General features: G+C 62.0%; 58 protein-coding genes and 1 pseudogene (2 of these 59 running past the window's edge). 25 read left to right on the top strand and 34 right to left on the bottom strand.

What is annotated here, in order from left to right; all coding sequences use genetic code 11:
- Window positions 1–110, top strand: the 3' end of a protein-coding gene (gene leuA / locus FHX14_RS20705; protein ID WP_003593014.1) for a 2-isopropylmalate synthase. It extends 1624 nt beyond the left edge of the window; the window shows 110 of its 1734 coding nt (coding positions 1625–1734); its start codon lies off the left edge, out of view; the stop codon is at window positions 108–110.
- Window positions 111–445: 335 nt separating this feature from the next.
- Here the strand turns inward: leuA and FHX14_RS20700 are convergent, their stop codons facing one another.
- The 4 genes from FHX14_RS20700 to FHX14_RS20685 form a co-directional block, all read right to left on the bottom strand.
- The gene (locus FHX14_RS20700; RefSeq protein WP_097626650.1) at window positions 446–1288 is read right to left on the bottom strand and encodes an anti-sigma factor; all 843 of its coding nucleotides are present in this window, start codon (window positions 1286–1288) and stop codon (window positions 446–448) included.
- A gap of 1 nt (window position 1289) precedes the next feature.
- Entirely contained in the window at window positions 1290–1799 is a 510-nt protein-coding gene (locus FHX14_RS20695; protein WP_179611722.1) for an RNA polymerase sigma factor, read from the bottom strand.
- Between the two features lie 181 nt (window positions 1800–1980).
- Window positions 1981–2541 (bottom strand): hypothetical protein, encoded by a 561-nt coding sequence (locus tag FHX14_RS20690; RefSeq protein WP_012558524.1) that lies wholly within the window; start codon window positions 2539–2541, stop codon window positions 1981–1983.
- 158 nt (window positions 2542–2699) lie between these two features.
- Window positions 2700–3608 carry a metallophosphoesterase gene (locus tag FHX14_RS20685; RefSeq protein WP_183698177.1) on the bottom strand — a complete coding sequence of 303 codons (909 nt, stop codon included), beginning with the start codon at window positions 3606–3608 and terminating at the stop codon, window positions 2700–2702.
- A 70-nt stretch (window positions 3609–3678) separates the two neighbouring features.
- On the opposite strand from FHX14_RS20685, the gene FHX14_RS20680 reads away from it, so the two are divergent.
- Window positions 3679–4158, top strand: a complete 480-nt coding sequence (locus tag FHX14_RS20680) for an NUDIX domain-containing protein (RefSeq protein WP_184378423.1) — start codon at window positions 3679–3681, stop codon at window positions 4156–4158.
- A 118-nt stretch (window positions 4159–4276) separates the two neighbouring features.
- Here the strand turns inward: FHX14_RS20680 and FHX14_RS20675 are convergent, their stop codons facing one another.
- A complete protein-coding gene (locus tag FHX14_RS20675) occupies window positions 4277–5263 on the bottom strand; it encodes a glutathione S-transferase family protein (RefSeq protein WP_184378421.1) in 987 nt (328 codons plus the stop codon).
- A gap of 227 nt (window positions 5264–5490) precedes the next feature.
- Between FHX14_RS20675 and FHX14_RS20670 the strand changes: the two genes are divergently transcribed.
- Window positions 5491–6054: an N-acetyltransferase gene (locus tag FHX14_RS20670; protein WP_184378419.1), complete on the top strand. Its 564-nt coding sequence runs from the start codon at window positions 5491–5493 to the stop codon at window positions 6052–6054.
- A gap of 1 nt (window position 6055) precedes the next feature.
- Here FHX14_RS20670 and FHX14_RS20665 read toward each other — a convergent pair whose 3' ends face one another.
- The 5 genes from FHX14_RS20665 to FHX14_RS20645 are packed head-to-tail and all read right to left on the bottom strand — an operon-like array spanning window position 6056 to window position 13302.
- Window positions 6056–6472, bottom strand: a complete 417-nt coding sequence (locus FHX14_RS20665) for a GNAT family N-acetyltransferase (RefSeq protein ID WP_184378417.1) — start codon at window positions 6470–6472, stop codon at window positions 6056–6058.
- A 4-nt stretch (window positions 6473–6476) separates the two neighbouring features.
- On the bottom strand, window positions 6477–8546 hold the full coding sequence (locus tag FHX14_RS20660) for a hypothetical protein (RefSeq protein WP_184378415.1): 2070 nt from the start codon (window positions 8544–8546) through the stop codon (window positions 6477–6479).
- 1 nt (window position 8547) lies between these two features.
- Window positions 8548–11361, bottom strand: coding sequence for a DUF4159 domain-containing protein (locus tag FHX14_RS20655; RefSeq protein ID WP_184378412.1), 2814 nt, complete (start codon window positions 11359–11361; stop codon window positions 8548–8550).
- Window positions 11358–12278 (bottom strand): DUF58 domain-containing protein, encoded by a 921-nt coding sequence (locus tag FHX14_RS20650; RefSeq protein WP_012558517.1) that lies wholly within the window; start codon window positions 12276–12278, stop codon window positions 11358–11360. Before FHX14_RS20650 ends, FHX14_RS20655 begins: the two co-directional genes overlap by 4 nt.
- A 13-nt stretch (window positions 12279–12291) precedes the next feature.
- A complete protein-coding gene (locus FHX14_RS20645; protein WP_003593035.1) occupies window positions 12292–13302 on the bottom strand; it encodes a MoxR family ATPase in 1011 nt (336 codons plus the stop codon).
- Between the two features lie 158 nt (window positions 13303–13460).
- On the opposite strand from FHX14_RS20645, the gene FHX14_RS20640 reads away from it, so the two are divergent.
- The 3 genes from FHX14_RS20640 to FHX14_RS20630 are packed head-to-tail and all read left to right on the top strand — an operon-like array spanning window position 13461 to window position 15996.
- Window positions 13461–14084 carry a DUF1285 domain-containing protein gene (locus tag FHX14_RS20640; RefSeq protein ID WP_184378410.1) on the top strand — a complete coding sequence of 208 codons (624 nt, stop codon included), beginning with the start codon at window positions 13461–13463 and terminating at the stop codon, window positions 14082–14084.
- Complete coding sequence (locus FHX14_RS20635; RefSeq protein ID WP_184378408.1) at window positions 14081–14731, top strand: CoA pyrophosphatase; 651 nt, start codon at window positions 14081–14083, stop codon at window positions 14729–14731. The genes FHX14_RS20640 and FHX14_RS20635 overlap by 4 nt, the downstream gene beginning before the upstream one ends.
- A complete protein-coding gene (locus FHX14_RS20630; protein WP_184378406.1) occupies window positions 14728–15996 on the top strand; it encodes a CCA tRNA nucleotidyltransferase in 1269 nt (422 codons plus the stop codon). Before FHX14_RS20635 ends, FHX14_RS20630 begins: the two co-directional genes overlap by 4 nt.
- Here the strand turns inward: FHX14_RS20630 and FHX14_RS20625 are convergent, their stop codons facing one another.
- From FHX14_RS20625 to hemF, 3 genes are all read right to left on the bottom strand, one after another.
- On the bottom strand, window positions 15997–16182 hold the full coding sequence (locus FHX14_RS20625; protein ID WP_003593041.1) for a DUF1059 domain-containing protein: 186 nt from the start codon (window positions 16180–16182) through the stop codon (window positions 15997–15999).
- Window positions 16183–16296: 114 nt separating this feature from the next.
- Window positions 16297–16566 (bottom strand): hypothetical protein, encoded by a 270-nt coding sequence (locus FHX14_RS20620; protein ID WP_012558513.1) that lies wholly within the window; start codon window positions 16564–16566, stop codon window positions 16297–16299.
- 103 nt (window positions 16567–16669) lie between these two features.
- Entirely contained in the window at window positions 16670–17581 is a 912-nt protein-coding gene (gene hemF, locus FHX14_RS20615; RefSeq protein ID WP_012558512.1) for an oxygen-dependent coproporphyrinogen oxidase, read from the bottom strand.
- A gap of 177 nt (window positions 17582–17758) precedes the next feature.
- On the opposite strand from hemF, the gene FHX14_RS20610 reads away from it, so the two are divergent.
- Window positions 17759–18019: a hypothetical protein gene (locus FHX14_RS20610; RefSeq protein ID WP_003593048.1), complete on the top strand. Its 261-nt coding sequence runs from the start codon at window positions 17759–17761 to the stop codon at window positions 18017–18019.
- A gap of 3 nt (window positions 18020–18022) precedes the next feature.
- Here the strand turns inward: FHX14_RS20610 and FHX14_RS20605 are convergent, their stop codons facing one another.
- On the bottom strand, window positions 18023–19669 hold the full coding sequence (locus FHX14_RS20605) for a Na/Pi cotransporter family protein (protein ID WP_184378404.1): 1647 nt from the start codon (window positions 19667–19669) through the stop codon (window positions 18023–18025).
- A gap of 193 nt (window positions 19670–19862) precedes the next feature.
- Window positions 19863–20324, bottom strand: a complete 462-nt coding sequence (locus FHX14_RS20600) for a tRNA (cytidine(34)-2'-O)-methyltransferase (protein ID WP_054182565.1) — start codon at window positions 20322–20324, stop codon at window positions 19863–19865.
- Window positions 20325–20707: 383 nt separating this feature from the next.
- Between FHX14_RS20600 and FHX14_RS20595 the strand changes: the two genes are divergently transcribed.
- Window positions 20708–22564: an ABC transporter ATP-binding protein gene (locus FHX14_RS20595; RefSeq protein ID WP_184378402.1), complete on the top strand. Its 1857-nt coding sequence runs from the start codon at window positions 20708–20710 to the stop codon at window positions 22562–22564.
- A 105-nt stretch (window positions 22565–22669) separates the two neighbouring features.
- Here FHX14_RS20595 and FHX14_RS20590 read toward each other — a convergent pair whose 3' ends face one another.
- Window positions 22670–22900 (bottom strand): hypothetical protein, encoded by a 231-nt coding sequence (locus FHX14_RS20590; protein WP_003593055.1) that lies wholly within the window; start codon window positions 22898–22900, stop codon window positions 22670–22672.
- Window positions 22901–23062: 162 nt separating this feature from the next.
- Here FHX14_RS20590 and FHX14_RS20585 point away from each other — a divergent pair, with 162 nt between their 5' ends.
- Window positions 23063–24976: an ABC transporter ATP-binding protein gene (locus FHX14_RS20585; protein ID WP_184378400.1), complete on the top strand. Its 1914-nt coding sequence runs from the start codon at window positions 23063–23065 to the stop codon at window positions 24974–24976.
- Here FHX14_RS20585 and FHX14_RS20580 read toward each other — a convergent pair.
- On the bottom strand, window positions 24932–25864 hold the full coding sequence (locus FHX14_RS20580) for an endonuclease/exonuclease/phosphatase family protein (protein ID WP_184378398.1): 933 nt from the start codon (window positions 25862–25864) through the stop codon (window positions 24932–24934). The genes FHX14_RS20585 and FHX14_RS20580 overlap by 45 nt on opposite strands.
- Window positions 25865–26149: 285 nt before the next feature.
- On the opposite strand from FHX14_RS20580, the gene petA reads away from it, so the two are divergent.
- From petA to FHX14_RS20560, 4 genes are all read left to right on the top strand, one after another.
- Complete coding sequence (petA, locus tag FHX14_RS20575) at window positions 26150–26728, top strand: ubiquinol-cytochrome c reductase iron-sulfur subunit (RefSeq protein ID WP_003593062.1); 579 nt, start codon at window positions 26150–26152, stop codon at window positions 26726–26728.
- 14 nt (window positions 26729–26742) lie between these two features.
- Window positions 26743–28023 (top strand): cytochrome b N-terminal domain-containing protein, encoded by a 1281-nt coding sequence (locus FHX14_RS20570; RefSeq protein WP_003593064.1) that lies wholly within the window; start codon window positions 26743–26745, stop codon window positions 28021–28023.
- Window positions 28024–28048: 25 nt separating this feature from the next.
- The gene (locus FHX14_RS20565) at window positions 28049–28933 is read left to right on the top strand and encodes a cytochrome c1 (RefSeq protein ID WP_003593065.1); all 885 of its coding nucleotides are present in this window, start codon (window positions 28049–28051) and stop codon (window positions 28931–28933) included.
- A 187-nt stretch (window positions 28934–29120) separates the two neighbouring features.
- Window positions 29121–29666, top strand: coding sequence for an adenine phosphoribosyltransferase (locus tag FHX14_RS20560; RefSeq protein ID WP_003581166.1), 546 nt, complete (start codon window positions 29121–29123; stop codon window positions 29664–29666).
- Window positions 29667–29689: 23 nt separating this feature from the next.
- Here the strand turns inward: FHX14_RS20560 and FHX14_RS20555 are convergent, their stop codons facing one another.
- The gene (locus tag FHX14_RS20555; protein ID WP_003593068.1) at window positions 29690–30157 is read right to left on the bottom strand and encodes a MaoC family dehydratase; all 468 of its coding nucleotides are present in this window, start codon (window positions 30155–30157) and stop codon (window positions 29690–29692) included.
- Window positions 30154–30618, bottom strand: coding sequence for a MaoC family dehydratase (locus FHX14_RS20550; protein ID WP_003593070.1), 465 nt, complete (start codon window positions 30616–30618; stop codon window positions 30154–30156). The genes FHX14_RS20555 and FHX14_RS20550 overlap by 4 nt, the downstream gene beginning before the upstream one ends.
- A gap of 79 nt (window positions 30619–30697) precedes the next feature.
- Here FHX14_RS20550 and FHX14_RS20545 point away from each other — a divergent pair, with 79 nt between their 5' ends.
- Window positions 30698–31771, top strand: a complete 1074-nt coding sequence (locus tag FHX14_RS20545; RefSeq protein ID WP_003593072.1) for a hypothetical protein — start codon at window positions 30698–30700, stop codon at window positions 31769–31771.
- A gap of 18 nt (window positions 31772–31789) precedes the next feature.
- On the opposite strand, the gene ychF is transcribed toward FHX14_RS20545, so the two are convergent.
- A complete protein-coding gene (gene ychF, locus FHX14_RS20540; RefSeq protein WP_003593074.1) occupies window positions 31790–32893 on the bottom strand; it encodes a redox-regulated ATPase YchF in 1104 nt (367 codons plus the stop codon).
- 324 nt (window positions 32894–33217) lie between these two features.
- Here ychF and clpS point away from each other — a divergent pair, with 324 nt between their 5' ends.
- Complete coding sequence (gene clpS / locus FHX14_RS20535) at window positions 33218–33529, top strand: ATP-dependent Clp protease adapter ClpS (RefSeq protein WP_003593075.1); 312 nt, start codon at window positions 33218–33220, stop codon at window positions 33527–33529.
- Window positions 33530–33587: 58 nt separating this feature from the next.
- Here clpS and FHX14_RS20530 read toward each other — a convergent pair whose 3' ends face one another.
- The 5 genes from FHX14_RS20530 to FHX14_RS20510 all read right to left on the bottom strand — a co-directional run bounded on the left by FHX14_RS20530 (window position 33588) and on the right by FHX14_RS20510 (window position 38744).
- On the bottom strand, window positions 33588–34049 hold the full coding sequence (locus FHX14_RS20530; RefSeq protein WP_184378396.1) for a GNAT family N-acetyltransferase: 462 nt from the start codon (window positions 34047–34049) through the stop codon (window positions 33588–33590).
- A complete protein-coding gene (gene pth / locus FHX14_RS20525; protein ID WP_003593077.1) occupies window positions 34046–34777 on the bottom strand; it encodes an aminoacyl-tRNA hydrolase in 732 nt (243 codons plus the stop codon). The genes FHX14_RS20530 and pth overlap by 4 nt, the downstream gene beginning before the upstream one ends.
- A gap of 89 nt (window positions 34778–34866) precedes the next feature.
- Window positions 34867–35580 carry a transporter substrate-binding domain-containing protein gene (locus FHX14_RS20520; RefSeq protein WP_184378460.1) on the bottom strand — a complete coding sequence of 238 codons (714 nt, stop codon included), beginning with the start codon at window positions 35578–35580 and terminating at the stop codon, window positions 34867–34869.
- A 16-nt stretch (window positions 35581–35596) separates the two neighbouring features.
- The gene (locus tag FHX14_RS20515) at window positions 35597–37945 is read right to left on the bottom strand and encodes an EAL domain-containing protein (RefSeq protein WP_184378394.1); all 2349 of its coding nucleotides are present in this window, start codon (window positions 37943–37945) and stop codon (window positions 35597–35599) included.
- A 190-nt stretch (window positions 37946–38135) separates the two neighbouring features.
- Window positions 38136–38744, bottom strand: coding sequence for a 50S ribosomal protein L25/general stress protein Ctc (locus tag FHX14_RS20510; RefSeq protein ID WP_003593080.1), 609 nt, complete (start codon window positions 38742–38744; stop codon window positions 38136–38138).
- 343 nt (window positions 38745–39087) lie between these two features.
- Here FHX14_RS20510 and FHX14_RS20505 point away from each other — a divergent pair, with 343 nt between their 5' ends.
- On the top strand, window positions 39088–40632 hold the full coding sequence (locus tag FHX14_RS20505) for a hypothetical protein (protein ID WP_184378392.1): 1545 nt from the start codon (window positions 39088–39090) through the stop codon (window positions 40630–40632).
- Window positions 40633–41009: 377 nt separating this feature from the next.
- Here the strand turns inward: FHX14_RS20505 and FHX14_RS20500 are convergent, their stop codons facing one another.
- The 6 genes from FHX14_RS20500 to lgt all read right to left on the bottom strand — a co-directional run bounded on the left by FHX14_RS20500 (window position 41010) and on the right by lgt (window position 46992).
- Window positions 41010–41942, bottom strand: a complete 933-nt coding sequence (locus FHX14_RS20500; RefSeq protein ID WP_003593082.1) for a ribose-phosphate pyrophosphokinase — start codon at window positions 41940–41942, stop codon at window positions 41010–41012.
- Between the two features lie 105 nt (window positions 41943–42047).
- Window positions 42048–42869: a hypothetical protein gene (locus tag FHX14_RS20495; protein ID WP_184378390.1), complete on the bottom strand. Its 822-nt coding sequence runs from the start codon at window positions 42867–42869 to the stop codon at window positions 42048–42050.
- A 90-nt stretch (window positions 42870–42959) separates the two neighbouring features.
- On the bottom strand, window positions 42960–44111 hold the full coding sequence (locus FHX14_RS20490) for a Xaa-Pro peptidase family protein (protein ID WP_012558495.1): 1152 nt from the start codon (window positions 44109–44111) through the stop codon (window positions 42960–42962).
- Window positions 44112–44116: 5 nt separating this feature from the next.
- Window positions 44117–44911 (bottom strand): peptidoglycan editing factor PgeF, encoded by a 795-nt coding sequence (pgeF, locus tag FHX14_RS20485; RefSeq protein ID WP_184378388.1) that lies wholly within the window; start codon window positions 44909–44911, stop codon window positions 44117–44119.
- A 112-nt stretch (window positions 44912–45023) separates the two neighbouring features.
- A complete protein-coding gene (locus FHX14_RS20480) occupies window positions 45024–46124 on the bottom strand; it encodes a class I SAM-dependent methyltransferase (RefSeq protein ID WP_003593087.1) in 1101 nt (366 codons plus the stop codon).
- Window positions 46125–46143: 19 nt separating this feature from the next.
- Complete coding sequence (gene lgt, locus FHX14_RS20475) at window positions 46144–46992, bottom strand: prolipoprotein diacylglyceryl transferase (RefSeq protein WP_012558493.1); 849 nt, start codon at window positions 46990–46992, stop codon at window positions 46144–46146.
- Window positions 46993–47195: 203 nt separating this feature from the next.
- Here lgt and FHX14_RS20470 point away from each other — a divergent pair, with 203 nt between their 5' ends.
- A complete protein-coding gene (locus FHX14_RS20470; RefSeq protein ID WP_003581142.1) occupies window positions 47196–47456 on the top strand; it encodes an accessory factor UbiK family protein in 261 nt (86 codons plus the stop codon).
- A 16-nt stretch (window positions 47457–47472) separates the two neighbouring features.
- On the opposite strand, the gene FHX14_RS20465 is transcribed toward FHX14_RS20470, so the two are convergent.
- On the bottom strand, window positions 47473–47718 hold the full coding sequence (locus tag FHX14_RS20465) for a hypothetical protein (RefSeq protein ID WP_184378386.1): 246 nt from the start codon (window positions 47716–47718) through the stop codon (window positions 47473–47475).
- A 229-nt stretch (window positions 47719–47947) separates the two neighbouring features.
- On the opposite strand from FHX14_RS20465, the gene FHX14_RS20460 reads away from it, so the two are divergent.
- The 3 genes from FHX14_RS20460 (at window position 47948) to FHX14_RS20450 (ending at window position 49733) form a co-directional block, all read left to right on the top strand.
- Window positions 47948–48448 (top strand): YbjN domain-containing protein, encoded by a 501-nt coding sequence (locus FHX14_RS20460; protein ID WP_003541709.1) that lies wholly within the window; start codon window positions 47948–47950, stop codon window positions 48446–48448.
- Between the two features lies 1 nt (window position 48449).
- The gene (gene proC, locus FHX14_RS20455) at window positions 48450–49277 is read left to right on the top strand and encodes a pyrroline-5-carboxylate reductase (RefSeq protein WP_184378384.1); all 828 of its coding nucleotides are present in this window, start codon (window positions 48450–48452) and stop codon (window positions 49275–49277) included.
- A 114-nt stretch (window positions 49278–49391) separates the two neighbouring features.
- Window positions 49392–49733 carry a tRNA-binding protein gene (locus FHX14_RS20450; RefSeq protein ID WP_003593090.1) on the top strand — a complete coding sequence of 114 codons (342 nt, stop codon included), beginning with the start codon at window positions 49392–49394 and terminating at the stop codon, window positions 49731–49733.
- A 15-nt stretch (window positions 49734–49748) separates the two neighbouring features.
- Here the strand turns inward: FHX14_RS20450 and FHX14_RS20445 are convergent, their stop codons facing one another.
- The gene (locus FHX14_RS20445; RefSeq protein ID WP_184378382.1) at window positions 49749–50402 is read right to left on the bottom strand and encodes an MBL fold metallo-hydrolase; all 654 of its coding nucleotides are present in this window, start codon (window positions 50400–50402) and stop codon (window positions 49749–49751) included.
- 287 nt (window positions 50403–50689) lie between these two features.
- Between FHX14_RS20445 and FHX14_RS20440 the strand changes: the two genes are divergently transcribed.
- Both FHX14_RS20440 and FHX14_RS20435 read left to right on the top strand, forming a co-directional pair.
- Entirely contained in the window at window positions 50690–51307 is a 618-nt protein-coding gene (locus FHX14_RS20440; protein WP_184378380.1) for a DUF1236 domain-containing protein, read from the top strand.
- Between the two features lie 189 nt (window positions 51308–51496).
- The gene (locus FHX14_RS20435) at window positions 51497–51766 is read left to right on the top strand and encodes a hypothetical protein (protein ID WP_012558488.1); all 270 of its coding nucleotides are present in this window, start codon (window positions 51497–51499) and stop codon (window positions 51764–51766) included.
- Window positions 51767–51926: 160 nt separating this feature from the next.
- Here the strand turns inward: FHX14_RS20435 and FHX14_RS20430 are convergent.
- A pseudogene (locus FHX14_RS20430) lies at window positions 51927–52070 on the bottom strand (branched-chain amino acid aminotransferase); the annotation flags it as partial.
- A gap of 210 nt (window positions 52071–52280) precedes the next feature.
- On the opposite strand from FHX14_RS20430, the gene FHX14_RS20425 reads away from it, so the two are divergent.
- The 3 genes from FHX14_RS20425 to FHX14_RS20415 all read left to right on the top strand — a co-directional run.
- Window positions 52281–52772, top strand: coding sequence for a MarR family transcriptional regulator (locus FHX14_RS20425; RefSeq protein ID WP_184378378.1), 492 nt, complete (start codon window positions 52281–52283; stop codon window positions 52770–52772).
- Complete coding sequence (locus tag FHX14_RS20420; protein ID WP_184378376.1) at window positions 52773–53474, top strand: response regulator transcription factor; 702 nt, start codon at window positions 52773–52775, stop codon at window positions 53472–53474.
- Between the two features lie 127 nt (window positions 53475–53601).
- Window positions 53602–54917 carry the 5' portion of an ATP-binding protein gene (locus FHX14_RS20415; protein ID WP_184378374.1) on the top strand. It continues 61 nt past the right edge of the window, so 1316 of the gene's 1377 nt are visible here — the first part of the coding sequence; the start codon lies at window positions 53602–53604; its stop codon lies beyond the right edge, outside the window.

Below are 54917 nucleotides of genomic sequence, written 5' to 3'. Positions count from 1 at the left end.
GCGGCAAGCTCTTCGGCGCCGGCATCAATACCAACATCGTCGCGGCATCGCTGGAAGCGATCGTCTCGGCGGCCAACCGCGTGCTCGATGTGAAGGCCGGCAAGGCCTGATTCCAAAACGTTTCAGGCCGCGATCGTCTTGGTACGACGCGGTCTGGCGATTAGGTTGACTTCGTTGCGTCTGCGCTGAGCGCACGCGAAAGCAATGAAAGACGTGCCGAGCGGCCCCCTCATCCGCCTGCCGGCACCTTCTCCCCGCTGGGGAGAAGAGATATGCCGCAACGTCTCGCTTCCTCTCATCCGCAAGGGGGTGCCGAACGGCGGTAGGCCACCACTTGCTCCCTCTTCTCCCCAGCGGGGAGAAGGTGGCCCGCAGGGTCGGATGAGGGGGCGGCCGGCGCTGATAGTCGATTTTGCCATGGTGCCGCCTCAGCCGCTGGCGGCCATCAAATCGCTGTGGCGATTTTCATGGCGAGCTGGCCGAGCGCCGCTTCGGCGGAAGGGCCGGCAAGCACGTAGGACGTGCCGGCATTGTGCCATGTCACGAGACCGATCTCGTCCTTGATGGTTTCCTTGAAGTCGTCGGTCTCCGGTGGCTGCGCGTCCTTGCGGAAGCAGATGGAGATGACGTCGCCGTCGGCGTTGGAATAGACGAGCTGGCCGACAGGGCGGCTGTCGCCGAGGATGACGCGCGCGCCCTGGAAGGTCCAGGCTTCGGCGCTGAGATCAGGCACGCGGAAGGGCACGCCGATCGCGGTCGTCAGCCAGCTGGAGATTTCCTCGGCCTGAGAGGCAGGCACTTCGACGAGATGACGGGGCTGGCGGATCAGCAGGCGCTGATAGGCGGTGACGTCGCCCAGCCAGTCGCTGGTATTGGCCGGCGCCGTCGCGGAGGTCGTTGTGGCGATTTCGTCGGCATCCGGGCTGGTGCCGACGAAATAGCCGATACCGCAACCGACGGCGAAGAGAATAAGCGCGGCGGCCAGCGCCTGCGGGCCGCTGGGCGCCAGTTTCACCGGCGGGCGCGTGGCGCGCTGGGCGATCGGCGTCTTCGGCGGCTGCGTGCTCTTGATCGAGCGGACGAGGGCGAGCGGCACCGGCTCCTTCAGGATGTCGTCGAGACGGCGGCGGCCGAAATCGGCGCCATGGCGCAGCTTCTCGTGCAGCCGTCGCGCATTCTCGTCGGTTGCCAGGCGCTGTTCCAGTTCGTGGCGCTGTTCGGGCGAGACCTCGCCATCGAGAAGGGCGGTAAGTTGGGCTTCGAGCGGCAATTTCCTAAGATCGAGCAATTCAGTACCTGTGGATCGGGTGGGTGCCGGCAAGCCCGGCAAAATGCAGCCTTGCGGTCGCGAGCTGCGAGACGACATTTGCCACCGGCGTGCCCATGATGTCGGCCGCCTGCTGGTAGCTGTGGCCTTCGACGTCGACGAGCAGGAACATGCTGCAAAGGCCGTCCGGCATATCGGCGATCATGCGATGAATGGCGTCGGGATCGACTGCGGCCGAGCGTTCGCGCGCGGCGTCGCGAATATCCGTGACGTTGCCGCGGACGGACGCCTTCGGCTTGCGCTTGCGGCTGTCGTCGCTCCATTGCTGGCGGGCGAGCGTGTAGATCCAGCTTTCCAGGCGGCCTTCGCCGCTCCATTGATGGCCCTTGGCGATGGCGCGCTGGCAGACCGCCTGGACGAGTTCGTCGGCCACGGCAGCCTCACCCGCGAGCGTGATCGCGAAGCGGCGAAGGCGGGGCAGAAGGCCGACGAGATCACGCCGGAGATCGATGGTCGTTGCGGGTTGACGCATTGTCTATCCAAGAAGCATTCACAATGGTTTCGCGGACGAAGGGTTCGCCGTCGGGCGCGAAGCCGGCCTTATCGACGCCGCATGTGCTTTATGAAGCAAGTCTCCTGCACTTCGCAAGCATCCGGCTGTCTTCATCCCCTTTTCTCAAGGGATTTTCGTATTGTGGCCCACAAAACTTGCGTCAATATGTCTTGTAGCCGTTCAAGCTTTGCAGCAGAGCGCGATAGGCCCATGTGCCTTCGCCGCCGCGATCGCGGATTTCGACGAGCTGGACGCGGGCGCCCTCGATGTCTCCCTGTTCCACCAGCGCCATGCCCATGTAGGAGCGGGCAAGGATGTAGTTCTCATCCGCCTGCAGCGCCTTGCGGTAGTAGGACATGCCGAGTTCCATGCGGCCGGCCTTGCGGTTGGCGTAGCCGAGATAGTTCAGGATGCGCGGGTCGTTCTGGTTGCGGGCGAGATTGAGCACGGTGATGGCATTGTCATACTGGCCGGCATAGGCGAACTCGCGGGCGAACTTGTAGAGATCGTCGTCGTTGAAGCTGCTCTTCTTCGGGTTGACGCATTCCTTCTTGGCCTTGTCCCAGACCTTGCCGCCGGTGCAGGTCTTGGTCGTCTGGGTCTTCGGCGGCGGATTGGTGTCATCGTTGTTGTCGCCGACCGCGAAGGCAGCTGTGGCGATGCCGAAGGCAAAGCCGGCGGCGAGCGAAAGTCTGGACAGGTGACGGAAAGAAGAAGTCATTGGCGGGCTCCGTTTTGAGGCGATGCGTTGGCCGGATTGTACGCTTACCGCTAAAAATACCAAGAGGGTAAGCGGCCGCCATGGCAATTGTTGCGGCAATGGCCGGGCCTCCTCTCATATCGGTTCAAGTGCTGGAGGAAAGGAGTCCGGAGCTGGCGCTAACGCGCGAAAATATCAGCGCTTTCCGACATCACGGCATCGCCGGACCGGTTGACGCTGAAGCGTTCGCCGCTGAGTTCCCAGGCGCCGGGAGAGCCGTCGATGGAGAAGAGGTTGTAGGCCGCCGGCGGCTTGATGCTGCCCGGTCCTTGCGAGGCGGAGGCGATGCCGACGACGGGCACCGGCTGCACCTGGCCGCGCAGCCAGTGGAGCGTGTTCAGGTGCGTATGCCCGTGCAGCACGAGTTCGGCACCGCCGGTCGAAATCACCGCAGCGAAACGACGGATGCCGATCATGCGCTTGTAGAAGGTGGTGGCGCCGCGGATCGGCGGATGATGGATCATCACGACCCGGAAGAGACCGGCTTCGCCCGCCGCGCGCAGCATGTTGACGGTATCGCGGGCCTGGCGGGCGCCGAAAAAGCCGGAGGCGGCAAAGGGAGGGGTGGCGACCGCCGTCGAGCAGCCGACGATCGCAACCTTGTCGCGGATGCGCAGATAGGGAAAAATATGACGGTCTTCCTGCCATTGCGGCGGGGAGAGATCGCCGCGGACATACTCGTACCAGGCGCGCATCGACTTCTCATAGGCGCCGGGCACATAGGCATCGTGATTGCCGGGAACGACCGAGGTGTCGGCGGGATCGCCGAGCGCGCGCAGCCAGGCGGCCGCGGCGCGGATCTCGATACCACTCGCCAGATTGACGAGGTCGCCGGTGACGGCCAGATGATCCGCCTGATGAGCGCGGATGTCGTCGAGCAACAGATCCAGCGTGCTGCCGAAAAGGTGCTTGCGTCGATTTCGATGCCAGTTCACAAAGCCCGTTATGCGTTTTGAAAACAGCTCCTGGATGGAAAGACGGGGTAACGGCCCGAGGTGGACGTCGGAAATATGCGCGAGCTTGAACATGCTACGAGACATAGACCAGCTTATTGACAAATCAAACACATCCGGCGCGATGAAGGGCTGAAACGGAACGATGGTGGATAAAGAAAAGCGGCCCCTGCATATCAGAACGGCCCTGCGCCTTCTGCATGTCTATTTCTCCTTCGCCCGCGGCATGACGATGGGCGTCAGGGCCGCCTGCTTCGATGCGGAGGGGCGGATTTTTCTGGTGCGCCACAGCTATATCGGCGGCTGGCACATGCCGGGCGGCGGGCTCGAGCGCAACGAGACGGTCGAAGAAGCGCTGGCCAAGGAATTGCGCGAAGAGGGCAACCTCAGGATCATCGGCAAACCGCAACTGGTCCAGGTCTATTTCAACACCACGAATACTCGCCGCGACCATGTCGTGTTCTACCGGGCGAATGTCGAGCAGACGGCGCCGCGCCCGCCCGACTGGGAGATCTCCGACAGCGGCTTCTTCCCGCTCGACAGCCTGCCCGAGGGTACGACCAAGGCGACGCATCGCCGCCTCGCCGAGCTTCGAGGCGAGGAGGAGCCCGACCACCGTTGGTGAGGGCTTCACATTTCTTAAAGCGCGTCGCGTCAAATCTGATTGACGCGACGCGCTTTAATCCTTTGTTTTCATGCATGTCGTTGTCCCGAAACCGCTGCACACTTCCCGGCGACATGCATTAGGCCGCGGCAAGCTTCGCACGTCCATGCGGGCTGTCGAGATCGAGCGCCGGGCCGACGGGAACGATGCCGGTCGGATTGATGGTCTTGTGGCTGCGGTAATAGTGCTGCTTGATATGCGTCAGGTTCACCGTCTCGACAATGCCTGGCGTCTGATAGAGATCTCTTAAGTAACCGGGCAGGTTGCGGTAATCGGCAATGCGGCGGATGTTGCATTTGAAATGGCCGACATAGACCGGGTCGAAGCGCACCAGCGTGGTGAACAGGCGCCAGTCGGCCTCCGTCTGACGGTGGTCTAGGAGATAGCGGCCTTTGCCGAGACGTTCATCGAGCATGTCGAGCGTTTCGAACAGCTTGCCGACATTTTCCTCATAGGCTTCCTGGGTGGTGGCAAAGCCTGCCTTGTAGACGCCGTTGTTGACGGTGTCGTAGACGGTTTCGTTCAGCGCGTCGATTTCGGCGCGGAGATCCTCGGGATAAAAATCGGTCTTTACGCCGGTCAGCCCGTCGAAGGCGCTGTTGAACATGCGGATGATCTCGGCGGATTCGTTGCTGACGATCGTGCCGGTCTTTTTGTCCCACAGGACGGGAACGGTGACCCGGCCGGAATAATGCGGATCGGCCTTGACATAGATCTGCCAGAGCGTGGCTGAGCCGAAGAGCTGGTCGCCGGTGGCGCCGTCGCCGACCTTGAATTCCCAGCCATTGTCGAGCATCAGCGGGTCGACGACCGAGACCGAGATCAGCTCCTCCAGCTTCTTGAGCTTGCGGAAGATCAGCGTGCGGTGCGCCCAGGGGCAGGCAAGCGAGACATAGAGATGATAACGCCCGGCCTCGGCCTTAAAGCCACTGCTGCCGGAAGGGCCGGCCTCACCGCCCGACGTCACCCAGTTGCGGAACTGCGAGGGCTGCCGCTTGAACTGGCCCTTGCTCTCCTTCGTGTCGTACCAGACATCATGCCAGACGCCGTCCACCAGCATTCCCATGATCTTCATTTCCTTTGGTTGCGTGTCGGGACCGAAGTTAGCTGAGATAGTGGGGCTTTGCAGGCGGTAAAGGTTGAACAGTGTGTCACACCGTTCTGCCGCTGCATAATTTCCAGTGCTGTCGTGTGCATTTTGCGTTGGACGGCGGAAATTTTTCCTGCTATCGGCCTTTCACGATTTTAGGATCCCTGCGTGATGTTCATTTCCAGAAACCCGCGACGACGCTGATGCTCCCGAACGCCCAAGGCGTGTTCGAGACCCATCAATCTGTCCATCCGGTTTCTGTCATCATGTACAAGCACGATCTCGTCTACCTCACCGAAGACGCGTCTCATGACGCGGCCATCGAACATATCAACGAAGAAGCTTTCGGTCCGGGCCGCTTCACGCGGGCGGCGGCGCGCATTCGCGAGCAGGGGCCGCATGATCTGTCGCTCTCCTTCATCTGCACCGATAATGGCGAGACGATCGCTTCCGTGCGCATGACGCCGGTGCTGGCCGGCACGGTGAAGGGCCACCTTCTCGGCCCGCTCGCCGTCCGTCCCTCCCACAAGAACCAGGGCATCGGCCGCGAACTGGTGCGGATCGCGGTGGAGGCGGCAAGGCGCAAGGGCTCGGAAGCGGTGATCCTCGTCGGCGATCCGCCCTATTACGGCCCGCTCGGCTTTAAGAAGGTCGCCTACAACGCGCTTTCCTTTCCAGGCCCCGTCGATCCCGGCCGCGTGCTCGTCGTGCCGATCGCCGAGGATGCACACGAGCGGCTGAAGGGCATCATCGCCTGGCACGGATGATTTAGAGAGTTTTGCGGAGGAAGCTGCGCGTGCGGCCTTCCGGGAAATCCTCAAGCTCGCCGAAGACTTCATAGCCCTGGCGCAGATAGGCACTGAGAGCCTGCGGGCTGAAGGTGTCGATCCAGGCGCCGTGGCACCCCCGAGCTTTCGCCTCTTCTTCGGCTTTTGCGAGGAGCTTGCCGGCGAGACCGGTGCCGCGCAACGTGTCGGGAATATAGAGCATCTGGGTGAAGAGCCAGCCCCAGGCGGTAAAGCCCGACAGTCCACCGGTCACCTTGCTGTCGGTATCGCGGATGAGAACGGCAAGCGGCCGGCGATCGGAGGGGCCGACATCACCGGCGTTGAAGGCGGAGAGCGCATCGGTGATCGCCGCCAGTTCCTCCGGCGAGGGCGAGGCGGTCAGCTCGAATTCCGGCATGCGATTATCGTCCTTCCCGCCACCACATGGTTCCGAAGGCCAGTAGCAGGATGCCGACGCCGGCAAAACCGGCAAAGAGCGGCAGCGTGTTGATGCCTTTCAAAACAGTCTCGCTGGTCATGCGGATCATCATGCGATCGTCGTCGGCGACGCGGACCTGGCCGCGCACCGGCAGGATCGGCGGCACGCTGATCCTGCCACTCTCGTTGGCGACGCGGGTGACGAGACCCTTGCTTCTCTCGGCGACCGGCTTCAGCACATCGGTCGTCGAGATCATCGCCTTGAATTCCGGTGCGTCGACGGCGCCGATATGGACGAGCGTCGACAGCTTGCCGTTGCGGATTTCGAAGAGGCCGATTTCGTCCATCCGCTTCTCGGTCTTGTAGAGCCCCGGTTCGGCTTGGGTGAGCGGCAGGGTTTCGGTCTTGCCGGAGGGGTAACGCACGGTGGCGTTGCCGGGATTGTCGCCGATCGTCTGGCGCGTGACTTCAAGCGTCCGGCCGGAGGCGCGCGCCGTCAGTGCTTCTTCCTCGAGCGCCGGCTCCTTCATCAGCCAATGGGCGATACGGCGATAGAGCGAAACGTTGGGGCCGCCGCCTTCGAAGCCGCGCGCCCAGAGCCAGCCCTGATCGGAAAGCAGCATGGCGACGCGGCCCTGGCCGGCGCGGTTCAGCACCAGCAGCGGGTGGTTGTCGGCGCCGAGCATGATCGTTTCGCCCTGCGGCCGATCGACATCGACGCTGCGGAACCAGCGGCCCCAATGCGGCGGATCCTCGCCCGAGCCGTCCAGGCCGCGGGTGACGGGATGTTTGCGACCTTCCTCGGAGAGGCGCGGATAGAAAGCCTTTTCGATCATCTCGCCGGTGGGCGTTGCCGGCAGGACCGAGGAAAGCGGTGTCAGTGCGATGGAGTCGGGGCCGGCATGCTCGGGACCGGCGGCGATCAGCAGCGCGCCGCCATTGTCGACATATTGGGCGATGTAATCGTAATAGAGCAGCGGCAGCACGCCGCGGTGCTGGTAGCGGTCGAAGATGATCAGGTCGAAATCCTTGATCTTGTCGACGAAGAGCTCGCGCGTCGGGAAGGCGATCAGCGACAGCTCGTTGATCGGCGTGCCGTCCTGCTTTTCCGGCGGCCGCAGGATGGTGAAATGGACAAGGTCGACCGAGGCGTCGGATTTCAGCAGGTTGCGCCAGGCGCGTTCGCCGGCATGCGGCTCGCCGGAGACGAGAAGGACGCGGAGATTCTGGCGGATGCCGTCGATGACGTGAACGGCGCGGTTGTTGGCGGTGGTGACCTCGCCCGGAAGTGCGGCGACGGAAAATTCGAGCACGTTGCTGCCACCGGCCGGCACCTTGAAGGAGAAGGGTGTATCCTGGCCGGGCGTCGCCTGCAGGGTGGCGATTTCGTCGCCGTTCAGCTTCACCGTGACATTGGCCGTGCCGCCGGGGCTCGGGCCGTCGTCGAAGACGCGCAGAACGACCTGCTGCTCCTCATTGACGATGCCGAAGCGCGGTCCCTTGATGACTTCGATGCGGCGATCGAATTCGTTGGCTTTGCCGGTGATGAGGCCATGGATCGGCGCATCGAAACCGAGCGCCTGATTGGCGGCCGGAACATCGTGAACTTCACCATCGGTCAGCATGATGGCGCCGCCGATGCGGGCCGGCGGGACATCGGCGATGTTGGCAGACAGCGCGTCGAACAGGCGCGTCGACGGCACGTCGGAGTTGACGTCGCCTTCGACATCGACGAAGCGGGGTTCGATCTGGGGGAAGCGGGCGAGCTGCCCCTTCAACGCCGCCAGCGCATCATCGGTCATCTTGACGCGATCGGGCGTCTGCTGGCTCTGGCTTCGGTCGACGAGAACCGGGACGATCGTCGACAGCTGATCCCGGTCCTCCTGCAGCAGCACCGGATTGGCAAGGGCGGTCAGCATGGCGAGCGCCGCCAGCGTTCTGATCCAGGCGCCGCGAATGCCGCGCCAGATCGCGAAGGCGGCGATGATGACGCTGACGGCGGCCAGTGCGGCCAGAACCGGCCAAGGCAGGAAGGGCGAAAAGTCGAAGGTCATTTCACTGTCCTAACCGTTCGAGAAGGTCGGGAACATGGACCTGGTCGGTCTTGTAGTTGCCGGTCAGCATGTACATCATGATGTTGACGCCGGCACGGTAGGCATATTCGCGCTGCGCTTCATCGGACGGCACGGTCGGCAGCATCGGCACGCCGTTGTCGTCGACTGCCCAGGCGCCGGCGAAATCATTGCCGGTAATCAGGATCGGCGAAACGCCGTCGGCCGTCGCAGCCGATTTTTCGGTCGCCTCGCGGCCGCCCTGCCGGGCCTCGATCCAAAGCGGGCTGCCGGTGTAGCGGCCGGGAAAGCTCGACAGGAGATAGAAGGATTTCGTCAGCACGTGATCTGACGGCACCGGTTCCAGCGGCGGAATGTCGAGATTGGCGAGAATTTCCTGCAGCCTCTGGCCGTTGGCGCTGATATTGCCGCCATTGTCCAGGGCGCTGATCTGATCGCGCGTATCGAAAAGCACGGTGCCGCCATTGCGCATATAGGCGTCGATACGGCTGATCGCCGCTGACGGCGGCATCGGCGCCGTTGCCGAAACCGGCCAGTAGATGATCGGATAGAAGGCGAGCTCGTCTTTGGTGAGGTCGATGCCGACGGGCGGCGCCGGCTCCAGCGTCGTGCGGAATGTCAGGAACTGGGTAAGGCCCTCGAGTCCGCGCTCGGATATGTCGTCCACGTCCCGTTCGCCGGTGACGACATAGGCGAGATGCGTGTTGTCGAGCCTCTGCAAGATGAGGTCGTCGCCGGGCTGGGAGTCGTCGGCGTGAAGCATGCCGGGTTGCATGAGAAAGCCGGCACTGAGCGCAATGGCGATCATGGCCGCTGTGCGGGCAGCCGGGCGCAATCGTGAGAACGCGCCGTTCATGAAGAGGACGACCAGGCTGTCGGCCAGCAGCAGCAGAAAGGCTGCGAGAAAAAGCGCGGGCTTTGCCGACCAGCTTTCGCCGCCGATCAGGCCTTCGCGCACGGCATTGGTCCCGGCTGTGTCGAGTGGCGTCAGTTCGGCGTCCTCAGGCAATACGTTCAGGGAGGTGAAACCGTCTTCCGAACCGTAGAGCCCGGGCGGGTTGTCGAAATTCGCCGTCGGTTCGGCTCCGGCCTGCGGAATGAGGGGCCGCGCCGCCCCCGTCTCGGAGACGAGCGTGCCCTTGGCCGTCAGCATCCGGAATGGCGGCAGGGTTTCGGAGACACGCGCATTGCCGCGCGCCTCCGACGTGACGCCGCCCGAGCGCGATATTTGCAGGAGGTGGCGCAGCATGTCGACGAAAGTGCCCGAGATCGGCAGATCGGACCAGGTCGCTTCCGCGGTGACATGAAACAGGACGATCTGCCCGGATGCGAGTTGCTTCATCGTCACCAGCGGCGTGCCGTCAGCCAGGCTCGCCCAGGTGCGTTCGGCAAGATCGGGCGTCGGTTCGGCAAGCACCTGCCGCTTGATGACGACATCGGCGGGACGCGCTATGCCGGCGAAAGGCCCGAAACTTGGAAATTCGGCGAGCGACTGCGGTTCGCTCCAGGACAATGTGCCGCCCAGCGCCCGTTCTCCCTGGCGCAGGATGACGGGGATCAGCGGATCGTCCGCAGGGGCTGCGGCCATGCGCGGACCGGCGAAACGCAGCAGCATGCCGCCATTCGATATCCAGCGCGTCAGCGGTTCGTAGGTGTCTTCAGGCAGGCGACCGATATCGGCCATGATGATGATGGAGGGATTGCTGGCGAGAAGTTTCGGTATGGCGACCGAAAGATCGGAATCGCTCGGCTGGATCAGATCCGCATAGGGCTGCAGCGCCCGCTGGATATAATAGAGGGGTGAGAGTAGCGGCTGAAACTCATCTCCTCCTTCACCTGATAGCAAGACGACGCGGCGGCGCTTGAATGCGTCGTCGAGAAGGTGGACGGCGCCGGCCGTTGCGCCGTTATCGACGCTGACGCGGGCGAAATCGTTGCGCATTTCGAACGGGGCGGTGATCGAACTCGTCGCCACGCTCTGGCCGGGGCGGAAATCCACCCTGCCGTTGGCAATCGAGCGCCCCTGGGTATCGACCGCGTTCAGCGCCACGGATGCGGCGCGCGAACTGTTGAGCCGTGTGACCTTGACGGTCATGGCATCGGCCGCATTGTTGGCCGCGGTGATGGCGACCGTCCGTTCGGCATCGCCCTCGATCAGGCGGAGATCGGCGGGCTGGAGTTCAGCCAGCCTTTGCACCGTCGCGTCGTCGGCCTTGGCGGCGGCCCCGTCGGTCAGGAAGGCGAGGGTGCCGGGCTTGACGCCGTTCAACGCGGCGCGCAGCGCCTGGAAGGCGCGCTCGCGGTCCGGCACCAGCGGTCGCGGCTCGGCCGCGCGCAGCTTGTCGCGGGCGGCCGCGGCGGTGCCTGGAACGGCGTTGTTGGTCGGATCGGCGGTGAAGGCGATCGACACGGGTGTGCCGGCGGATTCGGCGTCGTCTATCAACGCGTCTGCCGTCTGGATGCGGCGCTCCCAGTCTGGGGCTGCCGCCCAGCTGTTGTCGACTAAGAGGACAAGCGGGCCGCCGGATGCAAGCGAACTGGTGCGCGGATTGAAGACCGGATCGGCGATCGCAAGAATGACGGTGGCGGCAAGCAGCATGCGCAGCAGCGTCAGCCACCAGGGACTTTGCGCCGGCGTCTCCTCGCGCTTCAAGACGGAGGCGAGGATTTTCAGCGGTGGGAAGACCTCGGTCTTCGGGCGCGGCGGCGTCAGCCGCAGCAGCCACCAGATGACCGGCAGGGCGACGAGCGCGCCCAGAATGGCGGGATAGGCGAAAGCGAAGGGAAGGGCGTTCACAGCTGCCCTCCATGCGTTGCCTTGGCCGGCATGCCGGACAGGTACATGTGCACCGCGACCAGCGCCTCCGAGGCGAGATGATCGGTGCGGTGTGTCGCAAAGGTCCAGCCGAGATGGCGCAGCGACTGGCCGAGGCTGTCCCTGCGGGCGAGGTAGGCGTTGCGATAGGCCTCGCGGATGTGTTCGGCGCGTCCGGAGATAAGCTTGGCGCCGCTCTCCGGATCGGTGAATTCGGTGCGGCCGCTATAGGGGAATATTTCCTCGGCGGGATCTGATATCTCGACCACGTGGCCGCGCAGGCCGCGGCGGGCAAGTGGGCCAAGGCGTTCCATGATCGCCGGCGCATCATCGAGGAAATCGCCGATGAGGACGAGGTCGCTCCAGCCGCGGATCATCGCCGTTTCCGGCAGACCGCCGGTCAGCGGCGTGTGCATGAGCGCGGCCGCAAGGCGCTCGGCGGCATTGCGGGTGGAGGCGGGATCCATGATGCCCGGGCAGCCGATGCGCTCGCCGGAGCGGGCGAGGATCTCGGCCAGCGCCAGCATGATGACCAGCGCGCGGCTTTCCTTGGAGACGCTGCCGTAGCTCGACTTGTACATCATCGAGGGCGACATGTCGCACCAGAGCCAGATCGTATGGGCCGCCTCCCATTCGCGCTCGCGCACATAGGTATGGTCGTCGCGGGCGGAGCGGCGCCAATCGATGCGCGACAGGCTTTCGCCCTCGGCATAGGGACGGAACTGCCAGAAATTTTCGCCGATGCCGCGCTTGCGGCGGCCATGCCAGCCGGCGATCACCGTGTTGGCGATGCGCTTGGCTTCCACCAGGCAATCCGGCACCAGGGCGGCCCGCTGCCTGGCGCGGGAAAGGGCATCGCTGCCTGACGTCGGATTGACGATCTGTCCGATAGATGCCACGCGTCCGGCTTCCTTATCCCTTTGCCTGCTTGACCAGTCCGGCGATGACGTCGCGCACCGACATGCCTTCGGCGCGGGCGGCAAATGTCAGCGCCATACGGTGCTGGAGAATGGGTTCGGCCAGCGCAAAAATATCGTCGAGCGAGGGCGCCAGGCGGCCTTCATAGAGCGCCCTGGCACGTGCGCAGAGCATCATCGCTTGGCCGGCGCGGGGCCCCGGACCCCAGGCGACGTTCTTGTCGGTCGAGGCATTGCCTTGGCCGGGGCGGGCGGACCGCACCAGCGCCAGGATGGCGTCGACGACCGTGTCGCTCACCGGCATCTGACGCACCAGCGTCTGGATCTCGATCAGCCGCTGGGCGTCGATGACGGCTGCCGGCCGGGTTTCCCCCAGACCTGTCGTCTCGAGCAGGATCTGGCGTTCGGCGGCGAGCTCGGGATAGTTGACGTCGACCTGCAGCAGAAAACGGTCGAGCTGGGCTTCGGGCAGGGGATAGGTGCCTTCCTGCTCGAGCGGGTTCTGGGTGGCGAGCACATGGAAGGGCGCCGGCAGGTCATAACGCTGGCCGGCGATGGTGATGTGATATTCCTGCATGGCTTGCAGAAGCGCCGACTGGGTCCGCGGTGAGGCGCGGTTGATCTCGTCGGCCATCAGCAGCTGGGCGAAGACAGGACCCTTGACGAAGCGGAAAGACCGGCGTCCACTGTCGTCCTGATCCATCACCTCGGAGCCGAGAATATCCGAGGGCATCAGGTCGGGCGTGAACTGGATGCGGTTGGCGGCGAGGCCGAGGACTTCGCCGAGCGTCGTCACCAGTCTGGTCTTGGCAAGGCCGGGAACGCCGACAAGCAGGGCATGACCGCCTGAGAGCACGGCAAGAATGGTGTTCTCGACGACGCTTTCTTGACCGAAGATCACCTTCGAGACCTCTCCGCGGATGGCGGCGATATCGGAGAGCGCCTTTTCGGCGGCGGCGACGATCGCCTTTTCATCGAGGCTGGCTTCGGTCTTCATCATACCCATGAGCATCTCCAACGGCTGAAATCATTCGGCAGCGAATCGGCGGACTTATACATGTGCCTCATACCCGATAGAGTTATGGAGATGTGACGGGCTGACAAGTTCGTTGCGAATGACTATCTCGTGACATCACTTCGTTAAGGACAAACCGGGACGGAAGAATGGCAGCCGAGGAAATCAGCGGACAGGCGGATGCGGCAGGACTTGCCGCCATGATTTCGCGCGCGTCTGAGGAAAGCGGCGGAAAAAAACGCGGCTTACCGCCGGTCGAGCGGTGGAATCCGCCTTTCTGCGGCGATATCGATATGGAGATCAGGGCCGACGGCACCTGGTTCTATATGGGCACGCCGATCGGCCGGCCGGCGCTGGTGCGGCTGTTTTCGACGGTTTTGCGCAAGGACGAGGATGAGAAGACCTATCTTGTAACTCCTGTGGAAAAGGTCGGGATCAGGGTCGCCGACGCTCCGTTCATTGCCGTGGAGATGAGTGTGACGGAGGGGCAAGGTAAACAGGTGCTGACATTGCGTACCAATGTCGGCGATGTCGTGGAGGTGGGAGGAGAGCATCGGCTGCGCTTTGCCATTGCGGACGGCAATGCCGAACTGAAACCCTATCTGCATGTGCGCGGGCGGCTGGAGGCGCTGGTGTCGCGTGCGGTGATGTATGAACTGGTCGCGCTTGGCGAGATCCTCGAGGTGCAGGGACGGGCGATGTTTGCGATCCGCTCCGCCGGCGAGGTTTTTCCTGTCATGCCGGCCGACGAACTGGATGCTCTTTGCCGATGAATGATGCGATCACCCACCGTTATCCGCTGTTCTCCGCAGCCGAATTCCGCCGCCGCGCGCTCAACCAGAATGGCGGGCCGGTCGACCATGCCTGGCGCGATCACGGCGACCATGTCCTCAATCCCGATATCGTCGCCGAGGTCGAGACCTTCAAGCTGCGCGACGCCGCCGTGCTCGTGCCCGTCGTCGATGCCGGCGACGAAGCGCATGTGATCTTTACCAAGCGCACGGCGACGCTGCGCAAACATTCCGGGCAGATCGCCTTTCCCGGCGGCTCGATCGATCCCGCCGATATTTCACCGGAGATGGCGGCGATCCGCGAGACGGAGGAGGAGATCGGTCTTTCCGGCTCCTTCGTCGAGACCGTCGGGCGGCTGCCGAATTACCTTGCCTCGACCGGCTTCCGCATCACGCCGGTGCTCGGCGTCGTCTCGCCGGGCTTCGCGCTGACGCTGAACCCGGCCGAGGTGGCCGACGTGTTCGAGGTGCCGCTTTCCTTCCTGATGAACCCTGCCAATCACGCCCGCGACAGGCGCGTCATCGACGGCATCGACCGGCATTTCTACCGGATGCCCTATGAAACCAGAATGATCTGGGGCATCACCGCCGGCATCGTCCGCACGCTTTACGAAAGGCTTTATGCATGACCGGTCTTGCCGACCAAGCATGGTTCCGCGACCCGGCGCTCGGCCGGATCCTGGAACTTCTGAATGCCGATGGCGGGGCCGATGGTGGCGGGGAGGCGCGGGTGGTCGGCGGCGCGGTGCGCAACAGCCTGATGGACCTGCCGGTCAGCGATATCGACATCGCTACCACGCTCAGGCCGGAGGCGGTGATGGAGAAGGCGGCTGCGGCCGGCATCAAGGCGGTGCCGACAGGCCTGCAGCACGGCACGGTGACGCTTGTCATCGATGGCAAGCCTTTCGAAGTGACGACGCTTCGCACCGATGTCGAGACCGACGGCCGCCATGCCAAGGTTGCCTTCAGCACTGATTGGAAGGCGGATGCCGAGCGGCGGGATCTGACCATGAATGCGCTTTATGCGGATGCCAATGGCGAGGTGGTGGATCTGGTCGGCGGGCTTGCCGATATCGAGAGGCGCAACATCCGCTTCATCGGTGATGCGGCCAAGCGTATTGCCGAAGATCATTTGCGCATCCTGCGCTTTTTCCGCTTCTTTGCCTATTACGGCTCCGGACGGCCGGATGCCGAGGGGCTGAAGGCGTGTTCGGCGGCACGTGCGAAATTGAAGACGCTGTCGGCGGAGCGTGTCTGGTCGGAGCTGCGCAAGCTGCTGAGTGCTGCCGATCCCGGCCGGGCGCTGCTCTGGATGCGGCAGGTGGCGGTGCTGACGGAAATCCTGCCGGAATCGGAACGATGGGGGATCGATGCGATCCCTTCGCTGGTTGCCACCGAAAAGGCGCTCGGCTGGGCGCCCGATCCGCTGCTGCGGCTTGCGGCGATCGTGCCGCCCGATGCGGCGCGGCTGGAGGCGCTGGCAGCCCGACTCAAGCTTGCGAACGCGGAAGCGGCTTTCCTCAAGGCCTGGGCAATGGCAGCCCCCGTCAATGACGACATGTCGTCGGCCGCCTTCGAACGGCTGCTTTACCGCAACGGCGCCGATGGCATCACGACGCGGCTGAAGCTGGCGCTCGGCGTTGCGCGTGGCAAGGCTGAAGGGGATTTCGACGAAATGGCGCGGTCGGCCCGGCTTACCAAGCTCCTGGATCAGGCCGCGAACTGGGAGAAACCGCAATTTCCGCTGAACGGCGGCGACGTGATGTCTATGGGAATTCCGTCCGGCCCGCGTGTCGGCGAGCTGCTAGCCGGCCTGGAAAACCAGTGGGTGGAGGAAAATTTCGTTTCCGACCGGGCGGCGCTGCTCGCCCGGCTGCAGGAACGGGTGCAATGATCAGGCTGCGTTGACCTCGTCTCGGATGCGAGACTTGATATTATCCACCATGTTCTCGCGAATCGTGGTTTCGCCGTGAGCGTTTTTCAGGTGCTCGACGGCGCGGCGAACCACCTCGGCGTCGCTATCCGCCCGTGTATGCCAGGCGCAGCCTGGGACGAGAGTGCCGCATTCGAAAAGTCGCATGGTCTTCTCCTCTGTTTAAAACACAAAGACGATCGCGATCTGACGCGATTTATGAATGTGCGGGGGGAGGGAAGGTTCCGGCCGGCATCGGTATGCCGGCCAGTAAAGGCCGTTTCAGTCGGGCATCGCCCAGGCTTTGTAGGTATCTGAGAGATGGCCGGGCATGTTGCTGTTGGCGGCCGCTGCTTCGTTCTGCAGCTGTTCCGGCGACTTTCCGCCGGCCAGTTGCAGCTTGACCTGCTCGATGAAGCAGGACAGCGGCAGATCCGAGCCGCTCTTGGCCCGCAGTTTCTCAGCGATGCGTGTCAGAAACTCGGATGTGTCGATTGTGCGGGATGTTTCCTGGACATCCGTGGACGCAGGCGAACCACTTTGTATCGTCATGACAATCCTCCTCCGATTGTTACGCACATACATATAAAGTTAGGACGCGCTTAATTTTCGTGAAGGTCAATCAACTCGAATTTATCGACGAGTTATCACAGTCTCATGGCCAGCGGACGACAGGGGGCAGGGACGAAAGAATGGATTCAACGTTGCCGCCGGTCTTCAGGCCGAAGATCGTACCGCGATCATACAGCAAATTGAATTCGACGTAGCGGCCTCGGCGGATCAATTGTTCGTCGCGATCGGCCTCTGTCCACAACTTATTGAAGTTGGATCGGACGATTTTCGGATAGACCATGGAAAAGGCCCGGCCGACATCGCGAGTGAAGGCGAAATCGGCGTCCCAGCCGCCGGCATCCTCGTTCGAATGCAGCCAGTCATAGAAAATGCCGCCAATGCCGCGGGCCTCGTTGCGGTGCTTCAGGAAGAAATAGTCGTCGCACCAGGCTTTGTAGGCATCGTAATCGGCGACGGCATGATTGCGGCAGGCGATCTCCATCGCCTTGTGGAAGAGCTGGCTGTCCTCGTCCTCCTGGGTGCGGCGGCGCGACAGCACCGGCGTCAGGTCGGCGCCACCGCCGAACCAGCGGCTTGATGTGACCACCATGCGGGTGTTCATGTGCACAGCGGGGACGTTGGGGTTGACGGGATGGGCGATCAGCGAAATGCCCGAGGCCCAGAAGCGCGGATCGTCCTTGGCGCCGGGTATCTGCGCCCGGAAGTCCGGGGAGAATTCGCCATGGACGGTGGAGGTGTGGACGCCGACCTTCTCGAAGACCCGGCCTTCCATCATCGACATGCGGCCACCGCCGCCGGCGCCGTTTTCGCGCGACCAGTCCTTGGCGACGAAACGGCCGGGCTCCTGATCGGAGAGCGGGCCCTCCAACTCGTCTTCGAGGGCTTCAAAGGAGGCGCAGATCGTATCGCGCAGTCCTTCGAACCAGCTGCGGGCGGCGGCCTTCTTCTCTTCGATGTCCTCAGGCAAGCCGATCGGCAGTTCCGGTCTTTCCATGTCGCGCCTCCGGCGGTCGGCATCATCATAGGAAGCGACTCGCTCATTCTCGATTATCCGCCCCGTTTAGCAGGTGGCGCCGCATCTCGCCAAGCCGAGGCAGCACGCCCAAGCCTTCCAAGATTCGACTCGCAAATCCCGAATTTCGATACTACCTTTTTGGAAGAGGTAGGTTTGATGAAAAAAGTTCCAGGGCCTCCGTCTTTCGACGGCCTGAAGCGCAGGATAGCAAGACATCGGGCGGAAACGTCCTCCCGCCGGAAAGACCATTTCGTGCGTGAGACATATTGCCTCGGCCTGATCGACGCACGCGCCAAGGCGCGCGAATGGTTCGACGAATATCCGAAAGCCGCCTACTGGACAGAGGTGGAGAGCTGGCGTCAGCTCGACGGCGACCAGATCGAATTCACCATGCGCCGCCTGCCTTCGGCCGATTGACCGTCACTCCGCCGCGGGTCGCACGCGGCTTTCGATCAGTAGGCCGCTCTCGTCCATGATCGGATGCGCCACCGAGACGATATGGGCATTGATGCGCTTCAGGTCGCGCAGCATGTCGAGATGCAGCGAACTCGTCTGCAGGCTGTCGGCGCGGCCGTCGCGCAGGCGTTCGAGATGGCGCTCGGCCGACTGCTTCTCCATCCGCCGCACTTCGACCTTTACCTCCATCATCTGCCGCGCCAGATTGAAATCGCGGGTGACGAAGATCGTCTGGGCGACGCGCAGATTGTCGATCGTCAGATCGAATAGCTTTCGCAGTTCCTGATGGCCGTCGTCGGAAAATTTCAGACCGAGCGAGATCTTCTTCGCCACCTCTTCCCGCAAGCCTTTCTCGATGATGTCGCCCATATGTTCGAGATTGATCGCATAGTCGATGACGACGATCGAGCGACGGGCGTTTTCGTCGCTGAGCCCCTCGCGGCCGAGCTTCGAGAGATAGATCTTCACCGCCTGCTGCAGTCGGTCGACGCGCTCTTCGAGCGCCGGGATTTCGGCAAGTTTGCCGGCATCATTCTTTTCGAAGGCTTCCGAGACCCTGACCAGCATGCGCTCGATGAGGTCGCCGACGCCGAGCACTTCGCGGGTGGCGCTCGTCAGGGCGATGACGGGCGTCGAAAGCTCCTGCGCATCGAGATATTTCGGGGCGTTGTCAGGCTCCGGCTGATCCGGCACCAGCCGAGCCATCAGGGTGGCGAGCGGCCGGGAAAAAGGCCAGGCGAGGGCTGCGAGCAGAAGATTGAAAGCGAGATGCGCGTCGACCGGCAGCTTGGCCGGGCCGAAGGGCAGCATCTGGATGAGTTCGGCGCCATAGCCCGCCAGCGGCAGAGCGATGAAGCAGCCGAGCGCGCGCACCGCGAGATTGCCGAGGGTGACGCGCCGCGCCGACACCGGGCCGGACAATGTCGCGATAACCGGCGGGATCGCACCGCCGAGGTTGGCGCCGAGCACGAGCACGATGACGAGTTCAGCCGAGACGAGGCCTGCTGAGGCGAGCGACAGGATCAGCACCACCACTGCCAAGCTCGACGAGGAGAGGAAGGCAAGGGCCGCTGAGAAGAGCAGCGCCACGGGCAGCGCGCCGTTCAGCAGGCCGATGAAGGCGGCGAGAGCGGGGGAGGCGCGCATCGGTTCCGTCGCAAGACCGAGCAGATGCAGCGACAGCAGCATCAGCCCGATGCCGATCAGCGCTGCGCCGCCGCCCTGGCGGGCGCTGGAGCGGCCGCGGTAAAGCACGATGCCGGCGAGGATCAGGAGGGGAGAGAGCCATTCGATGCCGGTAGCGACGATCCAGGCGGTGATCGCAGTGCCGACATTGGCGCCGAGCAGGACGATCTGCGCCATGCGCGGCCTGATCAGCTCGCGTTCGACGAAGGACGCGGTCATCAGCGCAGTCGCCGTGGAGCTCTGCAGTGCAATGGTCGCGACGAGACCGGACAGGAAGGAACGGAAACTGCCACGCGTGCCGGTCGCCAACCCTGTTCTCAGCCGTGCGCCAAAGGCCCTGGACACACCGTCCTTCACCTGCGCTAGGCCGAACAGCAGCAAGGCCACGGCACCGAACAGGTTGATCATGATAATTGTGGAATCCATTTTCTTGTTTTTATTCTTCCTTCCAAAGAGGCGAAGCTAACGAGATCTGGACTGTTCCAAGCGATTGGAATCGTAGGAGCAATGCGATCTTTTTGATTGCCCGGCTAATAAATATACGCCGCTTTGGCGGATTGGCAACGTCGTTTTGCGACATATTCGGGAGCCGATAGTGGTGGCGTCGAGCCGATATCGATTATGCCCAGACCGTCTGGCGCATCGCTTCGCCGACGATCATGGCAGCCGAGACGGCGACGTTGATCGAACGCTGGCCGTCGACCATCGGGATCAGGATGCGGGCATCGGCTCTCTCGTGTACATGATCCGGCACACCGGCGCTTTCGCGCCCGAAAAGCAGAATATCGTCCGAACGGAAGACCAGATCGGTATAGCGATCGGCCGCCTTGGTCGAGGCCAGGATCAGGCGGCGGCCGGTCGTGGCGCGCCACGCCTCGAAACGGTCCCAGTTGACATGGCGGGTCAGCGCGGCGGCGGCGATATAATCCATGCCGGATCGTTTCAGGTTGCGATCGGAAACGTCGAAGCCGGCGGGCTCGATCAGATCGACCGCAAAGCCGAGGCAGGCGGCAAGACGCAGGATCGTGCCGGTATTGCCCGGAATATCCGGCTGGTAGAGTGCCAATCTGAGGTCGGTCATCACACGCCGCTTATTTCGCTGAACGGACAAGACCTAAAGCAACTGCCATTTCGCCGCAACAGGGCGCGTTTTGGCCGAGAAACGTTCAATTTACGCCATTATAGGGCTGGAAATTTCGCGATTTTCGCGTTATCCCTGCACATCTTCAATCGCCAGCAGGGAGGGCCGTCATGAATATTTTGCTCGATATGCGCTTTCCCGCCGTGATGCCGATTAGGGCGACATGGCGCCGCTAGAGCGCTTTTCTTCTTGAATCCCCTTTTTGATCCATTGTGCGGCTGCTTCAGCCTCGCCCCTTGAACGTTCGGTTCCCATATGTGCTTGCGTGGCGCTGGGATGGCGCGAAGCCGGGAGCCGAAACGCTGACGTTTCGGAGCAATTTCATGTTTGGCTGGTTCGAACAGCGACTCAATCCCTTTCCGAGCGAGGAGCCCGTTGCTCCGCCGAAGGGTCTCTTTGCCTTTTGCTGGCACTACAGCAAGCCGGCAGCGCCCTGGCTCTGCCTGATGGCCGTGCTGACGGCGCTGATCGCCGTCGGCGAAGTGGCGCTCTTCCAGTTCCTCGGCGATATCGTCGACTGGCTGACCAATGCCGACCGCGCCACCTTCCTGCAGACGGAAGGCCACAAGCTTTTCTGGATGGCGGCGCTGGTGCTGATCGGCCTGCCTCTGACGGCGGGCCTCGATTCCCTCATCATGCACCAGATGCTGCTCGGCAATTATCCGATGAGCGCCCGCTGGCAGATGCATCGCTTCCTGCTGCGCCACAGCATGACCTTCTTCGCCAATGAGTTTGCCGGGCGTGTGGCGACCAAGGTGATGCAGACCTCGCTCGCGGTGCGTGAGACGGTGATGAAGATACTCGACGTCTTCGTCTATGTCGTGACGTACTTCCTGACGATGATCATCGTTATCGCGGCTGCCGATTGGCGGCTGATGATCCCGATCCTCGTCTGGCTCTCCGTCTATATCGGCATCGTCTCCTATTTCGTGCCCCGGCTTCGCAAGATCGCTGCGGCGCAGGCTGATGCACGCTCGATGATGACGGGGCGCGTGGTCGACAGCTATACGAATATCGCCACCGTCAAGCTGTTTTCACATGCCGGCCGCGAGGAGGTCTATGCCAAGGAAGGCATGGACGAGTTCCTGCAGACAGTGCACAAGCAGATGCGCAAGGTGACGCTCTTCCACATCAGCGTCTACCTGAACAACTGCGTTGCGCTGTTCGTGGTCTCGGGCATGTCGATCTGGTTCTGGCTGAACGGGGCGATCTCGGTCGGCGCGATCGCCATCGCCATCGGCCTTGCAATGCGCGTAAACGGCATGTCGCAATGGATCATGTGGGAAGTCTCGGCGCTGTTCGAGAATATCGGCACGGTCTATGACGGCATGGAGATGATGAGCAAACAGCACGATATCGTCGACAAGCCGGACGCCCCCTCGATGACGGCGAAGAAGGGCGCGATCCACTACGACCGCATCCGCTTCCACTATGGCAAGAGCAAGGGTGTGATCGACAACCTGTCGCTCGACATCAAGGCGGGCGAGAAGGTCGGCCTCGTCGGCCGCTCCGGCGCCGGCAAGACGACGCTGATGAACCTGCTGCTGCGCTTCTACGACCTGGAAGGCGGCCGCATCACCATCGACGGGCAGGACATCGCCGGCGTCTCGCAGGAAAGCCTGCGCTCGCTGATCGGCGTGGTGACGCAGGACACGTCGCTGCTGCATCGCTCGATCCGCGACAACATCGCCTATGGCCGTCCCGACGCCTCGGATGCCGACATCATCGAGGCTGCCAAGCGTGCGAATGCCTGGGAATTTGTCGAAGGGTTGGTCGACATGCAGGGTCGCCAAGGGCTCGATGCGCAGGTCGGCGAACGCGGCGTCAAGCTCTCCGGCGGTCAGCGGCAGCGCATCGCGATCGCCCGCGTCTTCCTGAAGGACGCGCCGATCCTGGTGCTCGACGAGGCAACCTCGGCGCTCGATTCGGAGGTCGAGGCGGCGATCCAGGAAAACCTCTTCGCCCTGATGGAGGGCAAGACGGTGATCGCGATCGCCCACCGGCTGTCGACGCTGACGGAGATGGACCGACTGATCGTGCTCGACAAGGGCCGGATCATCGAGGCCGGCTCGCACAGCGAACTGATCGGGAGCGGCGGCATCTACGCCGACCTCTGGAACCGCCAGTCCGGCGGCTTCCTCTCCGATCACGCCGAGGAAGCGGAAGTGGCGGCGGAATGATAAAAGGCCCTCCCGGCGGAAGCGGGGAGGGCCTTTATTCCTATCCTGGCTTTACATTGTGCCTGCCAGCGGTGCTGAGGACTGCTGGCGGCCGCGCCTATTTATTCAGAGACTGTCGGCCCAGTCGATCACGCGATCATGTTCGACGAGGATGATGGTGTTGGCGGCGGCGAGTGTGCGCAGCGTGGCGATGCGGCGGCGCTCCTCCTGGTCGAGCCAGGCGGTAACGGCCTCAGTGACGATTTCGTCGCGCGGCAATGCCAGGTCGAGAGCCAGGGCATCCAGCCTTTCCGCGAGCGGAAGCGGAATATGCGCATCGAGCATTTTCGTTTCCATGGGCCTTCTCTCCGGTGAAGCGCGATCGTATCGTCAGATTGTGACCGGTTCGGGGGTAATCAATGGCGATGCCGCCGATGTTATCGATCATTACCAAAATATAAGGTTGAGTCCGCTTTTCATTCCCTTTGCCGCTCCTCCCAATCCGCCTATATCGCTTCCATGTTCCTGCGCCCCATCCTTCGCCTGTTCGAAACCTGGATCGATCCGTTCCGTCCGCGCGCCAATCTTCAGCCGCCGGGCTCGACGCTCGGATTCATCCGGTTCTATGTCGGCCAGGCGAAGATGCCCTTCGTCGCCATGCTCGTTCTCGGCGGCACATCGGCGGCAATCGAGGCGGCACTTTTCTGGTTCGTCGGCCGGCTGGTCGATATCCTCGGCAGTATCACGCCCGGCGCCGGCTGGAGCGGTCTTCTGGCGGCCCATGGCGGCGAACTGTTCGGCATGCTCGCTCTCATCGGGCTCGTGCGTTTCGTCGTCGCCTTCCTGATCGCGCTCGTCGATCAGCAGGTGATCACGCCGGGCTTCTATAATCTAGCACGTTGGCAATCCTATCTCCATGTCTCGAGGCAGTCTTTATCGTTCTTCCAGAGCGATTTCTCCGGGCGCATCGTTACCAAGGTCTGGTCGGCCGGGCAGGCGACCGGGGATCTCGTCACCTCGCTGATGGAAAGCGTCTGGTTCGTCGGCATTTATGCGGTGACGACGCTCGTGCTTGTTGCCCGGCTGGACTTTTCCCTTGCCGCAGTCGTGTTGTTCTGGCTTGGCGCCTTCAGCCTGCTTGCCCGCCACTTCGTTCCAAGGATCCGCCAGCATTCCCGCGAAACGGCGGAGGCCGGATCGATGCTGAACGGGCGGATGGTCGATTCCTACAGCAATATGCAGACGCTGAAACTGTTTGCCCGCGACGAGGAAAGCGACCGCTATATGCGGCAGGGCTTCGATATCTATCAGGATACGGTGCTGCGCTTCACCCGCTTCATCACCGGCGTCAGGGCCTCCATGGCGTTGCTCTCCGGCCTGATGATCGTGACGATGGCGGGGCTGAGCGTCGATCTCTGGCTGCGCGGCATGGTGAGCTCCGGAGCCGTGGCCTTCTCGCTGGCGCTGGTGCTCAGGCTGAATTTCCTGCTCGGGCGGCTGATGACGCAGTTCAACGGCATCATGCGCAATCTCGGCACCATCCAGAACGCCGCCGAGCTGATCTCTCAACCGCTGGGGCTGGTCGATCGGCCGGATGCGAAGAGCCTGGTGATCCGCCAGCCCGGCATCCGCTTCGACAATGTTTCCTTCCGCTACGGCAAGGGTCACCTGCCGGTCGTCGAGAATTTCTCCCTGACAATCCACCCCGGCGAAAAGGTCGGGATCGTCGGCCGTTCGGGCGCGGGGAAATCGACGCTGATGAACCTGCTGCTGCGCCTCTACGACATTCAGGATGGCCGCATTCTCATCGACGGCCAGGATATTGCAGCCGTGACGCAGGAATCGCTCAGGATGCAGATCGGCGTCGTCAGCCAGGACACCTCGCTGCTGCATCGTTCGGTGCGCGATAATATCCTGTTCGGACGGCCGGATGCCGGTGAGGAGCGGTTGGTCGAGGCAGCCAGGCGCGCCGAAGCCATCGACTTCATCGAGCGCCTGCAGGATCAGCAGGGGCGCAGAGGTTTCGATGCGCATGTCGGCGAACGCGGCGTTAAACTGTCAGGCGGGCAGCGGCAGCGCATCGCCATTGCCCGCGTCATGCTGAAGGACGCGCCGATTCTCGTCCTCGACGAAGCGACGTCGGCGCTCGATTCGGAAGTGGAGGAAGCGATCCAGTCCAATCTCCACCGGATCATGGAGGGCAAGACCGTGCTTGCGATCGCCCATCGGCTGTCGACGATTGCAGCACTCGACCGGCTGATCGTCGTCGATCTCGGCCGCATCATCGAGGAGGGCAGCCACGATCAATTGCTTCGTCGCGGCGGGCTCTATGCCGAGCTCTGGGCGCGCCAGTCCGGCGGCTTCCTCGCGGCGGACGAGGATGCGGTCTCAAGGGTCGACGGCGAATTCCGCCATGAGGCCAAAATGATTTGAACCGAAGCTGTTCTCGATCCGGCGGACCGACTTCAGCCGTAGAGGCGCCCGGCTGAAGACGTGATCGATCGGAATGCCGAAGGCGCCTGCCGCGATCGGCCATGTCGCCGGCTCCAGTGAGACCGTCCCCAGACCTTGGCTGCGCATCAGATACTGCACGTCGGGCGCCAGAATCGACGTGTTGAAATCGCCGGCAAGGACGAGCGGTCCCGGCAAGGACGGAATAATATCCGCGAGGTCTTCGATTTCCAAGCCGTGGAATTCGTCGTAATAGGGCTTGGTCAGGTGCGCGGCGAGGAAATTGACCTTCTGACCGTCGAAATCGATCGTCGAGATCGTCAGCCGGTTGCGCCAGAGCAGCCCGAGGTTGCGGATGCGGGGTTCGATGAGCGGTCGCTTCGACAGCACCAGCGTGTCGCATTCCTGCATGCCGACACCGCAGCCGATGTAATAGGGGTAAGTCTTCAACAGCCGAGGCAATTCCGACAGCAGCGGCTCGGCCTCCAGGATGCTGACGACGTCGGCGCCTGAGGCGATCACCATGCCGGCGATATCGGCGCCGTTGGCGAAATTATCATTCTCGATATTGAAGGACATCAGCTTGAAGAGGGCCGGACGGCTTTGATCGACAGCCGGCTCGACGAACTCGCGCATCATCACGACGCCGTGGACGGCAAGGACCACGGATACGCCGAGCGTCAGCAGCGCATACCAGTGCCGTTTGACGAGAAGGGCTGCGACGGAGGCGGCCGCTGCAGCTGCCGCCAGATGGACCTGGAAGCTGTAGAAGAAGGAAAGCAGATAGAAATCTTTGACGTAACGCAATGAGATGATGGTGAGAACAAGGGTCGTGAGGACGCTGAATACGCAAAAAATCGTGTCTCTCATCCGCTCCGGTCCAGCTCGATGGCGTCGTTGCGACTGCGCCTATCACGGCGGCTTTTTTGTTGCAATGCAACATGGGGGCAAGCTTGTGTTTGCCTTAAAAAATTCATCGGAAATTCCCGCGACATTGTGCCCTCGTCCCCTTGCCAAGGCTGGACATAATTTGCGATCAAGCTTAGAACGCGCCGGATTGCCGGGGAATCTATGGCCGAATTGTGTCCAGATCGATTCGCCGGCAGAGGGGGCAGGGCGGAATTCCGCAATAATTGCGCAGAGGATGGTTAGGCCGTGAGCGAACACGTAACGACAAGCGAGGCTTCGACAGAGCCTACTCGCCGTGATTTCCTTTATCTCACCACTGGTATGGCGGGCGCTGTCGGCGCCGTCGCGGTTGCCTGGCCGTTCGTCGACCAGATGCGGCCGGATGCGTCGACGCTGGCACTGGCCTCCATCGAAGTCGATGTTGCGAGCCTCGAGCCCGGCATGTCACTGACGGTCAAGTGGCGCGGCAAGCCGATCTTCATTCGTAACCGTACGCCTGAAGAAGTGAAGGCCGCCGCCGATGTTCCGCTGGCGGATCTCAAGGATCCGGTCGCCCGCAATGCCAACCTGCCGCCGGAGGCTCAGGCAACGGGCGTTGACCGTTCAGGCGGCAAGGACAAAGAAAACTGGATCGTCATGGTCGGCACCTGCACTCATCTCGGCTGCGTTCCGCTCGGCCAGGCCGGCGAATATAATGGTTGGTTCTGTCCCTGCCATGGCTCGGTCTACGATACGGCCGGCCGCATCCGTAAGGGTCCTGCGCCGCAGAATCTGGCGATTCCGACCTTTTCATTTATATCCGATACCAAGATCAAGATCGGTTGAGGGGAGACTGATTAATGAGTGGCCATTCCAGCTACGAGCCATCAACCGGCCTTGAGAAATGGGTCGATGCGCGCCTGCCTTTGCCGCGCATGGTCTATGACAGCTTCATTGCATATCCGGTTCCGAGAAACCTGAACTATGCCTATACCTTCGGCGCCATGCTCGCCGTCATGCTGATCGTACAGATCCTGACAGGCGTTACGCTCGCCATGCATTATGCCGCCGACACGTCGCTGGCCTTCAACTCTGTTGAAAAGATCATGCGTGACGTCAACCACGGCTGGCTGCTGCGCTATATGCATGCCAACGGCGCTTCCTTCTTCTTCGTTGCCGTTTACCTGCACATTGCCCGCGGCCTCTATTACGGTTCCTACAAGGCGCCGCGCGAAATCCTCTGGATCCTCGGTGTCGTCATCTACCTCCTGATGATGGCGACCGGCTTCATGGGCTATGTTCTGCCCTGGGGCCAGATGTCCTTCTGGGGCGCGACCGTCATTACCGGCTTCTTCTCGGCCTTTCCGCTGGTCGGCGAATGGATCCAGCAGTTCCTGCTTGGCGGCTTCGCCGTCGATCAGCCGACGCTGAACCGCTTCTTCTCGCTGCACTACCTGCTGCCCTTCATGATCGCCGGCGTCGTCGTTCTGCACATCTGGGCGCTGCACGTCACCGGCCAGACGAACCCGACCGGCATCGAGGTCAAGACAAAGACGGACACGGTGCGTTTCACGCCTTATGCGACGATGAAGGATGCGCTCGGCGTCTCCGTCTTCCTGCTGGTCTATGCCTATTTCGTCTTCTACCTGCCGAACTTCCTCGGCCATGCCGACAACTACATCCCGGCAGACCCGTTGAAGACGCCGGCCCACATCGTTCCGGAATGGTACTTCCTGCCGTTCTACGCAATGCTGCGCTCGATCACCTTCAACGTCGGCCCGATCGACTCCAAGCTCGGCGGCGTGCTCGTCATGTTCGGCGCGATCATCGTGCTGTTCTTCCTGCCCTGGCTCGACACCTCCAAGGTCCGCTCGGCCGTCTACCGTCCCTGGTACAAGCTGTTCTTCTGGCTGTTCGTGATCAATGCGATCATCCTCGGCTGGCTCGGCTCGCAACCGGCGGAAGGCCTGTTCACCACGATTTCACAGATCTGCACGCTTCTCTACTTTGCTTTCTTCCTGGTCGCGATGCCAGTTCTCGGCTTGGTGGAAACACCGCGCCGCATCCCGAACTCGATCACCGAAGCGGTGCTCGAAAAGCGCAACAAGACAGTTGCTGCCAATGCAGCGGCCAATGCGTAAGCGAGCGGCGGAAGGAAACAGAAATATGAAAACGCTTGTTGCAAGCATTCTTTCGCTCGCAGTCGCTGCCGTTCTCGGCAGTGCAGCCTTGGCCCAGGAAGCGACGCCCGCCAATGGAGCAGCACCCGCCCATCACGAGGAAGGTGCGACGCCGCACTATCCGCTGAAGGAGCCGAAGGAGGAGGAATGGACTTTCGCCGGTCCGTTCGGCCATTACGACAAGGCCCAGCTTCAGCGCGGCCTCAAGGTCTACACCGAAGTCTGTTCCGCCTGCCATTCGATGAACCTCGTGCCTTTCCGCATGCTCGACGAGCTCGGCTATAACGAGGCGCAGGTGAAGGCTTTCGCCGCGAATTACGAAGTCCAGGACGGGCCGAATGCGGCGGGCGAGATGTTTACCCGCAAGGCGGTCCCTTCCGACCACTTCCCGGCGCCTTTCGCCAATGCGGAGGCGGCTGCTGCTTCCAACAACGGCGCGGCTCCGCCTGACTTTTCGCTGATCGCCAAGGCCCGCGAAGTCGAGCGCGGCTTCCCGCAATTCGTCTTCGACATCTTCACGCAGTATCAGGAGAACGGCCCGGATTATATCCACGCGCTGCTGACCGGCTATGAAGAGCCGCCGGCCGGCTTCCAGGTGCCGCAGGGCGGACATTACAACCCGTATTTCCATGCCGCCGCCGTCCTCGCCATGCCGAAGCCGCTATCGGACGGCCAGGTGACCTATGACGACGGCGCGCCGCAGACCGTCGACCAGTATTCCAAGGACGTCTCCTCCTTCCTGATGTGGGCTGCCGAGCCGCATCTCGAGGAGCGCAAGCGCACCGGTTTCATGGTCATGGTCTTCCTGGCGATCTTCACGGTGCTGATCTACCTGACGAAGCGCTCGGTCTACGCCAACAAGGAGCATTGAGCGCTCCTTGCCTGAATTTTGAAAGGCGGCTTGAGGGCCGCCTTTTTTGTTGGTTCCGCCCCTGGCAATTGATAGGGTGCCGCCATCCTGTTCCAAACTAATGGTTCGAGCATGATGTCGTCCGAAAACCGCTCGCACTTTTCGGCATCATGCTCTGGTTTCATGCGCTTGTAGATACGGACTTTCCATGGACAAGAATACGACTTCGGAACTCGCAGCCAGCATCCGCTCCATTCCAGACTATCCCAAGCCCGGCATCATCTTCCGCGACATCACCACGTTGCTCGGCAACCCCCGGGCGTTCCGCCGGGCCGTCGATGAGCTCGTGCAGCCCTATGCGGGTACGAAGATCGACAAGATCGCCGGCATGGAGGCACGCGGCTTCATTCTCGGCGGTGCGGTGGCGCACCAGCTTTCCTCCGGCTTCGTGCCGATCCGCAAGAAGGGCAAGCTGCCGCATGAGACCGTGCGCATCGCCTACAGCCTGGAATATGGCGTCGACGAGATGGAGATGCATCGCGATGCGGTGCAGCCCGGCGAGAAGGTGATCCTTGTCGATGACCTGATCGCCACCGGCGGTACGGCCGTGGGCGCTACCAAGCTGCTGCGACAGATCGGCGCTGAGGTGGTCGGTGCCTGCTTCGTCATCGATCTGCCGGATCTCGGCGGTCGCAAGAAGCTGGAAGAGCTCGGCGTCGTCGTGCACACACTGGTCGAATTCTCCGGGCACTAAGCCCATATCGGATGCCGGCGGCCTCAGTCGAATTCGAGCACGCCGCTTTCGAAGCGCATGACGGCTTCGCCGTTCTGATTGACGCCCTCGCAGAGAATGGTGTTGAGGTGCCAGCCCGGCCGCGATGCGAGCGGCCGGCTGGAGAGCAGGGCAACGGAGTAGGTCACGACGTCGCCCGGGAAGATCGGCCGCAGCCATTGCAGTTTCTGGAAGCCCGGCGAAGGGCCGAGGTTCGGCGCCTTCAGGCCCCTTTGCGAAAGCGCGACGCTCTGGCTTTTCCAGAAGGCGAGGAAGGTTCGCATCCAGGCGGCGGTGGTGTGCCAGCCCGAAGCGCAAAGGCCGCCGAAGAGGGTATCCTTGGCTGCTGCCTTGTCGACGTGAAAACGCTGCGGATCGTAGCGCTCGGCGAAGCGGATGATGTTTTCCTCGGTGAAGGTGTAGCTGCCGATTTCGGCCTTTTCACCGATGGGGTAAAGTTCGGACATTCTCATGCTGCAATCTCCGGGCGCATGCGGATCATGACCGAATTTTCCGAGAGGCAGACGAGTTCGCCACGCTGGTTTTCCACCTCGTGGCGGAACTTGGCGATGCCCATGCCGGGGCGCGAGCGCATCGGGCGGGCTTCAAGCACGGTCGAGTGACCCTGCAGCGTGTCCCCTGAAAGCACCGGCTTTCGCCATTCCATCAGGTCGATGCCCGGCGCGCCCTCACAGAGCGCGTTCAGGATATAGCTGTCGGCCATCATGCGCATCAGCATCGAGGAGGTATGCCAGCCGGAGGCGGCGAGACCGCCGAGGATGCTGGCGCGGCCGGCAGCCTCATCGAGATGCATCGGCTGCGGATCGAATTCCTGTGCGAATTCGATGATCTCTTCGGCGAGCACCAGCTTCGGGCCGAGGGCGAAGCGTCGACCGGGCTGGAAGTCCTCGAAGGTAAGCTTTTCTGCCGACATTTTCTCCTCCGCCATATGCAGCGCACAATGCTTACAATAGCATCTGCGCGGGCTCAATGATTCCGGGGAGATAACCGGCATGACGGAACTGAGGTCGATACTCGACGAGGCGGCGCGCCAGGGGCTGATTTCGCCGGAGGCAGGCGGACAGCTTCTGCCCTTCCTGACCGAGCGCGGCGTGGCCGTCGTCGGGCCTCAGCCTATAATCGCCGCCGAGGGAGAGGCATGGTCAGACACGGAGACGCCGCGTTTCGTGCGAGGGTTTCACGACGTGCTGATCACCATCGGCGTCGTCGTGGCGCTCATCGGTCTCTGGGGCCTTGCGCCGCTTTATGCCGTGCCGGCTGCTATCATCGTGCTTTCGGAAATCCTGGTGCGCCGCCAGCGGCTCGCTTTGCCGGCCGTCAGCCTGACGATCGCCCTGTTCTGCTGGACATTCTTGCTGATGTCCCGCGTCTTCACACCGTGGACCTCGGAAATCGGAGCAGAGTTGACGCAGTTCGTCGCCGGTTTCCCGATCCTTCTCGCCGTCTACTATGCCCGCTATCGCGTGCCCTTGTCGCTGGCGCTGGCCATCATGTCGACGCTTGCCCTGGCGCTCACCTTGCTTTTGCGCTTGGTGCAATGGCTAAGTGGCAATCCGGCATTTTTCGTCGATCATCTCGCCCTGCTGGCTGCGATCTCCCTTCTTTGCGCGCTCGGCCTCTTCGCGACGGCGCTCTATTTCGATTTCGGCGACCGGCTGCGCCGGACAACGCGCTCGGATATTGCATTCTGGCTGCATCTCGGCGCAGCGCCGGCGCTGCTCTACAGCACCGTTTCCCTCATGTCTTTCGGAGAAGGTGGTCGTATCTTCGACCTGGCAAACATGTCGGCCCGGACGCCCGTGGTCGTTGCGACGGTGGCGGCGCTGATGTTGATCGGTCTCATCATCGACCGGCGCGCCTTCGTGACCTCGGGGCTGCTGTCGCTCGGCGTTGCGATCTTCAGCGTCTTCAGGCAGGGAAGCGCCACGGTCGACACCTACATCTTCACGACGCTGATCGTCGTCGGCGCGATCGTATTGATCATCGGCACCGGTTGGATGCCGCTTCGGCGACTGGTGCTGCGCGCCCTGCCGCCGGCAATTGCAAACAGGCTGCCGCCGGGTTGAGGCGGCAGCCTGTTCGCATCAGGTATTGAAACGGAAGTGGATAACGTCGCCGTCCTGGACGACGTATTCCTTGCCTTCGTCACGCGCCTTGCCGGCATCCTTGGCGCCGACTTCGCCGTTGTACTTGATGTAATCGTCATAGGCGATGGTGTTGGCGCGGATGAAGCCGCGCTCGAAATCCGAATGGATGACGCCGGCGGCCTGCGGCGCCTTGGTACCGCGCTCGATCGTCCAGGCACGCGTTTCCTTCGGGCCGACGGTGAAATAGGTGATGAGGTGGAGCAGCTTGTATCCGGCGCGGATCAGCCGGTCGAGGCCTGCTTCGTCAAGGTCGAGGGCGGAGAGGAATTCCTTGGCCTCATCCTCGGGAAGCTGAGCGACCTCGGCCTCGATCGCCGCCGAGATGACGACGGTTTCGGCACCCTGTTCCCGAGCCATGACGGCGACGGCCTCGGTGAATTCGTTGCCGGTCGAAGCCTCGGCCTCGGCGACGTTGCAGACATAGAGCACCGGGTGCGAGGTCAGGAGATTGAGACCCTTGAGGATGGCGATTTCCTCGGCATCCAGCGTCGACAGCAGCGTGCGCACCGGCTTGCCTTCGTTGAGCAATTTCAGCGACGCTTCCATGATCGGCAGCATCGCCATCGATTCCTTGTCCTTGCTGGTCGCGCGCTTGCGCGTCTGCTCGGTGCGGCGCTCGAGGCTTTCGAGGTCGGCGAGCATCAGCTCGGTCTCGATGGTCTCGGCATCGGCGACGGGATTGATGCGGCCCTCGACATGGGTGATGTCGCTGTCTTCAAAGCAACGCAGCACATGCACGATGGCGTCGACTTCACGGATATTGGCAAGGAACTGGTTGCCGAGGCCTTCACCCTTCGAGGCGCCACGCACCAGGCCGGCGATGTCGACGAAGGAGATGCGGGTCGGGATCAGTTCTTTCGACTTGGCGATGTCGGCAAGCTTGCGCATGCGCGGATCGGGCACGGCGACTTCACCGGTGTTCGGCTCGATGGTGCAGAAGGGATAGTTCGCCGCCTGTGCGGCCGCCGTCTTGGTGAGCGCGTTGAAGAGGGTCGATTTGCCGACGTTCGGCAGACCGACGATGCCGCATTTGAAGCCCATGGCTAAAACCTGCTGTTCTTGAATTTCTTGCTGGTGCCTATGGGATAAAGGAGCAATGTGGTCAAGTCTTAGCGAGCTTTTAGCGTTGCTCACTTGCTCACGGAACGGTGGCGGCCTATTTTGGAGGGCGATTTCGGTTTCGATGCATTGCGGATTTTGTCAGATTGCTCTTGCCTGGCCGCAATAGCCGTGCCGGTCTCAAGCCAGCGGGCTTTTCCTCCTGATTGGTGGAGGCAGCGACCGTGGACCGTCGAAAATTCGTCATCGACAATGATTAGTTGTTTTGAAGATTCCTGACCATGTCATCGACGGGTGGATTTTCCGATGAGTGACAATGACGTTGCCCTGAAACCGAAGACCAAGGTGAAGCCGAAGCTGGACAAGCCGAAGCTCTACAAGGTCATCCTCGTCAATGACGACTATACCCCGCGTGAGTTCGTCATCGTGATCCTGAAGGCCGTCTTCCGCATGAGCGAGGAGACCGGCTATCGGGTGATGATGACCGCCCACAAGCTCGGCTCCTGCGTGGTCGTGGTCTGCGCCAGGGACATCGCCGAGACCAAGGCCAAGGAGGGCATCGATCTCGCCAAGGAGATGGGCTTTCCGCTGATGTTCACGACAGAGCCGGAGGAATAAGTTTTGCTTCAGAGCATGATGCCGAAAAGTGTGAGCGGTTTTCTCATGACATCCTGTTCTAGGGCCGGCGGATCTGAAAACCGGTCTTATCCCGCACGAAACCACAATTTTCGTAGAAGCGCAGCGTCGCCGGGTTCTTCGAGCCGGTGAGCAGCATCACCTTGTAACAGCCGGCCTTCCAAGCCTCAGTCACTGCGTGACTGATGACCGCGCCGGCATAACCGCGCTGGCGGTGATCGGCGTGGGTGACGACGTTTTCAATTAACGCATAGGAGGCGCCGTTGCGCGTCAGGTTCGGCACGACGATCAAGGTGGCAGTCGCGGCGGGGATATCGCCGGCAAAGCCAATGAATACGATCATGCCGGGCTGGGCGAGGACGGTGGAGAACAGCTCTTCGGCCACGGGCTTGTCGAGAACCGGATCGGCCGGGTTCAAATGCTGGTAGAGGGTGGTCAGCCCGGGAAGGTCGCCGGCGGCGGCCGGCCGGATGGCGAAGTTCTGATCCGGCACCGGCGTCATTCCCCCTTGTTGCCGAACATCTTCTTCAGAATATCGGCCATTGGGCCGGTGGCCAGCACCTTCGGCTGATTGTGATTGCGCGCCTGGTGTATATGCGACTGGCCGGCCGGCTTCTTTTCGGTCGTCTTGTTGTCCTTCCGCGGCTTCTCCTCCTCGGCCTTGCCGCCAAGTGCCAGCGCGATCTTGTTCATCAGCTGCGAATCCTCGTTTCGCACCAGCATGTCGGCATTGTCGGCGAGGGTATCGAGAAGCGGCTCCAGCCAAGCCTTGTCAGCCTTGGCGAAATCGCCGAGCACGTGGTTCTGCACCATTTCCTTGATGCCGGGGTGCCCGATGCCGAGGCGCAGCCGCCGGTACTCCTTGCCGCAATGGGCGTCCAGTGACTTGATGCCGTTATGGCCGCCATGGCCGCCGCCGGTCTTCAGCCGTGCCTTGCCCGCGGGAAGGTCGAGTTCGTCATAGATCGCGACAAGATCGGCGGGCTGGAGCTTGTAGAAGCGCATCGCTTCGCCGACGGCCTCGCCGGAGAGGTTCATGAAGGTCTGCGGCTTGATCAGCAGCACCTTCTCGCCGCCGAGCTCGCCTTCGGCAATCTCGGCCCTGAACTTTTTCGACCAGGGTGAAAAGCTGTGGCGCCGATGAATGGCGTCGACGGCCATAAAGCCGATATTGTGGCGGTTGCCGGCGTATTTGCCGCCGGGATTGCCGAGACCCGCGATGATCAGCATGGCCTGTCGTCCTCGCTTAACTTTTGCCCACGTTCACCACCCGGAAACGAGAGCAAAGTCAAGCGGAAAGGGCAAGCCCGCCGGCCGCGTCACTCCGAGAGGTTCATGCCGTATTTCTGGAAGATCTGCTTCTGGTCGCCATCGGCGATCAGCTTGTCGAGGGCCGCCTGCATTCTGGCGCGCAGATCGTCCGGAAAGCTCTTCTCGCAGGCAATGCTCATCGGTTGGGCGGAGAGCACGGTCACCATTTCCACCGGCTGGTCGGCCTTCAGCTTTTCGAAATAAAGTTCTGAGATCGGCATCATGTCGATGCGCCCGCCGAGCAGCTTGCGCAGCGTTGCGTTGAAATCGCTGGCGACATCGAGCTTGGTGAAGCCCTTCTCCTTCAGGATCGTCTCGGTATAATCTTCGCGCTGCGTGCCGATCGTATATTTCTTCGCCTCGTCCAGATTGCTGACGGTGACGCCCGAGCCTTTGCGGGTTATCAGGATGTTGCGGTCGATCAGCAGCGGCTCCACCCATTTGAACATGGGGTCGCGTGCGCTGTTGTGAGCGGTCGCGAAGACGCAGGTCATCGGTGCGGTGCGGGCGAGGCTGAAGGCGCGTGCCCAGGGCATGATCTCGATCGTGTAGTCGACGCCGATCGCGGCCATCACCTTTTCGACCTGGTCGACGGTCGCGCCTTTGATCTCCTTGCCGTCGCGATAATTGAAGGGGGCGTAATCCTCAGTGGTGAAAGTCACCGTTTGCGCATGGGCGGCGCAGGGCAGCGCCAGGCATGCGAGAAGCAGGAGCTTTTTCATCATCTCATCTCCTTGTTCATGAGGCGCGTGCGACGGCCGCTTCCGAGGCCATCAGTTCCTCGATGAGTACGGCTGCGTGTTTCGGACGATGGAAGAGGTAACCCTGGCCATAATCAAGCCCCATCTGGTGGAGCGTGCGGCATTCCTCTTCGGTCTCGATACCCTCGGCGATGACGGTGCAGTTCATCTTGTGAGAGAGCGTGGTAATGCCTTCGATCAGCATGCGGCTCTTCTGGCGCACGTCATCGTCGCCATCGTTGATCGCGCGGGTGAAGGACTGGTCGATCTTGATGATGTCGACAGGAAAGCGGTTGAGGTAGCTCAGTGACGAATAGCCGGTGCCGAAATCATCGAGCGCGATACGGCAACCGAAGCGGCGAAGCTCGGTGACGATCATGCGGATCTGCGGATTGTCGTGCATCAGCACGGCTTCGGTGATCTCGACAACAATGCGCTCTGGATGGATGCCATGGCGACCGACGATGGCGGCAAGCCGGGCCGGCAGCGCCGGCTCGAACTGCAGGGGCGAGAAGTTGATGGCGAGATAGCTATCCTGCATGCCGGATATGCGGGAGATCTTCGCGAGATTGGCGATCGCCTTATCCATGATGACATTGCCGACGCGGACGATTTTTCCTGTCTCCTCGGCAACGCTGATGATCTCGGCCGGCGGCATCAAGCCTTTCTGCGGATGGTTGAGGCGCATCAGGGCTTCGAAACCGGCAATACCGCGGCCGTTCAGATTGACGATCGGCTGCAGGAAGGCCTCGAACCAGTTGTCGACGAGGCCGGATTCGATATTGGCCTCGATCTCGGCGCGGCTGCGGGCACGGTCGAGCATGGCGTTGTCGAAAAGCTGCGCGCCATTCTTGCCGTCGCGTTTCTTGGCATACATTGCCAGATCCGATTTTTGCAGCAGTTCGGCGGCGGTTGCGGCATGATGCGGATAAATGGCGATGCCGACGGAAGCACTCAGATGCATGTCGGGGGCAAACGGCGTTTCGAAGATCGAGGCGATCTGCTCGCACATCATCCTGGCGCGTTTTTCGGCATCCTTCGCCGGCAGCAGGATGGCAAATTCGTCGCCGCCGAGACGGGCCGCCTCATCGGAGGGAGCGAGATAGGTCTTCAGGCGCTCGACGAGCTCGATCAGCGCCATGTCGCCGGCGGCATGGCCCATATTGTCGTTGATCCACTTGAAGCGATCCAGATCGACGAAGAGGCAGGCGAGCTCCTGGCCGGCCGCGTCGGCGGCGGCGATCTTGTTGTCGAGGACGGCTTCGAAGCCCTGGCGATTGAGCAACCCGGTCAGGTGATCGGTGATCGCCTGGCGGTGGTTGCGGTCCTCAGATGCCTTGAGTTCGGTCACATCGGTCATGACCGACAGCGAGAGGCGGTCGTGAGCGCCGGCTTCCGCCTCCGACTCCATGATGAGGACGTCCATGGTGCGGCCGTCCAGGCAGACGAACTTGACGGTGACAGCAATGCCGCTTTCCGCCTGGCGGCGCTTGAACTTGTCGCGGGTGGTCGATGTCACGAGATCCGCGAAGTTGCGGCCGATGACGGCGGCGCGGTTATAACCGGTGGCAAGCAGCCAGTAATCGCTGACGGCGGTGATACGGTCTTCCTCGTCGAGCGAAAAAAGCATGGCGGGCGTCAGATTATAGATGTCCGTGGCGCGGCGATGGGCGAACTTCAGCTCCTTCTCCTCGCTTTCGAGCTTTGTCTGCATCTCGTTGAAGCTGCGGGCAAGCCGTCCCATCTCGTCGTTCGACTGCCAGTCGACATGGTGGCGGGAGCCGAGCTGCCGGGTGGCCTCGATCGCTGCCGTCAGCCGCATCAGCGGCTGGATGACGAAGAACCGGTTGCCGATCAGCGCGGTGCCGAAAACCGCCAGAACCGCGAAGATGAAGATCGAGATGAATACGACCTCTTCTTGCTTCAGACCGGAAAACAAACCGAGCGCGGGATAGTAGACGCTGATGCTGCCGAGGTTCTTCGGACCGTCGACGGTGTTGTAGATGATGGCGCGCGACACCTGCACGAGCTTGCCGTCGAAGGAGCGCGGAATGGTGGACTGACTGATGTCGAGCTGGCCCGACTGATCACGCACCTCGACCTTGACGATGGCCCCTTGCGAAACGACCGTCGCGCTGATCTGGGTGACACTCTCCTCATCGAGGTCCCAGAGTGGCTTTGCCAGCGCCTGGGCATTGGCGACAAGGAGAACGGAAATGTGATCGCGTATTTCCTTGTCGGCCCGTTCCGAGGAAAGAAAAAGGAAGAGAACAAAGAGGGGAGCGACAAAAACGAGCAGCGCTCCGCAAACAATTCCAAAAAATCTGTTCTCAACGGAATTGTTCATGGTTCCGTCTACTCCCCCAGGCCCACCCTTATCTGCTGTCGCGCGCTAAGGCGGGCTTCTTTGCAGCTGACGAAGCATGCTTTCATGAATACGTTAAATGTTGCTGAAACAGGGGCTTGCCGGGCAACGAAAAGCCCGCCTTCCCAGTTCACGGGAAAGCGGGCCGTATGCTTTACAAATGTCGAAGCGATCAGGCTTCGGCTTCGCCTTCCGCGGCGCTCTCATCGATGCCGGCAGCCGGAGCGATGATGGTCGCGATCGTGAAGTCGCGGTCGATCACGGTGGTGACGCCCTTCGGAAGAGTGACTTCCGAAATATGGATGCTGTCGCCGATCTTCTTGCCGCTGAGGTCAACGTTGAAGAATTCCGGGATCGCATCGGCCGGGCAATGAACTTCGACTTCATGGCGAACGATGTTCAGAACGCCGCCGACCTTGAGGCCCTGGGACTTCTCTTCGTTGATGAAGTGAACCGGGATTTCGACGGTCACCTGGGTATTGGCGGAGACGCGCAGAAAATCGACATGCATCGTGAAGTCACGGACCGGATCGAGCTGGTAGTCCTTCGGCAGAACCTTGTATTTCTTGCCGTCGACTTCGATCGTCGCCACGGTGGTCATGAAACCACCGGCATGAATGCGCTTCGTCACCTCATTGGTGTTGAGAGCGATGGAAATGGGGGCCTGCTTGTCACCATAGATGACAGCGGGAATCAAACCGTTGCGGCGAAGTTCACGGGCGGACCCCTTACCAACCCGTTCGCGCGCCTCGGCCTTGAGCTCGTAAGTTTCCTGGCTCATGGCTATTCCTTTCGAGGTTATTTGGAGAGTTCGGCGGCGGGCAAAAGCCTTGTTCCGTCGAACCGGAGGCGGGTTTCCCCATCCTCATCCGCGTTGCCTCCAAGGGTGTCTACACGGACCGGTGGCCTATATTATAAGTCGCTCGGAAACGCAAGTTGCGGATCAGGCTTGTTTCTGGCAAGCCGAATGCCGCGTTCGGGAAGGCGATGTTTGCGCCTGCTGCGAATTTCGCAGCCCCGCAAAGCGGCGAAATCAGCAGTCCCGCTATAGCTGAGGTTGACATCGGCGCGCTTCCCCTCTTTGGATGCCGCAATCAAAAAAGCGGCTGAGGAGAAATCGGACTATGCGTCTTAAACTTGTCACGGCAACGAGCTTGCTGGCACTTTGCCTTGTCACCACCGCCCAGGGTGTCGAGATCAACCAGAACGGCGCCGATGCGCTCAAGGGCAACCTGACGAAGCTGCTTCCCGAGGATCTGGCAAAGAGCGGCCTGATCACCGTCAATCCGACGGGCACACGCTACGAAATCATCTACGATCTGGCAAAGCTGCTTTCCAAAGCTGACCCTTCTAAATTCACCATCAACGGATTGACGCCGTTCTCGACCTTTGCCACACCGCTCGACAGCGGCCTCTGGAACATCGAAGGCGACAATAAGTTCGATGTCTCCGGTCATTTCAAAGGACCCGACGAAAAGCCGACGGATTTCTCCTATTCCATCGCTTCGCTTGTCTATGCCGGAGTCTTCGATCCGGCGATCAGCTATCTGCGCTCCAGCACCGCCACGGCCAAGGACATCAAGCTCACCAGCAAGTCCGAGACCGAAGAAGTCAGCGCCAGCATCGCCAGCATGGATCAGAAGCTGAGTTCGACCGACAGTGCCGGCGGCAACGGGCGTATTGATATCGTCGGCAGCGGCTCGGCGTCGACTTTCGTCGAGCAGGTTTCCGGCGCGCAAATGCCGCCCGTTGAAATCCGTGCCGACTCGATTGATGTCGAAGCCAAGATAAACGCTCTGCCGGCCAAGCAGATCCGCGAGATGGTCTTCTTCATTCTCGATCATGCCGACGAGAAGGAGCTGAGCCCCGAAAACAGCGCCAAGGTGAAGGGGATACTCAAGGAATCTTTCCCGCTTCTTGCCTCGTTCAGCGAGACGATCGGTGTCAACAACCTGACCGTCAGCACTCAGATGGGCAATGGCGGCGTCAAGCAGTTCGGCTATAACGTGGCCATGGACGGGCCGAGCGACGCGATGCGTTTCGGCTTCGGCATGAATGCGCATGACATCAGCCTCGACAGTCCGCTGATGCCGCCAAGCTATTCGACATTCATGCCGACCAGCTTCGATCTGCAGCTTGCCGTGCCGAATCTGGACTTTGCCAGCTTTGGCGATGCCTTGATGGCGATGGATTTCAAGGAAAATGCGCCGGAGGCGAGCGGCGAGGAGATGGGCAAGAAGCTCTTCCGCGACGGCCGGGTCACGGTCGAGTTTCCGAAGATCAGCGCCAAGTCGAATGTCTACGACATCGACGTGACCGGCAAGATCGAGGGACGGGTCGACACCGAGAAGGACTATTCGATGGAGGCGACCATCCTTGCCCGCGATCTCGACAAAACGATCGCCGCGGTTCAGGAGCTTGCCAAAACGGATCCTGATCTCAACCAGGTTTCCTTCGGCATCATGATGGTGAAGGGCTTCGCAAAGACCGATACCGATGGCCGCTCGCGCTGGGATATCAGCATCAGCCGCGACGGCGCGATCTCCGTCAACGGACAGGTGGTCAAGGAAGCGGACGGCCCGGATCAAGATCAGGGGCTGGTGCCAGACCCGGAGCAGGAACCGGATCAGGGTGAGGACGCGGTACCTGCGCCGCCGCAGCAGCCTTGAGCGTTATCAATCGGGATAAGAAATAAAAGAGGCCGGCCTTGTGTCGGCTTCAGCTTGTTGACCAACTCCGTTCTTTACCCGGCGTCATCCTCGGCCTTGTGCCACTGCTGTCGGGTTCGCGCCGACGGCTGCCATCGCCCTAGCCCGACCGGGGATCGAGCCGCTGGTCTCGACCCGTCCTTCTGACCCCCGTAAAACGGGGAGGCCAAACGCAGCGTCGAGGGTACGGAAAGCCGGTTCGGCAATATCCCTTCGCCCCGCGTGCGGGGAGAAGGTGGCGGCAGCCGGATGAGGGGCAGGCGGCGACCTCTTAGGGCGACAATTTTCTACTGATTTGTGCCCATCTGATGCGAGAGCCGGTCGAATGCCGGCTCCTTTTAATCGAAGAGGCTGGAGACGGACTCTTCCTGGGCCGTTCGGCTGATGGCTTCGCCGATCAGCGGCGCCGTCGTCACGATGCGGATATTATGTGCCGAGAGCACCGCCGTGGTCGGCTGGATCGAATCCGTGATGACGAGTTCGCGAAGCTTGGAGGAGGTGACGCGGGTGACCGCGCCGCCGGATAGGACGCCGTGGGTGATATAGGCGGTGACGCTGGCTGCGCCCTTGGCCAGCATCGCGTCGGCGGCGTTGCAGAGCGTGCCGCCGGAATCGACGATGTCGTCGATCAGCAGGCAGTCCTTGCCGGTGATGTCGCCGATGATGTTCATCACTTCGGATTCACCTGGCCGATCGCGACGCTTGTCGACGATGGCCAGAAGACAGTCCAGCCGCTTGGCAAGCGCGCGGGCACGCACCACGCCGCCGACATCCGGCGAGACGACCATGACGTTGCTGAGGTCGTAATGGCTCTTGATGTCGCGCGTCAGCACAGGCAGGGCGAAGAGATTGTCTGTGGGTATATCGAAGAAGCCCTGGATCTGCCCGGCATGGAGATCGAGCGTCATGACGCGGTCTGCGCCGGCTTCGGTAATGAGGTTTGCGACCAGCTTGGCGGAGATCGGTGTGCGGCCCGAGGCGCGACGGTCCTGACGCGCATAGCCGAAATAGGGAAGCACGGCCGTGATGCGACGGGCTGAAGAACGACGCATCGCGTCGATCATGATCAGCAGTTCCATCAGGTGGTCGTTGGCAGGGAAGGCGGTGGGCTGCACGAGGAAAACGTCCTCGCCGCGCACATTTTCCTGGATTTCCACGAAGATTTCCTGATCGGCAAACCTTCGAACACTGGCTCTCCCCAAGGGAACGTTGAGATAGGTGCAGATCGCTTCGGCGAGTTGCCGGTTCGAATTGCCTGCGAAAACCTTCATTTTGGTCCGCCTGTTATGCGCTGATAGCCGCGCTTTTTAGCCAGCTTCCCCGTGAATGCAAGGGCAAAGGCGCCACAGGCTTTGATATTTGCAAAAAGTTTGTGACTAACCGCCCCGCGTCTGCCGCCAGGAGGAGAATTCCGCGATGGTTTTCGAGGCGATCTGCTGCATCACCGAGGCAGGAACGCCGGCCCAGGGATCGGCCGCTGCCGTCGGCACGCTTTCCTGCCCCTGGATGCGGTGCAGGCGGCCGCCGGCGCTGTCGAGAATGTCCCAGACATAGACGACTGTGACCTTGCCGTCGTCGCTGAAGGCGGAGAGGTAACCTTTGAGAATGTAATCGCTGCTCGCATCGGTCGAGCTCTTGATGGAAAGGCCGTGCGCGCGCGCCTCGGCGCCGAGCTGACGCGACAGCGGGGTCACCGCCTGAACCGGCGCGCCGATGATCGGCAGGAAGCGCACGGTGTTGCCGCGCGCAGAGGAGGCGCCGGTGTTGAGGGCGGCGGTCTGCTGCGGCTGTTCTCCGGCGGGCGGCTGAGCCGGTTGTGCGGGAAACTCACCGCTGGAAGCCGGCGGCGGCAGCGATTGTTCCTCGATCGGGGCGGAGGCGGCCGGCGAGGAACTGCTCCTCGACAGGGCGTCTGCCTGCTCCTGCATCGTCGTCGGCGGCGCGCCGGTGCCCGGCCGATAGGCCTGCTGCGACTGATCGTAAGCTGGATGGTAGCCGTTCGGCTGGGAGCTTTGGGCGAAGACCCGCTGGCGGGAACCCGCCATACGCTCTGCCTCGCTCTGCGTCACCGGGCTCGACGACGCGCGCGCGGAGGAATCGCCGATATCGACCTGCGGCGTCAGCGCATCGGTGGTGTTGCAGGCGGTCAGCAGGGCCGCGAAGACCAGGAGCGTGGGCACAATCGCAGCTCGCGTCATCCCTTGATCCGTCCTTCCCACATTCGCATCAGCCCCGCCCGAATTTATGCGGGCGGCGGCTGATGTCTGTCAATTCCGGATTCTCATCGGTCAAAGACCGATGAAATCGAGCGGATGGCGGGAGAGCGCGCGCGGCGCATCCGCCGTCGTCAGATAGGTCTGGCCGAGCGTCATCGCCGTGCCCGTGTCGGAATCGGCGATGATCATGTGCACGAAGAGCGACATGTTCGGCTCGATCGGCTGCGGATTGCCGACATGGAACATCTGATGCTCCATCCAGGAGGGCGAGAAGCGGGCGCCGAGCGAATAACCGCAGGCGTTCAGCCGGTGGCGGGCAAGGCCGCGTTCGTCCATGATCCTGGCATGCATGTCGAAGACGTCGCCGAAGCTGTTGCCCGGCTTCAGCACCGTCTCGATCGCCTCGATGGTTTCGCGGCAGGCATTATAGAGTTCGCGGTGGCGTTGCATCGGCTCGCCGATGACGATCGTGCGCATCATGGCGGCGTGGTAATGCGCGTAAGCGCCGGCCCATTCGAGCGTCAGCTGGTCGCTGGCGTCGAGCTTGCGGCGGCCGGCCTTGTAACGGCAAAGCAGGGCATCGGCGCCGGAGCCGATGATGAACTCGTTGGCAGGATAGTCGCCGCCGCCGGAAAAGATCGCGCCCTGCATGGCGGCGAGGATATCGGCCTCGTCGGCGCCGGGCTTCGTCAGCCGGATCGCGGCGTCGAGCGCATCGTCGGCGAGAACGGCGGCGCGCTCGACATAGGCGACCTCGGTCGGGCTTTTGACAAGGCGCAGGCGACTGACGAGGTAGGAAGCGTCGGTGATCTGGCCGAAGGTGGTCAGCTGCGCGTCGAGCAGGCGCGAGATACGGCCGGTCATGCCGTGCGTGTCATATTCGACGCCGATGCGGGCGCCGAGCAGATCCATCTCGACCAGCAGGTTCTTCAGGTCAAGCGTCGGATCGGCATTGACCCGGTCGACCCAGATATGGATGTCCTCGAGGATCGAGGTGTGCCTGGCCTGGCGAAGATCGGCCGAGCGGGTCAGCAGCGCCATGGTGCCGTCGCTCTTGACGACCAGCGTCTGGAAAAAGCAGTAGCCGAAGGTGTCGTAGCCGGTCAGCCAGTACATGCTCTCCTGGGCGAAGAGCAGCAGGGCGTCGAGCTTTTCCTCCTTCATCTTCTCGGTGAGGCGCGCAAGCCGGCTTGCGAATTCGGCCTTTTCGAAGTGCAGTGCCATTCTGCTCACGTCTCCCTGATTGATATCGCGGAAATCTGCCGGCCGTAGTCCGGCTCCTTGCGATGTGTCGTCCTGCGGTAGGAAAAGAAGCGCTCGCTGTCCGGATAGGTGCAGAGGCCGAGGCTTTCGGCCCGCACGCCGGCTTTCGTCAGCCGGTCGACGGTCAGCGCCGGCAGGTCGAACATGGCGTGGCCGGAGGTTGCGGAAGGCACGAAAAAACGCGCATCTTCCGGGTTCCCGACGACGAAACGCTCGACGAACTCAGGCCCGACCTCATAGCTTGCCTGGCTGATCGAGGGGCCGAGGCAGGCGACAATGCGCCCGCGGTCCGCCCCCAACGCTTCCATGGCAGCGATGGTATTTTCGAGCACGCCCGTCAGCGCGCCCTTCCAGCCGGCGTGGGCGGCGCCGACGACGCGATTGTCCGGGTCGGCGAACAGGATCGGGCCGCAATCAGCGGCAAGCACGCCAAGCACGATGCCGGGGGTGCGGGTTACCATCGCATCCGCCTCGGGGCGGGCGCCGTCGTAATCGGCATCGATGGTCACGACATCAGGGGAATGGACCTGATGCACAGTCGCCAGCCGCTCGACCGGCAGGTCGAACCAGGCGGCGACGCGGCGGCGGTTTTCCAGGACCTTGTCGCGTTCGTCGTGGGAGCCGAGGCCGACATTGAGGCCGCGATACAGCCCTTCGGACACGCCGCCGGCGCGGGTGAAATAACCGTGGCGGATAGTGCCGCCTGCTGCTTCGTTCAGCAGCGCGCTTTCGATTGGTGCGGGAGAGGCCGCGTCCTGCATCTGTGATTCCGGGGTTTTTTTAAGGGGTTTGTTATTATCCCAAGCGCATCGCACAGGCGGCGCGCTTCAAGTTCTTGTTCGCGCGGATGTTGAACCAGCCGCGTGCGCCCTGTCAATCCACCGGGCGAAAGGGCATGAGGTCGACCGCGGGATGAGAGACCGCCATCACCTTGAAGAGTTCGCCCATCCGGCCTTCACCGGCGCCGGCGAGCCTGTCGACTGCCGCCTGGATGACCTGCTGGGTTTGCGGCTCGCGGTCGTGGCCGAGGGCGGCGGCACGTTCGAGGATGCCGAGGCCGGCCAGAAAATCACCCTGATGCAGGGCGCCGTTCAGATGGACGCCGGCCGCAAGTGCGGTTTCGGCGAGCTGCTGGAAGTCAACGTGGCTCGTCAGATCGGCTTCACCGGGATGAGCGAGCGGCGGATCGAATTCATGCATGCGCACGGCCTGCAGCGTATCGCCGAAACCGGTGACGAGATGGCCGTAATCGATTGCGAGCGCCGTGCCGCCGAAGGCGCGCAGCCGCTCGCAAATCGCGATCATGACAGCCTGGCGGGCAGGCGAGATCTCGAAGAGCGTGCCGAGCGGCAGGTTCTGCACCGGTTCGGGCAGAAGTGCCGGATCGAGGCCGGCGACGCCGGCGGCGAAGGTCAGTTCGCCATCAGCATCAATGCCGATCATGCGCTCGCGAAAACCCGTCGGCATGCGGACGAACTGGCGGATCGGGATGGCGTCGAACAATTCGTTGGCGGCGATCAGCGTGAAGCCTGGCGGGACTTCATCGAAGCCGTCGTGCCAGGCGATCTTTTCGCCATAAGCTTCGAGCGTCTGGCTCTGGACATCACGCAGGCGCTCGCTGGTTTCGACGAGATGCACGGTCATGGCATCAAGCAGCGGCGGGGCGATGCGGGAGATAACGCGCAGCATGTCGGCCATCATGGTGCCGCGGCCGGGGCCGATCTCGACGAGACGGACGCCCGCCGGCGTGCCGTGGCGCTGCCAGGCATGGACGATGAAGACGCCGATCATTTCGCCGAAGATCTGGCTGACCTCGGGCGCGGTCACGAAATCGCCCGAACGGCCGAAGGGTTCGCGGGTGCGGTAATAGCCGTGTTCGGGATCGGCCAGGCAGAGCGAGAAATAATCGGTGACGCTGATCGGGCCATTGGCCTGGATGATCGCCTTGATCTTTTCGCCTAGAGCGGTGGTCATATCGCGCGTCCTGCCGTTTTCAGAGCTGCAGCGCAGCCTGGCGGCGGGCCCTGAGCATTGCCCAGAGGCCGAGCAGGATCATCGGGGAGGAGAGCACCATGCCCATGGTCAGCCAGTTCGTGCCGAGGAGATAACCGAGCTGGGCATCAGGCTCGCGGAAGAATTCGACGAAGATGCGCGACAGGGCATAACCGCAGACGAAGACGCCGGTGATGAAGCCGGGGCTTTTCAGCGCGCGCATGCCATACACCAGGGCGGCCAGCACCAGCAGAAGGACAATACCTTCGAGGCCGGCTTCGTAAAGCTGGCTCGGGTGGCGGGCGAAAGGGCCGCCGGTCGGGAAAACCACCGCCCAGGGCACGTCGGTCAGCCGGCCCCAGAGCTCGCCGTTGATGAAATTGGCGATGCGGCCGAAGAAGAGGCCGAAGGGAACGACCGTGGCGACGATGTCGAACAGGCTCCAGATCGGAATGCCGTTGCGGCGGGCAAAGATTATCATGGCGATCGTCGTACCGGTCAGGCCGCCATGGAAGGACATGCCGCCGTTCCAGATCTCGAGCGCACGGACAGGACTGCGCAGCACGGCGGGGAGATCATAGAAGAAAATATAGCCGAGACGACCGCCAAGCACGACGCCAAGGGCCGCCCAAACGATGAAATCGTCGAGCTGCGTCCGTGTCATCGGCGAGGCGTTGCCGGGCCAGAGACTTTCATTGGCGGCGAGACGGCGCGCATAGGCCCAGCCGAGCAGGATGCCGGCGACATAAGCGAGACCGTACCAATGAATCGCCAGCGGGCCGATCGAAAAGGCAATCGGATCGATGTCCGGAAAAGGCATGATGGCAAGGAGATTGGCTGCTGTCGGCAAGGTTTTCCCACCTGTTTGGTTGCGCGGAACATGCCGCTGCGATCCCGGACGGTCAAGTCCATTGTTCGTGATGGCTCTTTGGCGGGCCGGTTCCGGCGGGCGTTTCCCATGCAAAGCGCTTGCATCGGGGATGGCGAAGCCCTACCTCAATCCTTGAGGCCCCGAAGGGCTGAATTCACCTCATGCGAAGGGAGAAAAACGCCATGACGACCGGAACGAACCGCATCATGGACGAGTTCGCCAAGCTGATGACCGATGCGGCTGGTGCCGCCCAGGGCGTCCGCAAGGAGATCGAAACCGCCTTTAACGCCCAGGCCGAGCGTTGGCTGAACAGCATGGATATCGTCAAGCGCGAGGAGTTCGAGGCCGTGCGCGAGATGGCGATCAAGGCGCGCGATGAGAATGAGGCGCTTGCCGCCCGCATCGCGGCGCTCGAGGCGAGGCTTGCCGGCGAAGGGCACTGAAGCCCGCCGCGGTCTTTTAGATTCGCTCCTTGCGCTTCAGGTCTTCGGTTTCCCGCATGTCGCGCAAAGCCGCTGAACAGTTTTGCGCGACATGGCTGAAAGTCCCGATATGACGCAGATACGGCGTTGCCTTCATGCCACACGCCGCATCCGTCACAAAAAAATTCAGGTGAGTTTTTCCACCTGTGGACACTGCCAAAAAAGCCAATTCGCAGAGTCGCTTATTCTCCCTTCTGAATTGAATTTCGAAGAGCCTTTCCACAGTGGTCCGGCCTATTTTCCCCTCAGGGGGCTGGCAGGGGGCAAGGCGCATTATACACTGATTTTAAATGATGATTCGAAGCGACTTGGTAAGCTCCGGGCAGGTTATCTGCGTTAAGTCTGGCAGCGGTTCAACGATCATCCGAGTGGTGGTTCCGGTATTTGCGTGTGTCTTTCTTGTGTGCGTACACAAAGTTAGGTCGCATTCGTTCCGGTCAAGAAGGTGCTGCATGAACCTGATGGAATTGGAAGTCGAGCGTCAGTCGAACCCGGTCGATATGATCGAGTACGTTGCCTCCAACAACGACTGGTCGTTCGAACGGTCCGGCGAGGACGAGATCGCGATGACGGTCGAGGGACGCTGGACGGACTACCACGTCTCCTTCTCCTGGATGGAGGAATTCGAGGCGCTGCACCTTGGCTGCGCCTTCGATATCAAAGTTCCCGACATCAGGGTCAACGAGGTGGTCAAGCTGCTCTCGGCGATCAACGGGCAGGTGCTGATGGGGCATTTCGACCTCTGGCGCCAGGAAGATGTCGTCATCTTCCGCCAGTCGCTGTTGCTTGCCGGCGGTGCGGAGCCCACCAACCGCCAGGTGGAAGTGCTGCTCTCCAGCGCGCTCGATACCTGCGAAGCCTATTTCCAGGCATTCCAGTTCGTCGTCTGGTCCGGCATGGAAGCGACGAAGGCGATGGAAGCCGTGTTGTTCGAAACTGTCGGCGAGGCATAAGATGCCCGCGAACGCTTTCTCCTCGACAAATCCCGTCGTCCTGATCGGCGCCGGAAACATGGGCGGGGCAATGCTCTCCGGCTGGCTGAAAAGCGGCGTGCCGGGCTCTGCCGTCCTTGTCGTCGATCCCGGCCCGTCGTCGGCGATGCTGGCGACGATTAGCGAGGCCGGCGCGACCCATGTTGTCGCCGCTCCGGCGGATTTGAAGGCAGGAGTGCTGTTTCTCGCGGTCAAGCCGCAGGTGATGGAGACGGTGCTGCCGGCGGTGAAAACTGCCGTCGGGCCGGAAACGGTCGTCGTCTCTGTGGCTGCCGGCAAGACGCTTGGCTTTCTCGAGAAACATCTGGGCAAAGCCGCCATGGTGCGGGCTATGCCGAACACGCCGGCCATGGTCGGGCGCGGCGTCACCGGCGCCTTTGCCAATTCAGCGGTCAGCACTCAGCAGCGCGAGCGTGTCCATTCTCTTCTCAGCGTCTCGGGTCCTGTGGAATGGGTGCCTGCAGAGGCAGATATCGATGCCGTGACGGCGCTTTCGGGCAGCGGTCCTGCCTATGTGTTCTATCTCGTCGAATGCATGGCGGAGGCAGGCCGTAAACTCGGCCTGCAGGCGGACCTCGCCATGCGTCTTGCGCGGGAAACAGTCGCGGGGGCTGGTGAACTTTTGCACCAGTCCCCCGACGACGCTTCGCGGCTGCGGCAGAATGTGACCTCTCCCGGCGGCACGACGGCGGCCGCACTTGCCGTGCTGATGGCCGAAAACGGCATGCAGCCTCTGTTCGACGCAGCACTGGCGGCGGCGCGCAAGCGGGCCGAAGAACTGGCCGGCTAGAGCGCCGCGCGTCAAAGACGCGCCAAGGACGCTCTAACATTTTGAATGCGCGTCATTCCTTTGCGAAAATCGATCTCGATTTTCGCAAAGGAATGACGCGCTAGCGGAGACGATATGGCCGAGGAGATTGCCTACGCCGATTTCGAGCGCGTCGACATTCGTGTCGGCACGATCATCGAAGCCAGTCCCTTTCCGGAAGCGCGCAAGCCGGCGATCAAGCTGGTCATCGATTTCGGTCCCGAGATCGGCACGAAGAAATCCTCGGCCCAGATTACCGTGCATTACACGCCGGAAAGTCTGATCGGCAGGCAGGTGCTTGGTGTCGTCAACTTTCCGCCGCGCCAGATCGGGCCGTTCCGCTCGGAAGTTCTGACGCTGGGATTCGAGGACGAGAACGGCGCGATCGTGCTTGCTGATGTCGAGCAGCCGGTGCCGAACGGCCGGAAGATGATGTGAGCCCGCGCCGAACGCTCAGCCGGTTCTGATTTCCTGCAAAAATGGATTGCTGCGCCGTTCATCGCCGATGCGGCGGCCGGGGCCATGGCCACAGATGAAGCCGACGTCGTCGCCGAGCGGCAGCACCTTGTCGCGGATCGAATCGAGAAGCTGTTGATGATTGCCGCCCGGCAGGTCGGTGCGGCCGATCGAGCCGTTGAAGAGCACGTCGCCGAGATGGGCGAAATTCTGCGCCCGGTTGAAATAGATGACGTGGCCGGGGGCATGACCGGGCGCATGATAGACCTCGAATTCGTGCTCGCCGAAAGAGATCTTGTCGCCATCCTTCAGCCAGCGGTCGGGTAGGACGTTGCGCAATCCCGATATGCCGTATTTTTCGGCCTGGGTCTCGATCCGCTGCAGCAGCGGCAGGTCGTCCTGATGCGGGCCGACCACGTCTATGTCCAGGGCTTCCTTCAGCTCGCTGGCGCCGCCGGCATGGTCGCGATGGCCGTGCGTCAGCCAGATCTCCTTGATGATCAAGCCGTTTTGCGCGATCGCCTGCAGGATCAGCGGCACGTCGCCGCCGGGATCGACGACGACGCCTTCCTTGGTCTCGGGATCGAAGAAGATCGTGCAGTTCTGCTGGAAGGGTGTCACCGGAATGACGCCGGCCTGGAGCATGCCCATAAGTGCCTCGCTTGGTGTCTCGGATGCTCAGGGTATAGTCCGAAACCGCGTCAAGGACAGCCGGAATTTTCCGTGTCTGCCGCCTTGCCTCACGTCAAAAAGACGGGCTGCAACAAGAATTTATGCCTTACGATGGTGTCGTCACGCGTCGGAAATCCTTGTTTTGTTAAACTTTTTCAATGGTTTGTGAAGAGCCTCCCGCACGCGGTCTTTGACGCTAGCCATTGGATGGGAACATCGTGGAACGCCATGCGTTGTCAGCCCATCGAAACCAAGGAGACGCTCAGATGACCGTGAAGAGAAACATTCTATTGGCCGGAGCCGTGCTCCTGGCGAGCGGCGGTCTGGCGCAGGCGGAGATGATGGCGACGACCGTCAACGATCTCAATGTCCGTGCCGGCCCCGGCCCGCAATATCCGGCGGTCGGCCTTGCCACCCGCGGCTCGACCGCGGTGCTCGACGGCTGCATCGAAGGCAGCCGCTGGTGCCGGGTCGACGTCAACGGCATGCGCGGCTGGGTCTATGCCGATTATCTGCAGGTCGACAATGGCGGCAGCCAGGTCATCGTCGAACAGCACCGCGACGAGATCGGTGTTCCTGTCGTGACCTACGAGTCGACCGCCAGCGTCGTTCCCGTCGACCCGCAGCCGGCCCCGGGCGACGAGTTGCTCGGACCGGTCGGGGCTGTCGAGACCATCACGCCGCCGGAGACGGTCCGCACCTATATAGATACCAATCCCGGCCAGACGGTGCAGCTCGGCGGTGATGTCGTCGTCGGCGCCGAGGTGCCCGCCGATGTTACCTTCCAGTCGATCCCGGATTACGAATACCGCTATACCAGGATCAACGACCGGCCGGTGCTGGTCGATCCCGGTACACGCCGGATCGTCTACGTTTATCAATAATCTAACCTTTAAAAACACAACGAGGCGGCCGGATTGGCCGCCTCGTTTCCGGCCCGTCCGCTTTCTCCCTTGCCTCCCGCATGGGTTGATTTTTTCTTAACGCTTTCCTCCTGAATATGATAAAATACTAATATGCCGAAGGTTCGGCATATCAACGGCGATCGGGGAGATCGCCAGAGGAGGAAAGTCATGGAAGCGCTACTTCCGCTCGTCATACAATTGATTGCCGGTGCCATCGGCGGCAATGCCGCGAGCGCCGCCTTGAAGCAGCAGGCGATCAATGTCGTCGCCCGCACGATCGCAGGCGCGATCGGCGGTGTCGCCGGTGGTATGCTGCTCGGCATGGTCGGTGGGGAAGCGGCGATGACCGGCCTGATCGCCGACGGTATCGGCGGCCTGATCGGCGGCGGCATTCTCTCGACGCTCGCCGGTCTGGTCATGGCACGGGCGCATCGGTAAATGTCCGGCGGGCATTCATCTGGGCGCCGCGCGTCTCTGCAGCCGTGCGGCGCTGTAACGCTTTGAATTGGCAAGCCGATTGCGCAAGACGTCTTATTCGGCGGCGGTCGCCGCCGGATAGACTTCCTTCATGTGGTCAAGTTTCAGGCCCTGGTTAACACCCGTAGGCGCGCTCGCCTTCGAAGACGGCGCTGGCATTATGCAGGCCGTGGGTCAGCACGTAGATCTTGGCGTCCTTCCAGGCGACGAATTCGCCGTTGAACCATATTTCGCCGTCCAGCTGGTCGAAAGGAACTGAAGCCATCCCTGGTCTCCTCCGGCGCTTCAAGCGCCATGCCTGTTGATTGTTGTCCCCATTACGTTTTATCCACAGATGCAAGGGGAAATCGCGTATTGCGTCGGAGTGCCGGGCGGGCCTTGGTTTCCAGGGAACAGTGACGCCAAGATATGTCAACAAAGCTGACATATCTTGGCGAAAGTTTCCCGCGGGGGCGGGAAGAGAAAGGAATGCCGCGTGTCACGACAGACCGGCCCGAAAATAGGCAAGCCAGAGCCGCTGGCTACGCCGATGGAAGATACCGACATCATCGATTTCGAGATCATCGAGCTGTTCTTCTTCGCCTATCGCGATTTCGTTTCCGATCCTGACGCCATCCTCGAAACAAGCGGCTTCGGGCGGGCGCATCACCGCGTCGTGCATTTCGTCAACCGCAACCCCGGCATGACGGTGGCCGATCTTCTCGACACGCTGAAGATCACCAAGCAAAGCCTTGCAAGGGTGCTGAAACAGCTGATCGATTCAGGCTATATTCGCCAGGTGGCGGGGCCTGAGGACCGGCGGCAGCGCAAGCTTTATCCAACGAAATCGGGACGAGAGCTGGCGCTTGCTCTTGCCGAGCCGCAATCGCGCCGCATTGAGCGGGCATTCGAAGGGGCTTCTGCGGAGGTGCGGGAGGGCGTAAAAGCTTTCCTTAGAGGCATGCGGGACAGACAGAAGGCGGATTGAATGGCGGTCAAGACAGGTATTTCCGACGATGCGGCGCATCTTCTGGTGGTCGACGACGACTCGCGTATCCGCGCGCTGCTCAATCGTTATCTTGCCGAGAACGGTTTCCGCGTTACCGTCGCCGCCGACGGCGCCGAGGCGCAGCGCAAGCTCGCGGGTCTCGATTTCGACCTGATCATCATGGATGTGATGATGCCCGGCGAATCCGGCATCGACGTCACCCGCGGGCTTCGCGCCATCAAGAAAGTGCCGATCATCATGCTGACGGCGTTGGCAGAGTCCGGCAACCGCATCGAAGGCCTCGAGGCCGGCGCCGACGACTATCTTTCCAAGCCCTTCGATCCGCGCGAACTGGTGCTGCGCATCAACAACATCCTGCGTCGCAATGCCGGCGGGGAGGGACCGAAGATCGAACAGGTGATGTTCGGCCCCTACACATTCTCGCTGACCCGCAAGGAGCTGAAGAAAGCCAGCGAGGTGATCCGGCTGACCGACCGCGAGCAGGAGATCATGCTGCTCTTTGCACGGCGCGCCGGCGATACGATCCCCCGCCATGAGCTGATCGGCAACGACACCGAGGTCGGCGAGCGGACGATCGACGTGCAGATCAACCGGCTGCGGCGTAAGATCGAGGATGATCCGGCCAATCCCGTCTGGCTGCAGACCGTGCGCGGCATCGGATACAGGCTGAGCATCGACTAAGGCATGTGGCGCAAAACTGTGCAGCGGTTTGCGGCAAAAAATGCGGAAAAACAAAGGCTTAAAGCGCATGGAGAGGATCTGAAAGATCGCGACGCGCTTTTAAGGATAGAGGCCAGGACCGGCGCTGATGGTGACGATCGACAGCTTGCGGCGGGAAGACCGCAATTCCGCGCCAGGCTGGCGCTCGCTCGTCCGCTGGCTGCGCCGGCGGCTGCCGACCGGGCTTTACGCGCGCTCGCTGCTCATCATCATCATTCCGATGGTGCTGCTGCAATCCGTCGTCGCCGCCGTCTTCATGGAGCGCCACTGGCAGATGGTGACGGAGCGGCTGTCGCTTGCCGTCACCCGTGACATCGCCGCGATCATCGAGATCATCGAGACCTACCCGCAGAACTCGGACTATAGCGAGATCGTCCGCATCGCCCGCGATCAGCTCAGCCTGCAGATCTCGATCGAGCCGGATGGCGACCTGCCGCCGCCGCGCGTCAAGCCGTTCTTCTCGATCCTCGACGGCATCCTCAGCGACGAGATCACCGACGAGATCCACCGGCCTTTCTGGATCGACACTGTCGGCAACTCGAACCTCGTCGAGATCCGCATCAAGCTCGACAACAAGATCCTCAGGGTGCTGACCAAGCGCAGCCAGACCTATGCCTCGAACACGCATATCTTCATCGTCTGGATGGTCGGCACCTCGCTGGTGCTGATCGGCATCTCGATCCTCTTCCTGCGTGGGCAAATCCGGCCGATCCTGACCTTGGCGCGCGCCGCCGAAAGCTTCGGCAAGGGGCAGAAACCCGATAATTTCTATCCGCGCGGCGCCGACGAGGTCCGGCGTGCCGGCCTTGCCTTTATCCTGATGCGCGAGCGAATCGAGCGGCAGATCGAGCAGCGCACCGCGATGCTATCCGGCGTCAGCCATGATCTGCGCACTATCCTCACCCGCTTCAAGCTGCAGCTGGCGCTTGCCGGCGACAATCCCGACCTGCATGGGCTGAACGACGACGTCGACGATATGCAGGCCATGCTGGAGGCCTATACGGCCTTCGCACGCGGCGAGGTCGAAGAGGATGTCGGCGAGCTGAAACTCAGCGAGGTCTTCGCAAAGCTGGAATCCGATTTCGCCCTGCACGGCAAGACATTCAGCTATTCGATCGAAGGCGATGACGACATATCCGTCAGGCCGAACGCTTTCATGCGTCTCGTCACCAACCTTGCCTCGAATGCGCGGCGTTATGCCGGCAGGCTCGACATCGAGGCCAAGCACAGTGCCAAATGGTTGACGGTCATCTTCGACGACGACGGGCCGGGCATTCCGGAAAAGAATCGCGAGGACGTGTTCAAGCCGTTCTTCCGGCTGGACGCGGCGCGCAACCTCGACGCCTCGGGCACCGGTCTCGGCCTTGCGATCGCCCGCGACATCGCCCGCAGTCACGGCGGCAA

The organism is Rhizobium sp. BK619, assembly GCF_014195245.1.
GTDB classification, from domain to species: Bacteria; Pseudomonadota; Alphaproteobacteria; order Rhizobiales; family Rhizobiaceae; genus Rhizobium; species Rhizobium acidisoli.
Note: the sequence above shows the minus strand (reverse complement) of the source record. Positions and strands in the feature narration are given on the sequence as shown.

Bases quoted from the DNA above. Each gene is read 5' to 3' on its own strand.
- FHX14_RS20695 (WP_179611722.1), bottom strand. From the start codon at position 1,799: ATGCGTCAACCCGCAACGACCATCGATCTCCGGCGTGATCTCGTCGGC.
- FHX14_RS20690 (WP_012558524.1), bottom strand. From the start codon at position 2,541: ATGACTTCTTCTTTCCGTCACCTGTCCAGACTTTCGCTCGCCGCCGGC.
- FHX14_RS20685 (WP_183698177.1), bottom strand. From the start codon at position 3,608: ATGTTCAAGCTCGCGCATATTTCCGACGTCCACCTCGGGCCGTTACCC.
- FHX14_RS20680 (WP_184378423.1), top strand. From the start codon at position 3,679: ATGGTGGATAAAGAAAAGCGGCCCCTGCATATCAGAACGGCCCTGCGC.
- FHX14_RS20675 (WP_184378421.1), bottom strand. From the start codon at position 5,263: ATGGGAATGCTGGTGGACGGCGTCTGGCATGATGTCTGGTACGACACG.
- FHX14_RS20670 (WP_184378419.1), top strand. From the start codon at position 5,491: ATGCTCCCGAACGCCCAAGGCGTGTTCGAGACCCATCAATCTGTCCAT.
- FHX14_RS20665 (WP_184378417.1), bottom strand. From the start codon at position 6,472: ATGCCGGAATTCGAGCTGACCGCCTCGCCCTCGCCGGAGGAACTGGCG.
- FHX14_RS20660 (WP_184378415.1), bottom strand. From the start codon at position 8,546: ATGACCTTCGACTTTTCGCCCTTCCTGCCTTGGCCGGTTCTGGCCGCA.
- FHX14_RS20645 (WP_003593035.1), bottom strand. From the start codon at position 13,302: ATGGGTATGATGAAGACCGAAGCCAGCCTCGATGAAAAGGCGATCGTC.
- FHX14_RS20640 (WP_184378410.1), top strand. From the start codon at position 13,461: ATGGCAGCCGAGGAAATCAGCGGACAGGCGGATGCGGCAGGACTTGCC.
- FHX14_RS20635 (WP_184378408.1), top strand. From the start codon at position 14,081: ATGAATGATGCGATCACCCACCGTTATCCGCTGTTCTCCGCAGCCGAA.
- FHX14_RS20630 (WP_184378406.1), top strand. From the start codon at position 14,728: ATGACCGGTCTTGCCGACCAAGCATGGTTCCGCGACCCGGCGCTCGGC.
- FHX14_RS20625 (WP_003593041.1), bottom strand. From the start codon at position 16,182: ATGCGACTTTTCGAATGCGGCACTCTCGTCCCAGGCTGCGCCTGGCAT.
- FHX14_RS20620 (WP_012558513.1), bottom strand. From the start codon at position 16,566: ATGACGATACAAAGTGGTTCGCCTGCGTCCACGGATGTCCAGGAAACA.
- hemF (WP_012558512.1), bottom strand. From the start codon at position 17,581: ATGGAAAGACCGGAACTGCCGATCGGCTTGCCTGAGGACATCGAAGAG.
- FHX14_RS20610 (WP_003593048.1), top strand. From the start codon at position 17,759: ATGAAAAAAGTTCCAGGGCCTCCGTCTTTCGACGGCCTGAAGCGCAGG.
- FHX14_RS20605 (WP_184378404.1), bottom strand. From the start codon at position 19,669: ATGGATTCCACAATTATCATGATCAACCTGTTCGGTGCCGTGGCCTTG.
- FHX14_RS20600 (WP_054182565.1), bottom strand. From the start codon at position 20,324: ATGACCGACCTCAGATTGGCACTCTACCAGCCGGATATTCCGGGCAAT.
- FHX14_RS20595 (WP_184378402.1), top strand. From the start codon at position 20,708: ATGTTTGGCTGGTTCGAACAGCGACTCAATCCCTTTCCGAGCGAGGAG.
- FHX14_RS20590 (WP_003593055.1), bottom strand. From the start codon at position 22,900: ATGGAAACGAAAATGCTCGATGCGCATATTCCGCTTCCGCTCGCGGAA.
- FHX14_RS20585 (WP_184378400.1), top strand. From the start codon at position 23,063: ATGTTCCTGCGCCCCATCCTTCGCCTGTTCGAAACCTGGATCGATCCG.
- FHX14_RS20580 (WP_184378398.1), bottom strand. From the start codon at position 25,864: ATGAGAGACACGATTTTTTGCGTATTCAGCGTCCTCACGACCCTTGTT.
- FHX14_RS20570 (WP_003593064.1), top strand. From the start codon at position 26,743: ATGAGTGGCCATTCCAGCTACGAGCCATCAACCGGCCTTGAGAAATGG.
- FHX14_RS20565 (WP_003593065.1), top strand. From the start codon at position 28,049: ATGAAAACGCTTGTTGCAAGCATTCTTTCGCTCGCAGTCGCTGCCGTT.
- FHX14_RS20560 (WP_003581166.1), top strand. From the start codon at position 29,121: ATGGACAAGAATACGACTTCGGAACTCGCAGCCAGCATCCGCTCCATT.
- FHX14_RS20555 (WP_003593068.1), bottom strand. From the start codon at position 30,157: ATGAGAATGTCCGAACTTTACCCCATCGGTGAAAAGGCCGAAATCGGC.
- FHX14_RS20550 (WP_003593070.1), bottom strand. From the start codon at position 30,618: ATGTCGGCAGAAAAGCTTACCTTCGAGGACTTCCAGCCCGGTCGACGC.
- FHX14_RS20545 (WP_003593072.1), top strand. From the start codon at position 30,698: ATGACGGAACTGAGGTCGATACTCGACGAGGCGGCGCGCCAGGGGCTG.
- ychF (WP_003593074.1), bottom strand. From the start codon at position 32,893: ATGGGCTTCAAATGCGGCATCGTCGGTCTGCCGAACGTCGGCAAATCG.
- clpS (WP_003593075.1), top strand. From the start codon at position 33,218: ATGAGTGACAATGACGTTGCCCTGAAACCGAAGACCAAGGTGAAGCCG.
- FHX14_RS20530 (WP_184378396.1), bottom strand. From the start codon at position 34,049: ATGACGCCGGTGCCGGATCAGAACTTCGCCATCCGGCCGGCCGCCGCC.
- pth (WP_003593077.1), bottom strand. From the start codon at position 34,777: ATGCTGATCATCGCGGGTCTCGGCAATCCCGGCGGCAAATACGCCGGC.
- FHX14_RS20520 (WP_184378460.1), bottom strand. From the start codon at position 35,580: ATGAAAAAGCTCCTGCTTCTCGCATGCCTGGCGCTGCCCTGCGCCGCC.
- FHX14_RS20515 (WP_184378394.1), bottom strand. From the start codon at position 37,945: ATGAACAATTCCGTTGAGAACAGATTTTTTGGAATTGTTTGCGGAGCG.
- FHX14_RS20510 (WP_003593080.1), bottom strand. From the start codon at position 38,744: ATGAGCCAGGAAACTTACGAGCTCAAGGCCGAGGCGCGCGAACGGGTT.
- FHX14_RS20505 (WP_184378392.1), top strand. From the start codon at position 39,088: ATGCGTCTTAAACTTGTCACGGCAACGAGCTTGCTGGCACTTTGCCTT.
- FHX14_RS20500 (WP_003593082.1), bottom strand. From the start codon at position 41,942: ATGAAGGTTTTCGCAGGCAATTCGAACCGGCAACTCGCCGAAGCGATC.
- FHX14_RS20495 (WP_184378390.1), bottom strand. From the start codon at position 42,869: ATGACGCGAGCTGCGATTGTGCCCACGCTCCTGGTCTTCGCGGCCCTG.
- FHX14_RS20490 (WP_012558495.1), bottom strand. From the start codon at position 44,111: ATGGCACTGCACTTCGAAAAGGCCGAATTCGCAAGCCGGCTTGCGCGC.
- pgeF (WP_184378388.1), bottom strand. From the start codon at position 44,911: ATGCAGGACGCGGCCTCTCCCGCACCAATCGAAAGCGCGCTGCTGAAC.
- FHX14_RS20480 (WP_003593087.1), bottom strand. From the start codon at position 46,124: ATGACCACCGCTCTAGGCGAAAAGATCAAGGCGATCATCCAGGCCAAT.
- FHX14_RS20470 (WP_003581142.1), top strand. From the start codon at position 47,196: ATGACGACCGGAACGAACCGCATCATGGACGAGTTCGCCAAGCTGATG.
- FHX14_RS20460 (WP_003541709.1), top strand. From the start codon at position 47,948: ATGAACCTGATGGAATTGGAAGTCGAGCGTCAGTCGAACCCGGTCGAT.
- proC (WP_184378384.1), top strand. From the start codon at position 48,450: ATGCCCGCGAACGCTTTCTCCTCGACAAATCCCGTCGTCCTGATCGGC.
- FHX14_RS20450 (WP_003593090.1), top strand. From the start codon at position 49,392: ATGGCCGAGGAGATTGCCTACGCCGATTTCGAGCGCGTCGACATTCGT.
- FHX14_RS20445 (WP_184378382.1), bottom strand. From the start codon at position 50,402: ATGGGCATGCTCCAGGCCGGCGTCATTCCGGTGACACCCTTCCAGCAG.
- FHX14_RS20440 (WP_184378380.1), top strand. From the start codon at position 50,690: ATGACCGTGAAGAGAAACATTCTATTGGCCGGAGCCGTGCTCCTGGCG.
- FHX14_RS20435 (WP_012558488.1), top strand. From the start codon at position 51,497: ATGGAAGCGCTACTTCCGCTCGTCATACAATTGATTGCCGGTGCCATC.
- FHX14_RS20420 (WP_184378376.1), top strand. From the start codon at position 52,773: ATGGCGGTCAAGACAGGTATTTCCGACGATGCGGCGCATCTTCTGGTG.